The sequence below is a fragment of the Patescibacteria group bacterium genome (assembly GCA_041664365.1).
Taxonomy (GTDB): Bacteria; Patescibacteriota; Patescibacteriia; order UM-FILTER-42-10; family UM-FILTER-42-10; genus JAHJEX01.
This window is the reverse complement of record JBAYKW010000002.1, coordinates 1-57,671: the sequence shown is the minus strand read 5'-3', so window position 1 is coordinate 57,671 and position 57,671 is coordinate 1. Positions and strand designations below refer to the sequence as shown.

52 protein-coding genes, 4 tRNA genes and 1 riboswitch (1 of these 57 running past the window's edge) are annotated in these 57,671 nt (G+C 45.1%); of the genes, 14 read left to right on the top strand and 42 right to left on the bottom strand.

The features are described from left to right. From dprA to WCW66_02325, 4 genes are all read left to right on the top strand, one after another. Window positions 1-849, top strand: partial view of a DNA-processing protein DprA gene (gene dprA, locus WCW66_02340; protein MFA6391579.1) — the 3' portion only. It extends 234 nt beyond the left edge of the window; the window shows 849 of its 1,083 coding nt (coding positions 235-1,083); its start codon lies beyond the left edge, outside the window; the stop codon is at window positions 847-849. Between the two features lie 95 nt (window positions 850-944). Further along, the gene (topA, locus tag WCW66_02335; GenBank protein MFA6391578.1) at window positions 945-3,146 is read left to right on the top strand and encodes a type I DNA topoisomerase; all 2,202 of its coding nucleotides are present in this window, start codon (window positions 945-947) and stop codon (window positions 3,144-3,146) included. A 1-nt stretch (window position 3,147) separates the two neighbouring features. Continuing rightward, window positions 3,148-3,864, top strand: a complete 717-nt coding sequence (locus tag WCW66_02330; GenBank protein ID MFA6391577.1) for a topoisomerase C-terminal repeat-containing protein — start codon at window positions 3,148-3,150, stop codon at window positions 3,862-3,864. Window positions 3,865-3,963: 99 nt separating this feature from the next. Next, window positions 3,964-5,403, top strand: a complete 1,440-nt coding sequence (locus WCW66_02325) for a RelA/SpoT family protein (protein MFA6391576.1) — start codon at window positions 3,964-3,966, stop codon at window positions 5,401-5,403. 7 nt (window positions 5,404-5,410) lie between these two features. On the opposite strand, the gene WCW66_02320 is transcribed toward WCW66_02325, so the two are convergent. The 3 genes from WCW66_02320 to WCW66_02310 are packed head-to-tail and all read right to left on the bottom strand — an operon-like array spanning window position 5,411 to window position 9,333. Next, window positions 5,411-7,687, bottom strand: coding sequence for a tetratricopeptide repeat protein (locus tag WCW66_02320; protein MFA6391575.1), 2,277 nt, complete (start codon window positions 7,685-7,687; stop codon window positions 5,411-5,413). Window positions 7,688-7,698: 11 nt separating this feature from the next. Beyond that, window positions 7,699-8,556, bottom strand: a complete 858-nt coding sequence (locus WCW66_02315; GenBank protein ID MFA6391574.1) for a ParB/RepB/Spo0J family partition protein — start codon at window positions 8,554-8,556, stop codon at window positions 7,699-7,701. A 12-nt stretch (window positions 8,557-8,568) separates the two neighbouring features. Then, the gene (locus tag WCW66_02310; protein ID MFA6391573.1) at window positions 8,569-9,333 is read right to left on the bottom strand and encodes an AAA family ATPase; all 765 of its coding nucleotides are present in this window, start codon (window positions 9,331-9,333) and stop codon (window positions 8,569-8,571) included. A gap of 313 nt (window positions 9,334-9,646) precedes the next feature. On the opposite strand from WCW66_02310, the gene WCW66_02305 reads away from it, so the two are divergent. The 4 genes from WCW66_02305 (at window position 9,647) to WCW66_02290 (ending at window position 10,817) form a co-directional block, all read left to right on the top strand. Next, the gene (locus WCW66_02305) at window positions 9,647-9,901 is read left to right on the top strand and encodes a GIY-YIG nuclease family protein (GenBank protein MFA6391572.1); all 255 of its coding nucleotides are present in this window, start codon (window positions 9,647-9,649) and stop codon (window positions 9,899-9,901) included. A gap of 8 nt (window positions 9,902-9,909) precedes the next feature. Continuing rightward, window positions 9,910-9,996: transfer RNA gene (locus WCW66_02300), tRNA-Leu, on the top strand. Between the two features lie 365 nt (window positions 9,997-10,361). Continuing rightward, window positions 10,362-10,437: transfer RNA gene (locus tag WCW66_02295), tRNA-Met, on the top strand. 303 nt (window positions 10,438-10,740) lie between these two features. Next, window positions 10,741-10,817 (top strand) — tRNA-Met (locus WCW66_02290). A gap of 229 nt (window positions 10,818-11,046) precedes the next feature. Here the strand turns inward: WCW66_02290 and WCW66_02285 are convergent. The 8 genes from WCW66_02285 to WCW66_02250 all read right to left on the bottom strand — a co-directional run bounded on the left by WCW66_02285 (window position 11,047) and on the right by WCW66_02250 (window position 21,297). Continuing rightward, window positions 11,047-12,150, bottom strand: coding sequence for a SoxR reducing system RseC family protein (locus WCW66_02285; GenBank protein MFA6391571.1), 1,104 nt, complete (start codon window positions 12,148-12,150; stop codon window positions 11,047-11,049). 17 nt (window positions 12,151-12,167) lie between these two features. Beyond that, entirely contained in the window at window positions 12,168-13,961 is a 1,794-nt protein-coding gene (locus WCW66_02280) for a hypothetical protein (protein ID MFA6391570.1), read from the bottom strand. 255 nt (window positions 13,962-14,216) lie between these two features. Then, the gene (locus WCW66_02275) at window positions 14,217-14,792 is read right to left on the bottom strand and encodes a DUF6580 family putative transport protein (protein MFA6391569.1); all 576 of its coding nucleotides are present in this window, start codon (window positions 14,790-14,792) and stop codon (window positions 14,217-14,219) included. A gap of 1 nt (window position 14,793) precedes the next feature. Continuing rightward, a complete protein-coding gene (locus WCW66_02270; GenBank protein ID MFA6391568.1) occupies window positions 14,794-15,258 on the bottom strand; it encodes a DUF4430 domain-containing protein in 465 nt (154 codons plus the stop codon). A 98-nt stretch (window positions 15,259-15,356) separates the two neighbouring features. After that, window positions 15,357-15,497, bottom strand: a riboswitch (cobalamin riboswitch). 48 nt (window positions 15,498-15,545) lie between these two features. Beyond that, a complete protein-coding gene (cobO, locus tag WCW66_02265) occupies window positions 15,546-16,094 on the bottom strand; it encodes a cob(I)yrinic acid a,c-diamide adenosyltransferase (GenBank protein MFA6391567.1) in 549 nt (182 codons plus the stop codon). A gap of 6 nt (window positions 16,095-16,100) precedes the next feature. Then, complete coding sequence (locus WCW66_02260) at window positions 16,101-19,031, bottom strand: vitamin B12-dependent ribonucleotide reductase (GenBank protein MFA6391566.1); 2,931 nt, start codon at window positions 19,029-19,031, stop codon at window positions 16,101-16,103. An 18-nt stretch (window positions 19,032-19,049) separates the two neighbouring features. Further along, complete coding sequence (gene nrdR, locus WCW66_02255; protein ID MFA6391565.1) at window positions 19,050-19,526, bottom strand: transcriptional regulator NrdR; 477 nt, start codon at window positions 19,524-19,526, stop codon at window positions 19,050-19,052. 421 nt (window positions 19,527-19,947) lie between these two features. Continuing rightward, window positions 19,948-21,297, bottom strand: coding sequence for an adenylosuccinate synthetase (locus WCW66_02250; GenBank protein MFA6391564.1), 1,350 nt, complete (start codon window positions 21,295-21,297; stop codon window positions 19,948-19,950). 157 nt (window positions 21,298-21,454) lie between these two features. On the opposite strand from WCW66_02250, the gene WCW66_02245 reads away from it, so the two are divergent. The 4 genes from WCW66_02245 to WCW66_02230 are packed head-to-tail and all read left to right on the top strand — an operon-like array spanning window position 21,455 to window position 25,478. Continuing rightward, window positions 21,455-21,925: a metalloregulator ArsR/SmtB family transcription factor gene (locus WCW66_02245; protein MFA6391563.1), complete on the top strand. Its 471-nt coding sequence runs from the start codon at window positions 21,455-21,457 to the stop codon at window positions 21,923-21,925. Further along, complete coding sequence (locus WCW66_02240) at window positions 21,918-24,155, top strand: heavy metal translocating P-type ATPase (protein MFA6391562.1); 2,238 nt, start codon at window positions 21,918-21,920, stop codon at window positions 24,153-24,155. Before WCW66_02245 ends, WCW66_02240 begins: the two co-directional genes overlap by 8 nt. 4 nt (window positions 24,156-24,159) lie before the next feature. Beyond that, the gene (locus WCW66_02235) at window positions 24,160-25,224 is read left to right on the top strand and encodes a sulfite exporter TauE/SafE family protein (GenBank protein ID MFA6391561.1); all 1,065 of its coding nucleotides are present in this window, start codon (window positions 24,160-24,162) and stop codon (window positions 25,222-25,224) included. A 17-nt stretch (window positions 25,225-25,241) separates the two neighbouring features. Further along, window positions 25,242-25,478, top strand: coding sequence for a heavy-metal-associated domain-containing protein (locus WCW66_02230; GenBank protein ID MFA6391560.1), 237 nt, complete (start codon window positions 25,242-25,244; stop codon window positions 25,476-25,478). A 54-nt stretch (window positions 25,479-25,532) separates the two neighbouring features. On the opposite strand, the gene WCW66_02225 is transcribed toward WCW66_02230, so the two are convergent. The 14 genes from WCW66_02225 to ispH form a co-directional block, all read right to left on the bottom strand. Then, window positions 25,533-26,048 (bottom strand): peroxiredoxin, encoded by a 516-nt coding sequence (locus tag WCW66_02225; GenBank protein MFA6391559.1) that lies wholly within the window; start codon window positions 26,046-26,048, stop codon window positions 25,533-25,535. A 222-nt stretch (window positions 26,049-26,270) separates the two neighbouring features. Next, window positions 26,271-26,852 (bottom strand): superoxide dismutase, encoded by a 582-nt coding sequence (locus WCW66_02220; GenBank protein MFA6391558.1) that lies wholly within the window; start codon window positions 26,850-26,852, stop codon window positions 26,271-26,273. A gap of 61 nt (window positions 26,853-26,913) precedes the next feature. Further along, complete coding sequence (locus WCW66_02215; protein MFA6391557.1) at window positions 26,914-27,288, bottom strand: SUF system NifU family Fe-S cluster assembly protein; 375 nt, start codon at window positions 27,286-27,288, stop codon at window positions 26,914-26,916. Then, window positions 27,285-28,508, bottom strand: a complete 1,224-nt coding sequence (locus WCW66_02210) for a cysteine desulfurase (protein MFA6391556.1) — start codon at window positions 28,506-28,508, stop codon at window positions 27,285-27,287. Before WCW66_02210 ends, WCW66_02215 begins: the two co-directional genes overlap by 4 nt. Before the next feature lies 1 nt (window position 28,509). Next, on the bottom strand, window positions 28,510-29,127 hold the full coding sequence (locus WCW66_02205; GenBank protein MFA6391555.1) for a SufD family Fe-S cluster assembly protein: 618 nt from the start codon (window positions 29,125-29,127) through the stop codon (window positions 28,510-28,512). A 34-nt stretch (window positions 29,128-29,161) separates the two neighbouring features. After that, on the bottom strand, window positions 29,162-30,571 hold the full coding sequence (sufB, locus tag WCW66_02200; GenBank protein ID MFA6391554.1) for a Fe-S cluster assembly protein SufB: 1,410 nt from the start codon (window positions 30,569-30,571) through the stop codon (window positions 29,162-29,164). Beyond that, window positions 30,571-31,089 carry an HD domain-containing protein gene (locus WCW66_02195; GenBank protein ID MFA6391553.1) on the bottom strand — a complete coding sequence of 173 codons (519 nt, stop codon included), beginning with the start codon at window positions 31,087-31,089 and terminating at the stop codon, window positions 30,571-30,573. The genes sufB and WCW66_02195 overlap by 1 nt, the downstream gene beginning before the upstream one ends. Beyond that, complete coding sequence (gene sufC / locus WCW66_02190; GenBank protein ID MFA6391552.1) at window positions 31,090-31,833, bottom strand: Fe-S cluster assembly ATPase SufC; 744 nt, start codon at window positions 31,831-31,833, stop codon at window positions 31,090-31,092. An 8-nt stretch (window positions 31,834-31,841) separates the two neighbouring features. Beyond that, window positions 31,842-32,411, bottom strand: a complete 570-nt coding sequence (locus WCW66_02185) for a ribonuclease H-like domain-containing protein (GenBank protein MFA6391551.1) — start codon at window positions 32,409-32,411, stop codon at window positions 31,842-31,844. A 94-nt stretch (window positions 32,412-32,505) separates the two neighbouring features. Continuing rightward, the gene (locus tag WCW66_02180) at window positions 32,506-32,751 is read right to left on the bottom strand and encodes a ferredoxin (GenBank protein MFA6391550.1); all 246 of its coding nucleotides are present in this window, start codon (window positions 32,749-32,751) and stop codon (window positions 32,506-32,508) included. Between the two features lie 69 nt (window positions 32,752-32,820). Beyond that, window positions 32,821-33,345, bottom strand: coding sequence for a transcriptional repressor (locus WCW66_02175; protein ID MFA6391549.1), 525 nt, complete (start codon window positions 33,343-33,345; stop codon window positions 32,821-32,823). A 115-nt stretch (window positions 33,346-33,460) separates the two neighbouring features. Next, window positions 33,461-35,686, bottom strand: coding sequence for a FecR domain-containing protein (locus WCW66_02170; protein MFA6391548.1), 2,226 nt, complete (start codon window positions 35,684-35,686; stop codon window positions 33,461-33,463). Window positions 35,687-35,703: 17 nt separating this feature from the next. Further along, on the bottom strand, window positions 35,704-36,633 hold the full coding sequence (locus tag WCW66_02165) for an FAD-dependent oxidoreductase (GenBank protein MFA6391547.1): 930 nt from the start codon (window positions 36,631-36,633) through the stop codon (window positions 35,704-35,706). 9 nt (window positions 36,634-36,642) lie between these two features. Further along, entirely contained in the window at window positions 36,643-37,578 is a 936-nt protein-coding gene (ispH, locus tag WCW66_02160; protein ID MFA6391546.1) for a 4-hydroxy-3-methylbut-2-enyl diphosphate reductase, read from the bottom strand. 176 nt (window positions 37,579-37,754) lie between these two features. Here ispH and WCW66_02155 point away from each other — a divergent pair, with 176 nt between their 5' ends. Further along, entirely contained in the window at window positions 37,755-38,081 is a 327-nt protein-coding gene (locus WCW66_02155) for a hypothetical protein (GenBank protein MFA6391545.1), read from the top strand. A 26-nt stretch (window positions 38,082-38,107) separates the two neighbouring features. Here WCW66_02155 and WCW66_02150 read toward each other — a convergent pair whose 3' ends face one another. From WCW66_02150 to WCW66_02095, 12 genes are all read right to left on the bottom strand, one after another. Further along, entirely contained in the window at window positions 38,108-39,625 is a 1,518-nt protein-coding gene (locus tag WCW66_02150) for a glycosyl hydrolase (GenBank protein MFA6391544.1), read from the bottom strand. A 353-nt stretch (window positions 39,626-39,978) separates the two neighbouring features. Beyond that, window positions 39,979-41,382, bottom strand: coding sequence for an adenylosuccinate lyase (gene purB / locus WCW66_02145; GenBank protein MFA6391543.1), 1,404 nt, complete (start codon window positions 41,380-41,382; stop codon window positions 39,979-39,981). Between the two features lie 17 nt (window positions 41,383-41,399). Continuing rightward, entirely contained in the window at window positions 41,400-41,855 is a 456-nt protein-coding gene (locus WCW66_02140; protein ID MFA6391542.1) for a hypothetical protein, read from the bottom strand. Between the two features lie 71 nt (window positions 41,856-41,926). Beyond that, window positions 41,927-43,003, bottom strand: a complete 1,077-nt coding sequence (locus WCW66_02135) for a radical SAM protein (protein ID MFA6391541.1) — start codon at window positions 43,001-43,003, stop codon at window positions 41,927-41,929. Between the two features lie 145 nt (window positions 43,004-43,148). Next, window positions 43,149-43,472, bottom strand: a complete 324-nt coding sequence (locus tag WCW66_02130; GenBank protein MFA6391540.1) for a YerC/YecD family TrpR-related protein — start codon at window positions 43,470-43,472, stop codon at window positions 43,149-43,151. Window positions 43,473-44,059: 587 nt separating this feature from the next. Next, window positions 44,060-45,289 carry a sugar phosphate nucleotidyltransferase gene (locus WCW66_02125; GenBank protein MFA6391539.1) on the bottom strand — a complete coding sequence of 410 codons (1,230 nt, stop codon included), beginning with the start codon at window positions 45,287-45,289 and terminating at the stop codon, window positions 44,060-44,062. Window positions 45,290-45,423: 134 nt separating this feature from the next. Further along, the gene (locus tag WCW66_02120; protein MFA6391538.1) at window positions 45,424-45,759 is read right to left on the bottom strand and encodes a hypothetical protein; all 336 of its coding nucleotides are present in this window, start codon (window positions 45,757-45,759) and stop codon (window positions 45,424-45,426) included. A 996-nt stretch (window positions 45,760-46,755) separates the two neighbouring features. Further along, window positions 46,756-47,253 carry a hypothetical protein gene (locus tag WCW66_02115; GenBank protein MFA6391537.1) on the bottom strand — a complete coding sequence of 166 codons (498 nt, stop codon included), beginning with the start codon at window positions 47,251-47,253 and terminating at the stop codon, window positions 46,756-46,758. Window positions 47,254-47,285: 32 nt separating this feature from the next. Further along, complete coding sequence (locus WCW66_02110) at window positions 47,286-47,960, bottom strand: type II secretion system protein (protein MFA6391536.1); 675 nt, start codon at window positions 47,958-47,960, stop codon at window positions 47,286-47,288. Window positions 47,961-48,010: 50 nt separating this feature from the next. Further along, entirely contained in the window at window positions 48,011-48,637 is a 627-nt protein-coding gene (locus WCW66_02105) for a thermonuclease family protein (GenBank protein ID MFA6391535.1), read from the bottom strand. A gap of 18 nt (window positions 48,638-48,655) precedes the next feature. Further along, a complete protein-coding gene (locus WCW66_02100; GenBank protein MFA6391534.1) occupies window positions 48,656-49,192 on the bottom strand; it encodes a hypothetical protein in 537 nt (178 codons plus the stop codon). Window positions 49,193-49,307: 115 nt separating this feature from the next. Further along, a complete protein-coding gene (locus WCW66_02095) occupies window positions 49,308-49,943 on the bottom strand; it encodes a hypothetical protein (protein MFA6391533.1) in 636 nt (211 codons plus the stop codon). Between the two features lie 1,744 nt (window positions 49,944-51,687). Between WCW66_02095 and WCW66_02090 the strand changes: the two genes are divergently transcribed. Further along, window positions 51,688-52,182, top strand: a complete 495-nt coding sequence (locus WCW66_02090; protein MFA6391532.1) for a hypothetical protein — start codon at window positions 51,688-51,690, stop codon at window positions 52,180-52,182. 516 nt (window positions 52,183-52,698) lie between these two features. Here the strand turns inward: WCW66_02090 and WCW66_02085 are convergent. The 5 genes from WCW66_02085 to WCW66_02065 form a co-directional block, all read right to left on the bottom strand. Continuing rightward, window positions 52,699-52,774, bottom strand: a tRNA-Asn gene (locus WCW66_02085). A 176-nt stretch (window positions 52,775-52,950) separates the two neighbouring features. Next, window positions 52,951-54,621 carry a cation:proton antiporter gene (locus WCW66_02080; GenBank protein MFA6391531.1) on the bottom strand — a complete coding sequence of 557 codons (1,671 nt, stop codon included), beginning with the start codon at window positions 54,619-54,621 and terminating at the stop codon, window positions 52,951-52,953. Window positions 54,622-54,777: 156 nt separating this feature from the next. After that, the gene (locus WCW66_02075; protein MFA6391530.1) at window positions 54,778-55,356 is read right to left on the bottom strand and encodes a hypothetical protein; all 579 of its coding nucleotides are present in this window, start codon (window positions 55,354-55,356) and stop codon (window positions 54,778-54,780) included. Between the two features lie 209 nt (window positions 55,357-55,565). Further along, window positions 55,566-56,045, bottom strand: a complete 480-nt coding sequence (locus WCW66_02070) for a hypothetical protein (protein MFA6391529.1) — start codon at window positions 56,043-56,045, stop codon at window positions 55,566-55,568. A 416-nt stretch (window positions 56,046-56,461) separates the two neighbouring features. Continuing rightward, the gene (locus WCW66_02065; GenBank protein ID MFA6391528.1) at window positions 56,462-56,932 is read right to left on the bottom strand and encodes a hypothetical protein; all 471 of its coding nucleotides are present in this window, start codon (window positions 56,930-56,932) and stop codon (window positions 56,462-56,464) included. Window positions 56,933-57,671 lie beyond the last annotated feature (739 nt).

The following is a 57,671-nucleotide window of genomic DNA, read 5'->3' as shown; positions in this document are numbered from 1 at the left end:
ACCTTAGAAAGCCAAGCATATCCCAATCTTTTGAAAGAAATATCCAGTCCACCAGCTGTGTTGTATTGGAAAGGTAACCGGGACGCGTTAAATAAATTAACAATCGCCATTGTCGGTACCCGCAACCCTACCGCTTACGGTCGGGAAGTTGCAAAAGACATTGCGGGTAATCTTGCCCAGGAAAAAATTTGTATTGCCTCCGGGATGGCTTTGGGCATTGATGGGATTGTACATCAGGCGGTATTAGATAATGACGGGACAACCGTGGCTGTTTTAGGCTCGGGACTGGATATATTGCACCCCCAGACTCATACAATCCTTGCGCATGAGATTATTGAAAAAAATGGCATGATCATTTCCGAATTTCCGCTTGGCACTGCCCCGCTAAAATATCATTTCCCGATCAGAAACAGAATAATTTCCGGATTAAGTAAGGGCTGTGTAGTGATAGAGGCGGGTCAAAAAAGCGGGGCATTAATTACAGCACGATTCGCCCTTGAACAGAATCGGGAGGTTTTTGCCGTACCCGGCAGTATCTATCAAAAAAGTTCTGTTGGTCCGAATAACCTGATTAAAATGGGTGCAAGAGTGGTAACCAGTTCAGACGACATTTTGGAAACATTAAATATTTCAGCAAAAATTACCAGGCAGGTGAAAAGCGATGTAATAGCCGATAATCCGGAAGAGGCTAAAATATTCTCTGCTATTTCATCTGAACCGACTCACATTGACGATATCGTTACGCAAAGCGGACTTAGCGCGACAGTAACAAGCTCCACCCTGACATTAATGGAAATGAAGGGAAAGGTAAGAAATATCGGCGGAATGAATTACGTTATTGCTAAATAGATCTTCCCACCGAAAACAGAATTATGGCGGGAATATTTGACAGTAATCTCATTTGCGGTTATATATAGAAGTATTGTAAAAATTCTTTATTTTTTATGACAAAAAAACTAGTCATCGTTGAGTCACCTACGAAATCAAAAACAGTTACTAAACTTTTAGGTGATCATTCAGAATACACCGTTAAGGCCAGTGTCGGTCATATTCGCGATATTCCGAAAAGTAATAAGCAGGCAATCGATATTGAGGCGGGATTTGTGCCAAGGTATGAGATTTCGGCAGATAAAAGAGTAATTGTGGCGGAATTGCGAAAGATTGCGAAAGTGTCGGATGAGATTTTGCTGGCAACTGACCCTGACCGTGAAGGAGAGGCTATTGCCTGGCATATAGCCGAGGTACTGAATAGTGACGGAAATAGTAAAAAAATCAAACGAATTGTATTTCACGAAATTACCCAGTCAGCAATAGACGAAGCGATCGCTAATCCGAGGGAGATCGATCAGAATCTGCGTATTGCACAGGAAGCACGCAGGGTACTAGACAGGCTGGTTGGTTATGATCTGAGCGGATTAATCTGGAAAAAGGTTAGATATGGTTTGTCAGCAGGGAGAGTTCAATCCCCCGCCTTGCGGATTTTGGTTGAGCGAGAGAGACTGATCCAGAAATTTGTGCCGGAGACCTATTGGCAGATAACTGCTGATTTGGTAACTAAAGAAAATATTAAAATACAATTCAATTGTTCTGTCGAACCAAAAGACATCAAAGAAGTTGACAGTATTATTGAACAAGGCAAAAAAGGCGCCTGGCAGGTTATTGAAATGAAAGAAAATGAAGCAAAGCGGAGTCCGCGCGCACCTTTTACAACTTCTACCCTGCAACAAACCGCCAGTTCACGTTTTGGTTTTACTCCATCGCGTACGATGAGTACTGCTCAGAGGCTTTATGAAGCTGGATACATCACCTACATGCGTACCGACAGTACCAATCTGAGTAAAGAATCACTCGGCAACATCACGAGGACCATAACTAAAGAGTATGGTGATAAATTAGTCCAGGTCAGAGTATTCAAAACCAAAAGTAAAAATGCGCAGGAAGCGCACGAAGCGATCAGACCGTCAGATTTTTCCAAAAAAACTGCCGGCGCCACTGATGATCAGAAAAAACTTTACCAGCTGATTTGGCAAAGAACCATGGCGAGCCAAATGATTGACGCATTGCTATTGAAAACAAAGATCACTGCAAATATCACAAATGGCAGTATACCTGATTTTGCTGTCAACGGAACACATATTATTAATCCCGGATGGCTTCTGGCTGATCCGACAGCGCGTAATGAAGAGGTGGATCTGCCGAAATTGAAAGTTGCAGATCCCCTGACTTTAGATCAAATAAATTCGCTCGAAAAGCAAACACAACCGCTACCCAGATACACTGAAGCCGGCCTGGTTAAAGAACTGGAAAAACGAGGAATCGGACGACCGAGCACTTACGCGTCAATTATTAATACGATAATTTCCCGAGGATATGTTGAAAAAGAAGGCCGTGCTTTAAAACCGACCGATACCGGCGAAGTGGTCAGCAAATTCCTGGAGGACAATTTTGCAAATTATATTAGCGATTCATTTACCGCTGAAATGGAAGATGAATTGGATGAAATCGCCCAGGGTAAAAGAGATTATGTAAAAACCCTCAAAGATTTTTATGGACCTTTTTCCAAAGACGTGAAAGCAAAAGATAAAATAGCAAAAATAACCAACCTCGGTAAAGCGGATAAAGATATCAAGTGCCCGAAATGCCAGTCTGAAATGATAATCAAACTCGGACGCTCCGGAAAATTTTTAAGCTGTGCCAAGTTTCCCGATTGCAGTGGTAGCAGGACAATCGACGGCAAGGAAATGCAGGGTCCGAAAGAAACCGGTGATCCGTGTCCGGAATGTAAGGACGGTAAACAGGTGGAACGCGAAGGAAAGTACGGATTATTTATCTCCTGTTCTAATTATCCGAAATGCAAATACATCAAGAACAGTGAAAACGGCCAGAATTCCACTGGAGTTAAATGTACTGTATGCAAAGACGGTGAAATGGTGGAAAAAAGAGGGCGGTTCGGAAAATTTTACAGCTGTTCTAATTATCCGAAATGCAAACACGCCATCAAGGCCAAACCGACCGGAAGATTTTGTGAATATACCAGAGAAACGGGAGTATGCGGTGCTCTAATGATGGAGGGAACAAAAACGATCCCGGAAAGGTGCAGTGATAAAACCTGCCCGAACCATAACCCACATAAACTGACAAAATAACATGGATAATACAGAGCCTAAAATTGAAGAAATTTGCGACCGATGCGGGAAAACGATGGTTTTAAGATCCGGCAGATACGGTGAGTTTCTGGCATGTACCGGTTATCCTGACTGCAAAAATACGATTAATATTGTCCGAGAAGGAGTTAAGCAAGAAATGCATGAGGACCGGTTAATCGGTGATGATCCGGAAACAAAAAAACCGGTTTACCTGAAAGAAGGACGTTATGGCACATATATTCAGCTGGGAGATTCAGAAAAGGGCAGAAAACCAAAAACAGCATCACTACTTAGGGGAATGGATGCTAAAAAATTAAATCTTGATACGGCCCTGGAACTTTTGACTTTACCGAAAACTCTGGGCACAGCTGATGATGGTGAAATTATTACAGTATCCAACGGAAAATTCGGACCTTACATCAAAGCGGGAAAAGAAACCCGCAGTCTCCCGTCAAACCTGTCACCATTAAAAATCACGCTGGATGAGGCAAGAGACCTACTGAAGGGTGACAAGCTCAGGCCGGGCGGTAAATCTGCGGTGATCAATCTGGGACAGGATGAGGAGCGAAATGACATTATTATCAAAGAAGGAAAATTCGGACCATATATTACGAACGGTAAAATAAATGTATCCGTTCCTAAAACAATTACCAGCGATTCCGTCACGCTGGAAGATGCGATTGCTATGCTTGAAAAAAAGGCTAAAAAAATCAAATAAATATTCTTATTAAAGAAGAGCGAAATGCTCTTCTTTTGATTTACGCTTGATTGTTGGGTGATTGTATTCTAAACTGGAAATATATTTCGACCCCCCCCAATGACTATACAACAATTACTGAATAAAATAGCGAAGAAAAACCCCAAAATGGATCTGGACATGATTCGTTTGGCTTATGATTATGCCAAAGAGGCCCACAAGGGGCAGAAAAGACGCTCTGGAGAGGATTATATACAACATCCGCTCCATACAGCCAGCAATTTAGTAGATATGGGGTTGGACGAAAAAATTATTATTGCCGGATTATTGCACGACGTTCCGGAAGATACCGATTTAACAATTGAAGATATCAGAAAAGAATTCGGCAAAGACATCGCAACTTTGGTTGCGGGGATCACCAAACTCGGTAAAATAAAATACCGCGGTATGCAAAGATATGTGGAGAATCTCAGAAAAATGTTCCTGGCCATGGCCAAAGATGTCAGAATAATTCTGATCAAATTTGCCGACCGCATGCATAATTTAGAAACACTGGATGCCCTACCGGAAGAAAAGCGGAGGAGAATTGCCATGGAAACCCTGGAGATTTATTCCCCGATCGCCAACAGACTCGGTATGGGCGAAATAAAAGGTATGCTTGAGGATCTATCATTTCCCCATGTCCTACCGGAGGAATATGCCTGGCTGATGAAAGAAACAAAAGGAAGAATTGTAAAACAAGAGAAATATTTAGAAGAGGTCATAAAAGAAATTAAAGTAATATTAAGAAAAGAGGGAATCGAATCCTTATCGATCCATGGCCGTACTAAATATCTGTATAGCTTGTATAAAAAACTGCTGATGAAGGATAAGGATTTCAGTAAAATATACGATCTTGTAGCGTTGCGTATAATCGTACCGACAATCAGCGACTGCTATGCCACCCTTGGAATCATCCATAAATACTGGAAGCCTCTAACAGGCAGAATTAAAGACTATATTGCCACGCCAAAACCGAACGGTTATCAATCACTGCACACCACAGTTTTTTGTTTAAACGGCAAACTGGTGGAGTTTCAGATTCGGACTCCCGAAATGCATGAATTTGCTGAATACGGAATTGCCGCCCATTGGCATTATTCTGAATCAGGAAAAACAAAAAATGGCCGGGGAATTACGATTGATTCCCCCAACTGGATAAAAGATCTCGTTACTATACAAAAAGAGTCAAAAGACAAAACTCATTTCTTGGAAGCGATAAAAGTAGATATTTTTCAAAACAGAATTTTTGTTTTTACACCCAAAGGAGATGTAATTGATTTACCGGAAGATTCGACGCCAGTTGATTTTGCATTTACTATCCACACAGATGTCGGGATTAAATGTATTGGCACAAGAATAAACGAAAAAATAGCGAGTCTGGATACGACATTGAAAAGCGGCGATATGGTAGAAATAATTATTGATAAAAATCGTAAAAAGCCGAGCACCGACTGGCTCAGCTTCGTTAAAACAAATATCGCGCGGGAAAAGATCAGGTACTACAGCAGGCAAAATTAGCAGCCTGCTATTCCCCTTCCTTTAATTTAGACAATTTTTCTTTTATAATTTCATTATCCGGATTTGTACTAAGCACCATTTCTAACTCAGTAATGGCGTTTTCTTTATCCCCTAGTTGTTCATATACTACCGCTAGCCAGAAATGGGCGTTGGCATGGTCTGGTTGCAGGGAAATTATTATCTGTAATTGCTCTTTAGCTTTATCTAACTCATTCAAAGCAATCAAATCAACAGCAAATTCTTCGCGTAATGAGAGATTGTAAGGATTACGATTGACCGACTCGGTAAGAATATCAACAGCATCCTGAGTTTTATCCTGGAGTTTTAATGTTTTCGCCAGTATCAATTCCGCTTCCCAAAAATCATTTCTCAAACCAATTGACTCACGGGCATATTGCTCGGATGCTAACAGTAAAGTGTTTATTTCCTCCTCAATTTCAGGAGTAATGCTGTCCGATTGACCCAAAGTTTCCGCGCTGGCGAGATAAACCTTGGCAACGTTATAAATCAAACTTGCATTGTTCGGGTCAAGTAAAATTGCTTTTTTGTAAGTATCAAAAACATCTGTGACTGACACCGGACCGTTCAGATTGTTAATTATCCGGTAGATCTCCGCGCTTTGCTCAATAACCGAAACATTCTTCGGTGCCCGCTTTATTGCAAGATCAACCTCGGATTTTGCATCAGCCAGATATTGCATCGCGCTGACACTACTCGAATCCAAACTGCTTGTTAAGACATATTGTTCAGCCAGGGTAAGATGATACTGGGAATTCCATGGCGTCTGTTTCACGGAATTTTCCAAATACTTGTTAACCGTACTGATATCTTTTGAATTTTTTGCTTCAATTTCTGCCCGAGCAAAATTGTTTTCACTAGCCAGGATCCTCACGCCAAAATAAAGAAATGAGACAGAACCGACCAATAGCAGCGCCAAGATGAAGGAAAGCGCGAAATTTCCCAAAGAAGATTTTTGGAAATCAATCTTTTTCGATTTTGTAGAAACAATGCTTGCACTTAAAGCTAATAATATCCAAAATAACAGATATGTCGCACTGCTGAAATGATGGAAAAAAGTGGAAATAAACAGCACTAATAACGCAGTCATAATTGTCACCATGTAAAACCAGGATTCATCCGGCTGTTTTGCCTGAAACACCTTTTTACCTATTTGAATCAACGACCAAATAAACAATCCGATAAATAGAATTGTCACAAAAAATCCCGTGGTAGCAAAAATCTGGAATAGTTCATTATAAGAGCGATCAAACCGAAGTTGCCATAACAATGAATTATTGAAATCATCCGGCCGGAATTTCGTAAAATCATGCAAAAAAGTCTCCGGACCAGAACCGAACAGGAACATTTGCATACCGCCGGTTTTCGTAATTTGCCAGGCGGTCTGGAAATCCAGCTTAACGTCCTGAGGTGCGACAACTGCCGTAATCGCCGAAGTATTGAAAAACAGAAAGCCGATTGCAATGACTAAAAGAACGGTTGGAATGATAATTATAGCTGTCTTTAGTTTCCTGGATTGCATGGATAACAGGACCAGCCAACTGAACATGCCGACAATCAGTAAATACCAACCCAGTTGTTTATCCAGAAAGAATAATGTCGCAAATGCCAGGACCAAAACTACTTCACTTAATATCCGGTCGATTTTTTTTGCGCTTTTAACCAAAAATCCGAAGGCAATCATGAATAATACAACCAGGTAAATCACAAATATTGAAACGGAATTAGCAACTAAGTTAAATGCGTTGTTTTGGGCAAAATCATAGGTGAATATATTCACACCAAAAAGCTGAGACAAATTGAAAATTAATACAAAAAGTCCGGAGAATAAAAATGCGCGGATTAACTCCCAAGCATCTTTTACGTCACGAACAGAATTTACAATCAAAAAATAGAAAATTATGCCGAATAAAACACTGATAAAACTGCCGTGGGACAAGCCGTCGCCGGTGAAACTAATAAATCGATCCACGGAAAACAGGGTGGCAAGCAGATACAGCAGACCAAAAATCAGCACAAATAAATTAAGTGGGCTTTGTTGTAAAACAACTTTTTTTTCTAACATTATTCTAACTAACCATGCCGAAGTCGCGACAATAACCAGAATTCCAAATAAAAATAGCTTCGGAAATTCCAGCACGGTATCAGTATTTGGGAAAAATATTAATGGGAATAAAAAGACAATCGCATAAAGGCAGTTATGAATCACTTTTTCTGCCAGATTCTTTTTCTTAGTTATCGGATTTTTTACGATTTTTAACCACATAAATTTTTATTTTATACAATTTTATTAATTAGTGAATCTAGCTCGTCGGAAGAATAGTATTCTATAACTATCTTCCCACCCCTGCCATGCTGTTCGATTCTTACTTTCGTCGAAAGTGCCGACCTGAGCTTTTCCTCTTTTTCCTGGAGATCAAAATCAATTGTTTTGCTTTTCTTGGAAGGCTTGATAGCATGAACAACCCGTGTCGCTTCCTGCACGTTCAATCCCCCTCTTAATATTTTTTTAAAAGTGTTTATCTGGTCTTTTTCGGAATCTAAAGATAATATCACCTTTGCGTGGCCTAAAGTTATCTTCCGATCAATCAATGCCTGTTGCACTTCCGCAGGCAGTTCAAGAATTCTCAAAAGATTAGCCACAGTGGCACGATTTTTGCCAACCCGCTTTGCCATTTGCTCCTGGGTCAAGCTGAACTCATGCATTAATCTCAAATAGGCAAGCGCTTCCTCTATCGGATTCAAATCCTGCCTTTGAATATTCTCAATCAAAGAGACCTCCAGCTTTTGTTGCTGAGAAACGTTACGTAAAACAGTCGGTACTGTTTTCAAGCCAACGACCTTAGCAGCCCGCAGTCTTCTTTCACCGGCAATCAGCTGATATTGCTCACCATCTTTAGTGACGACTAACGGTTGGATTATTCCGTGTTCCCTAATTGACTCAACTAGCTCTTGTTCCGCGTGTGCGTCAAAGTATGTGCGCGGTTGCATCGGATTAACCTGAATCTCATCAATCGACAACTCATGGATTGATTCTTCTTTCGCACCGGCCAACTGCGCGGTGGTGACACCCGCCACCTGCTTGATCGGAATCAGTGCGGCTAACCCTTTGCCCAGACTATGGTTGTGTTTCATTATTTAAATTTATTAATTTTCTGTATCAATAATTTCACGCGCCAAACGCTCATAAGCTTTCGCGCCTTTTGATTTTGGATCGTAGGTTAGAATTGACTCACCAAAAGACGGGGCTTCCGCCAGTCTTACATTACGCGGTATAACCGAGCGGAATATTTTATCCGGGAAGAATTTGTATAATTCGTTCATTACCTCCTGAGACAACTGATATCTCCGGTCATACATTGTTAAGACCGCACCCAATATTTTTAAATCCGGTTTCAGATTCTCCTTAATCAAATTCACGGTATTAAGCAGATGGCCCAATCCTTCCAGCGCATAGTATTCACTTTGGACCGGGATTAATATTTCATCGGCTGCCACCAACCCGTTAATAGTCAAAAGACCCAGACTTGGTGGACAATCAATTATTATGTAATCAAAATCGTGCTTTATCTCCATCAAACTATTATGCAACCGGTACTCTCTCTGCTCAAAAGGCACCAGTTCAATATTGGCACCGGCTAGTGACATGGTTGCCGGAGCTACTTTGTATCCATCAATTTGAGTATGTTGCGTGATATCCCGAAAAGAAGCTTGGTTGATAATTGCTTCATAAACACCTTTTTGGACCTTTCTCATTTCGACTCCCACACCTGAAGATGCATTACCCTGCGGATCAATATCCACCAACAAAACAAAACGGCCCATTTGCGCCAGATATGCTCCGAGATTGACCGCAGTGGTTGTTTTACCAACACCACCTTTCTGATTTACTAACGAAATAATTCGAGCCATTAAAAGATACTCTTTATTGTTATATAACTTTTATATTATACCAATTTTTACAGATATTGCCACTACCAATTAAACCAGTTGACCCCGTTAGAGAGTTTTTCTCTAACGAGGTTGACAGGAAAGCTGTATTCCATTTAGACTAGTGTATGAGATAAAGATATTTGTAATATCTGTTTCAAATCAAGCCGGGATGGCGGAACTGCCATGAACCACTAAAGGGTTCATGGCTATCACGTACCCTGTGTGGTACGAGATGGCGGAAATTACTATTTACTAATCATTGTTATTTAATAATCCGTAATACAATATCAACATGTTTTCTGTTTATATTTTGCTTTTATCCAATAAGCAACTTTATGCAGGTATTACTAATAACCTTGAAAGACGTTTAAAAGAACATAGGCAGGGTAAAAGCACTTTTACTAAACATAGATTACCTGTTAAGATTATTTTCTATGAAATGTTCAATAATAAAGAAGATGCTGAAAAAAGAGAACGCTACTTTAAAACCAGTAAAGGAAAGAAATCATTAAGAGCATTGCTCAGAAACACATTATCGAACATATAGTAAATCAAGCCGGGATGGCGGAACTGGCAGACGCGCTGGACTCAAAATCCAGTGATGGCAACATCATGAGAGTTCAAGTCTCTCTCCCGGTACCACGGGTCATCAAATGTTTTAGGTTCCGTGTCTGCAAATTATTGCATTCACTTCACCTTTCACATTTGTGTCCCTCTCCACACCGAGCTTTGCTCGTCGGGGACCCCATTTTACGATATACACTATGAAACTTGCCAAAATAATATATTTAGGCTAAACTGCGGTAGCATATTAACAATAAAAATTCTAACGAGTAAATTGGAAGCGCATAAGGCATAGAATATAAAACCCGAGCAAAGGAGTAGCGCAGGAGAGCGTGAGCTCGACGAGCACGCCTTTGCGAGGAGAGAGGGACGCGAACGGAGATCGGAATTTGTTCGGAACATCAGTTCCGGACAAATGTAGGTCGCAGTTCGCGATCACTCGACGCGGGGTAGAGCAGTGGTCAGCTCGTCAGGCTCATAACCTGGAGGTCGGCGGTTCGAGTCCGCCCCCCGCAACCAAGGGTCATTTAAATGCTTCGGGTTCCGTGTCTGCAAATTATTGCATTCACTTCACCCTACGCATTATGCCCCTTTCCCCACCGAGCTTTGCTCGTCGGGGGCCCCAATTAAACTCAAAACCAACCGAGTGTTATAGAAGCACACAAGTCATAAAATATAAAGAATAAAAACCCGAGCAAAGGAGTAGCGCAGGAGAGCGTAAGCTCGACGAGCACGCCTTTGCGAGGAAAGGAGTTTTTATGCGAAAGGTGAAGTAGTTCCCGCAAAGCGGGAAGTACGAAACCTGAAGCATAAAAAGGACGCGGCAGGGTAGCTCAGCTGGTTAGAGCGCGGGACTCATAAGCCCGAGGTCGAGAGTTCGAACCTCTCCCCTGCTACCACGGGTCATTAGACTCTCCACTGTCATAATCGAGTTATAAACTCGATTATTTTAGTTTCGAGTCTATACCCCTTTCCCCACCGAGCTACGCTCGTCGGGGGCCCCAATATTTAATTCAAACAAAATTCAATTAATGCACTGAAAACAGTTTTTTTTGTAAGAAAAAAGGGTGGTCCATGCACGAGCGTTTGTAAGACACTGTGCATGGGGCCACCCAGGAAATGTACATATCAGATTCCTGACCGCAGATGGAAGCTGACGCCTCCAGTACCGGGTCTCTCCTGATCGGAGTAGATCAGGACAAATACCTCGGTATCCTGAGCCAGGGGTGCGAATTCGTACCGCTCGGAATTGACGATCTTCCACCCCGTCTTCCCGTCGGCACCCAGCATGAGCATCAACGGACTCTGGCTGACGGTCAAGAAGCCATCGCCATCGGTGTCCGGCGAAGCCAACTGATTGTTGTCAACGAGGATCTTGTCGTAGACTTTCAGCCGGTCGCCGATCCACTGATAGATCAGATATTTGGTGTAGACCCGACCACTGATATTCCAGGTCTGGATCCACGTGGTACCGGCCGGCAAAGTGCCAACCCTCATCTTCTTCACGAGACCGTTCGCGTCACGTCCTTCCGGCGTGACGTTGATATTGAACTGCCCGCGCTGAAGTTCGTCCGAGTCAGGCGACTGCCGACCCGGAATGTTGTAGTGCGCCGAACCGGACTCGTTGAAGCCCGCGTATCGGCTCAGGATCGACTCGCGCTGAGTAACGTGGCAGAACGGTGCATACAGCATCAGAATGAACAGGAATGTGAATGCCCACTTCGTGATCCTGTTCGGGAAAGTGTACTTCCCTGTGACCACGTCCGGAAAGCTGCCGCGCGTGATGTAGATCAAGTGCATGGGGTACAGAAACAAGCTGTACTTACCCCACCACCACTCCTTGACGTAGTCCCAGTTGCCGTCCATGTTTGCGACCACGCACCAGAAGGCCACGTGGAACACGAGCCATCCGATGAGTTTGATATTGTTACCGACGAACGTACCGAACGGCTTACCACCGAAACGGGAGTAGGCCGGTTTGCGCCGGAACCACCAGATACCACCGACCACCGCAGCAGTCAGGATGATGAGGAAGATGGCGCTACCCACCTTCCAGTGAAAGACGTAGTGTCCGATCACCGCGATCACGATGAGCGCGATGGTTGGGAAGAGCAGTCTCGAACTACTCGTTACTCTGCGTTGAGTGCTGGTGCCGTTGCGTTTCCTGAACCAGGAATTCAGGGAATACGCACCAAATGCCAGCAGAAGAACTATGAGAAGCAGAATGTCCACGACACACCTCCACGAATTTAGGAAACGCTGTCCTCACCACTATTGGTTCTGGGCAACGCATCGAACACGGACTGTCGTTCAGCCACGCTAAGGCCGGACAATACTTTGATCACATCAGCTTCAGAGGGAGTGTTCCCTTCTCTGTTCCAGAGCTGCGCAAGAGCCGGCACAACGCCAAATAGGTTGTTAATGCCTTCAGCCCCTATAACAGTGAGCTGCTTAGCAGAAATTGCCATTTGACGCACTGCTTCGGCACTCAACATAGACAAGGCAGCCGCCTCGCCCGGTTTGATTCCAAGCGCCGCCATTTGAGCGGCGAAACCATCGGCGTGTCCCTTGTGGACCGCAAGCACTGCCGCGCCTTCTCCTTCACCAACCAGGCGCTTCGCTGTGCCCTCGCCTGCGCCCACAGAGGACAAACGCTTCTCTTCACCTTCACCCTGAAGGATCTTGGCCTGCTTTTCCCCTTCTGCTTCAAGAACCTTGACCGCTTTCATTCCTTCTGCTTCTTGCCTGGCAGCAAGAGCATTGGCAATGGCAATAGCGGGCTTTTCCAGGGCCTCCTTGATATTGCGCTGGGTGCCGATGTCTTGTATTTCGACGTCTTTCGGGAAGACACCGAAGTGTATGACTAGCCGACGAGCCGGCTTGTCGGCGGGAATCCCGTACTTGAAGTAGGCACGGACCCCATCCCAAGAATCTCCCGACTTGGTAAACAGAAACAGCACGCGCTGTTCCGGTCTGACCACGACCTTGCTACGGTCGCTTTCGACGAATGAAATCGGGGATTCTCCTTCCTTACCACACATCAGCACGAGGCTTTCATCCGCTTCTTCGCGAACATAGAAGAATCTGCCTTCAAAGTCTCCATAGACGTTGTAGACATTTCCTCCGAAAGTCTCCGTGCCATCCATTACCTTGGAGTCCTGGACGTTCCAGTATCGAGGTTCCGGCCTCCCGTCAGCAATTGCTTTGGGATTGCCATCTTCCCCGACAGCGACCTTGTACTTCTGACAGCGCCCGGCCAGCCAGAGATCCACCAGCAGTGCTCCGTGAGCCTTCTGATAGATTTCCGGATCTCTCTTTAGTGTCTCCAGTCTGGAGAGCACCGTATTGAGATCCTTTGGCGCCTCTGCATCCTCTCCGTAGTAGAAGAAGTGCAGAGTAGTGGCAACCCTACGCCACCTGGAGTTGATCAGGAAGATCACTGCCTCCATGTAATGGTTAACGCCATAAACTGCTTTGAGCGGATTCACCACAATCAATGAGATCACCAGCTTGGCAGTGATCTCAATGAAGTCCGCCGTGGGCACTTCGGGCGCTTGGTAATCGATGGTCCTTTCAGAAAGAATCATCGAGTACTGGGGATGCAATTCGGGAGACGTTTCGTCCGCCGGATACTCAAACCAAAACTTGGCCTTGAACTTCCAAGGCACTCCGATGTAATACAAGGAGCTCGAAGGGTCAACCAGGTCAACCCGGATTCCCCTTGCTTCTTGTTCCATCTTGAGCACCTCGAACCGCGGACGGTCCTTTGCCAGTACCGCGATGATGAGCCGGACCAACTTTCCGTCCTTCTCAATCATGTAGGCGCGCATTTCCTTCGCCCGCAAGAAGAAAAGGTACTGGTCGGCCAGCTGTCGGATGAAGATCGGCAGCCACACCCACATCATGACGGCCATGATTCCCATCGACAACAGACCTTCCACGAAACCGAACCAGTTGCCCCTAACCACCTGCGCAGCGGTAATCACGCCGATGAAGACCATCGCATACCACCGAGCTTGGCCGAACTTGTTGAACGAATTCATGACTGTCTCCTTCACTCGTGTCCCGTTGGGAAAACCAGAATTGATTTCCCCGTTTCTTCGTCTATCTGCCAAGTGTTTTCTAGTTGTGTTATGACACAGGTAACAAAACCTGTTTTTCAAAGGTCATTCTATACTGAGTTACGAATATTCGTAACAGACTACTTTGTCATACTTTTTTTGATTTGTCAAGGTGTGAGCATGATAAAAGAGCGCTTTTTGTCGAAGCGCCCTTCATCTTCTGATTTGTAAATGTTATTAAATTACAATATCGGAGTTTTTTGGCTTATTTTTCGTTAATCTTAGCTGTAAAACCTCAAATTTTTGCCAGACGAAACTTAGAGAAATGGAAATTATCGGGACGACTATCAGGTTTCCCAGTATTTGCGCTTTAAGAAATGGCAATCCGGCAATCATGCAGGTCATTAGACCACCTACTGTTTCCGGATACCAATCGCCGATCAGCCAGACACCGAAATTTGTCCATATATAAAATAATACTGATGATAAAACTCCCAGTCCGGTCATACCGGCTGTAAACTTCCATGCAGACATCTTTTTCTTTTTCAAAACTAACCCGATCAGTCCGATCATTGCCCAGGCCGACCAGGTAAAGAAAAGAATCGAACTGTTACCGTAGAAAATATCAAATAGAGCAACTGATAACAAAGGAACCGCCAGCGCATACCCTCCGCCTAAGAGCGCTCCGGCCAACAGCGAAATCGCCGTCATAGTTTCAATATTCGGCATATCCAGTAACAAATATCTGCCAAGTGTGCCAAACGCGATAAGCAGTAAAGCGAATACTAATTTTCTCCAAGAAATATTTTTCATATTATTCAAATTTAAATTCAATTGAATCCCCTTCGTTAATAATATAATCCACCACACTCATTGTGGCAGACTCTCCGTTAATATAATACAGCCAATACTTGTTGTTGTCACCACCCGTTTTCCCGGCCAGACCATTAACATATACACCATAGGTAGATTCCTGCGTATCCAGTTCGAGATTATTATCACCGGCAACCTTTCTTAAGACATCCAGCGCAGTGGAATATTTCTGGATTGTGACCGGGTAAGTGGTACTTTGGTCATCCATAGTAATTACAAGACTCAGATCGCTATCAACATCTGAAACATTTGATTCATTGCTGTTTTCAGTAGCAGTATTTGTTGTGCCGACATTTTGATTGTTGACATCTTGATTGTTAGCATCTTGATTATTTGTACACCCCGCTCCTATTATTGTTGTCAGCAGGAGTAATGAAAAAAGAAATGCGATTCTCTTCTTGATCATGATTTTATTATGACAATTAGTTAATCTTTTATTAAAAAACCTTCCTAGGACAGGAAGGCAAAATCGGCAGTTTTACCTCTTTCCCTATCCGCGGAGAAAGAATTAATTTTGAATATACCAGTATTCTGACTTTCCCAGTACATTTTCTAAAAAAATGCCCTGAGATTACAGTAGCGGGACTGCCCCGGATTTACACCGGTGTTCCCTGGTACTATTCCAGTTTAATATTATGTTTTCAATGCCCTAATCCTAACACCCTTATCCCTATCCCCTAATCCCTAACCACATCAATAATCAATTCCTCTCTGCGCTTTGATTCCTTTTTGATAAGGATGCTTGACCGCTTTCATTTCCGTCACCAAATCCGCTTTCGCGATAACTTTCGGCCCGGCAAAATTCCCGGTCAGCACCAAATGCAGTTTCTCATTCTTCATTTTTATTAAATCCAGTACATCCTGTTGTTTAATCAATTTGCCTTTGACTGCGTAATTGATCTCATCCAGAATGACAACACTATATTTTTTTGAAATAACTGCCTTCCGGGCAATGGCAAGCGCGCGCTTTGCCGCCAGCACATGCTCTTTGAATTCCTTCTGATCATCAATAATGCCGACAAACCCCTCACCCATCCTGACCAACTCAATCTCCGGCGAAAGTCGCCTAATGCTATTGATTTCCCCAGTGTCCCAGGAACCTTTGATAAACTGAACAATCAACACCTTTTTCTTATACCCAGCTGCTCTCAGGGCAATCCCCAGCGCAGCAGTTGTCTTACCTTTACCGCTACCAGTGTAAACGATGACTAATCCCTTAGTTCCCTGAGGTTTTTTTGGCATGGATTCTTAAGAGCACCCGCTGGTAGATCCGCATTCTATGCATTTATAGCAGGATCCGCTGCGCACCATGATTGATCCACACTCCCCGCAGAATGGGGCATCCTCAGAATTCTGGAATGTTAACAGTTCCTGTTGTTCGGACTTTTCTTTGAATGAAGGTAGTGGTTCCTGTCCTGCACCGGGTTTTGCAACGGTTTCTTTTTCCTTCTCTTTTCTAACTTCAGTATTTTTTACTTCCATCTCCTTCTGGTCATTGCCAATCAACAAAGCATTATGAACCAGTGCCGCTTCTTCCGGTCTCAGGAATTTGATCGCAAGCCAGCGGAAAATATAATCCATAATTGATTTAACCATCGGGATCTGTTTGTTGGAGGTAAATCCTGCCGGTTCAAAACGGGAATGGGTGAACTTACTGACCAGAACTTTCAAAGGCACGCCGTATTGCAGGTTAAGAGATATGGAAGTAGCAAATGCGTCCATAATTCCGGAGAGTGTACTACCCTCTTTGGACATGGTGATAAAGATTTCCCCAACTTCACCTGTTTCGTAGAGTCCCGCGGTGATATATCCTTCATGTCCGGCTATTTCAAATTTATGGGTAATTGACTGTCTTTCATCAGGCAGTTTCAGACGGATCACCTGATCACCGTTTGTCTTTTCCTTTTTATTGCCGTCTTCCTTACCAGTATTTAGCGGCTGCGTGCGCTTGGAACCGTCACGATAAACCGCAACTGCTTTCAGGCCCAGCTTCCAGGCTTGAATATATGCGTCCATGATATCTTCCACCTTGGATTCTTCCGGCATATTAACTGTTTTAGAAATTGCACCGGACAGGAAAGGTTGAGCCGCGGACATCATTTTAATATGACCCATATGATGAATCGATCTTACGCCATTACTTGGTCTGAATGCGCAGTCAAATACAGACAGATGATCTTCATCCAAAGAAGGCGCGCCTTCAATCGTGTCGTTACTGTCAATGTAGTCAATAATTGCATTGATCTGCTCATTAGTGTATCCCAAATGTCTAAGCGCCAATGGCACGGTTGAATTTACGATCTTCATATAGCCACCACCGACCAACTTCTTATATTTGACCAAAGCAATGTCGGGCTCAATTCCGGTAGTATCACAGTCCATTAGGAACCCGATTGTTCCGGTCGGAGCAAGTACTGTTGTTTGAGCATTGCGGAATCCGTATTGCTGTCCCATTTCCACTACCTCATCCCAGATTTCCCCGGCCGTTATTTTCAATTCCGCTGATTGTTTATTAAAATCTCTGATATCATAAACAGCGTCTCTGTGTTTTCTCATAACGCGCAGGAACGGGCTGCGGTTCGTTTCATATTCCGCGAATGTACCCACGACATTAGCAATCAAAGTTGACTGCCGGTAAGCGCGCCCGGTCATGATTGAAGTAACTAACCCGCCCCAGGCTCTTCCTTCGTCGCTGTCGTACGCAAGACCTAGCGACATTAAGAGTGCTCCGAGATTAGCATACCCAAGCCCTAGCGGTCTGAACAGATGACTATTCTTTGTAATCTCTGCCGTTGGATAGCTGGCATGATCAACTACAATTTCTTGCGCAGTAATCATTACGTCCACGGCATGCAAATAAGAATCAATGTCAAATACTCCCTGTTCATTTGTAAATTTCATTAAATTAAGGGAGGCCAGATTGCAGGCAGAATCGTTCAGGAACATGTATTCACTGCAAGGATTGGATGCGTTAATCCGGTCGGTATTCGGACAAGTGTGCCAATCATTGATCGTTGTATCAAACTGCAGACCCGGATCACCGCAAATATATGTTGCATCGGCAATCTTTTGCATCAGATCCCGGGCATTATACGTTTCCATTTCTTCACCGGTTGTCACCGCGTGCGTTTTCCATTTCTTGTTTTCCATCGCTGCTTCCATAAACTTATCGGTTACTCGGACACTGTTATTGGCATTTTGGAAGAAAATAGAAGTATATGCTTCGCCGTCAATTGCACCATTGTATCCCGCGTCAATCAAAGCCCAGGCTTTCTTTTCTTCATTGGCCTTGGAATCAATAAAATCAACGATATCCGGATGATCAGCGTTTAGAATCACCATTTTAGCGGCCCGGCGGGTTTTTCCACCGGATTTAATAACACCCGCAAACGCATCAAAACCCTTCATAAATGATACTGGACCGGACGACTGCCCTCCGCCACTCAACCTTTCCCTTGAAGATCTGATAGTTGAAAGATTAGTACCGGTGCCGGATCCGAACTTGAACAGCATTCCTTCTGTTTTGGATAAACTCAAAATAGAATCCATAGAATCTTCCACGGAATTAATAAAACAGGCGGAGCATTGCGGATAAGTGTAGTCATCCTCGGCCAATAATACTTTCCCCTGTTCTTTATTCCAATAGTATCTGCCGGCTCCGGATCCTGTATCATAACGATTTACACCACAGTTAAACCACACCGGGCTGTTGAAGGCGGCATACTGATTTACTAACAGGAAGGTTAGTTCGTTATAAAAATTTTCTCCATCCTCTTCCGAGGCGAAATATCCGTCTTTCTTTCCCCAATCGGTCATGGTTCGTGAAACACGATCAACAAGCTGTTTTACACTGTTTTCTCTTTCACCTTTTTTTTCGTCGCCATAGAAATATTTGGAAACACAAATATTGGTTGCATTCTGAGTCCAAAAAACAGGAAACTCTACATTCTTCTGTTCGAAGATTATATTTCCTTTCGGATCAGTAATTGTAGCATCGCGCCTTTCCCATTTAACATCGTCAAAGGGATGCTTCCCTGAATGAGAGAAGAAACGTTCAAAAGTTAAACCTTTCTTTTTTTCTATTTGTATTTCTTCGCTCTCATCAAGAGAAGAATCTTTAATACTTGTTTCGTTTCCCTGAACCTTTGTTTGTGTAATTGTTTGTGTTTCTTCTGGCATGGCGCCTCCTATAATTAATTAGCTTATTTTTTTAAGTTCTTTTTTAAATGAATCAATGTCTTCAAAAGATTTATAAACGGATGCGAAACGGATATAGGCTACGGGATCCAATTTCTTCAAATGCTTGATGGCAATCTCTCCGATTTTGGAAGTTTCTATCTCCCGGCGTGCTCCGTTATTTTTTGCGGATGCCGGTTTGCTACGAAGTTGAATATCCCTTTCAATATGACTGATTAGTCTTCGGAATGCTTCACGGTCAACCGGCCTTTTTTCGAGCGCCCGCTTCAATCCGTTTTCAATCTTCTCACGAATGTATACCTCTCTGCGACCGTCCTGTTTAACCACCGAGAGGTCCAGAATTTCCACCTCTTCATATGTTGAAAATCGGAACTGACATTTTTCACACTCTCTGCGCCGGCGAATAGCAATCCCTTCTTCTATTGAACGGGAGTCGATAACTTTACTATCCATATTGTGGCACACAGGGCACTGCATAATTTTTCAAAAAAATATAGCTTTTTTATGTATAAGCGGTAAATTTGGGTCTTTCACCCCACACCGTATCTTTCAAAACATGTACAACACTATATATTGTGGTTCTAATGGTAATTGTATCACAAAATATAGTATCTGTCAAAACTCCCCACTTTTCACATTTTTAAACGTATTTTTGTAAAATGGGCGGAAAAAAATAACCCCATAGCTGCGAAGGTTTCTAATTTTTTTTGGTTTTTGTTTACGTGGATTTATAATACTCCTATCCATAATTCAATGTCAAATAGCTTTAAAAAAGTCCCATAAAGTGCATCTTCAGAAACCAAATAAATTATAGTTTTCGGCAGTTAAGAATACTTTTGAATAAAAAAATGGGAAGGATGCTTGTGCATACACTCCCCACTACCTCCCAAAAGAGCTGCTAAACGCAGAACTGCTCGCGTTCAGGACCGACACCGACGCAGATGACCATCCTGGACGCAATCTTGGCAATCGTAGCCAAGTATTCCTGCGCACTGCTCGGCAAGTCGGCAATCCTGCGAATGCCGGAGATGTCCTCGTTCCAGCCGGTCACGTTGATGCCGTAGATCGGCTGGCAGAGCATGTACTCCTCCCAGGTTTGCGGGAGATCGGTCAGCACTGGATGATTCGGAGCATGGTTGTCAGGATGCAGGGCGGTTGCGATCGGAATCAGCGGAATCCCGGACAGCACATCCAGCTTGGTGACGTAGATCACGTCGCAAAACTGAGCAGCCTCGCGAAGCTCCAAACCGTTCAGCCAGCAGCAGTCACGTATCCGGCCGGTCGACGCGCCGATTTCGCCACCGATCCGCTGGATACGCTCCTGGTACTCGTTGCCGATGTAGGTGGGCATCGGATGATTACCCACTGCCGTCTGGTACGCCTTGACCACGCCGATCGTGCTACCGATCCAGCTTCTTCGCAGTTCGAGTCCGAGCCCCGAGAAAACGGCGTTGGCCGTCGTGATCGAGGAAGTGCAGCTGGGATAGCTCACAGTGCAGTCGTTGGACAGGAAATAACCCTGTCCGCCCTCTGCGAGTAAGAATTCACCTTCCATAAGTGCAACCCGCAGCAGTTCATGCAGCGGATACGCAATCAGCGACATCCATTCGCCGATCGGAGCGAGCTGTTCAAACGCACCGGAAACAGTGTACTCCGGTAGCTGCTCTTCCGATAAATCCAGCTCCTGGCGCACACCGCGGATCATGCAGTTGATCACCGGGACCACGACTTTGATCCGATTGAAGAGCACGTTCGGCCGGACCAGCTGCGCCACCGTGATGCCGTCCCGTGACACCGCATTAGCATAGCCGGGACCGATCCCGCGGTTGGTAGTACCGACGCCGCCGCCCTCCGCGACCTGCATGCCCATAGCCTTGGCTCGCACGCGATCGATCGCGCCGTCCAGGAGCTTGTCCCACGGACAGACGATCTTGGCACCGGAAGAAACACACAGTCGCGCCGTCGCATCGATGTCCATAACCCGAAGCTGTTCGACTTCATCGCGGAGACCGAACGGATCGATAATCATGCCCTGACCGAGGCCCAGCCTGACCCGCTCGTGCATGACGCCAGAAGGGATTTGGTGCAGAATCAACTTCTTTCCACCAGCCTTCACAGTGTGGCCAGCGTTGGCACCTCCCTGGAAACGGACATTCCAGGTGTACTTACCTGAGGCCAGTTTGCGATCAACGATCGCGCCCTTGCCTTCGTCTCCCCGTTGGAGACCACAAATCGTGTCGATAGGCATATAACCCTCCCCTGGTCCGAAAATCCTCACTAAAACGGTCTATCATCTTACAAAAACATCTGAATTGAGTCAAACGCAGTGGGTAGCTTGGGTGACGTCACCCAAGCTACCCCATTTGACAGAGATTTAATGTGATGATATATTCAAAACTATGAATATGTCTAACATTAATTACACGCAATACGCCCGATTAATCGAGGCGATAAAAAACACTAAACGCATTGAAATAATGCAGCTTTTGCGTAGTCACTGCCTGACCGTGTCGGAAATGAAAAAAATGACCGGAATCAGCCAGGCCAACATCAGTCAGCATCTGCAGGTACTGCGCCGCGAGGGTGTAGTAGTTACTGAGCGGAACGGCAAAGAAATAAAATATTGCATCTCCCACCCCGAATTTATTAAGGTGCTGGATTCCATTCAAAGAATCCTTGCCGACCGGACACAGGAAAAAACGGTAATTAACCACTCTGCCCTACCGGCTGTTCCGGAATTCATTGACCCCGTTTGCAAAATGAAAGTATTACCAAGGCACACGGCTTTTTCCGGATATTATAAAAGAACCGCTTATTATTTCTGCGCTTCGGGTTGTAAAAAAGAATTTTTAAAAAATCCCAAAAAATATGTCTAAATCAATTGATTTTCATGTCTCCGGAATGCACTGCGCATCATGTGCGATGAATATCCAGAGAAAACTAAAAAAAGCTGACGGTGTCCAAGACGCATCAGTTAATTATGCCAACGAGCAGGCCTATCTAGATTATGATCCAAATACGATTAATGAATCAAAGATCGCTGAAATCGTCAGCTCACTGGGTTATAAAGCCATTTTGGATAAAGAAAAAGAAGAAGAGATAACAGAACACGAACATGAAGAGAAATTAAAATCGCTGAAACAGAAAATTATATTCGGCAGTATTCTCTCACTAGGATTAATTATTGGCGCGATGCTACCCGGCGCGCCGGAATTTTTGATGAACCGGTGGGTAATGCTTGCGTTGGCCACACCGATTCAAATCTGGCTTGGCTCCGGGTTTTATCGCAGTGCCTGGTCTGCGCTAAAGAACAAAACAACCAATATGGATACTTTGGTTGCATTGGGAACGTCTGTTGCTTACGGCTATTCACTGATTGTTCTACTATTTTCAAGTTATTTAATGGACAAAGGTATTGATGACCATGTTTATTTTGAAACCTCAGCTGCTATTCTGACATTAGTACTACTTGGAAAATATCTGGAATCACGCGCTAAGGGCAGGGCTTCAGATGCGATAAAAAAACTGTTGCAGCTCCAACCACAGGTTGCCCACGTAAAAAGAGATAATAAATGGGAAGACGTGCCGGTTAATAGTATAAGTATCGGAGATGTATTAATGGTTAAGCCGGGCGAAAAAATTCCCATTGACGGCACAATAATCAGCGGCAGCAGCGCAGTTAATGAAAGCATGTTGACCGGGGAAAGCATGCCGGTAGAAAAAAAATCCGGGGATTCGGTGTTTGCCGCCACCATCAACTCTTCCGGAGCTTTTGAGATGGAAGCTCAGCAGATCGGTGAAAAAACCAGGTTGTCGCAAATTATTAACATGGTGCGCCAGGCACAGGGGTCAAAACCGCCGATTCAAAAATTGGTGGATAAGATTTCCTCATACTTTGTACCGATTGTAATCGGGCTTTCCATAATTACTTTTGTTATCTGGATTATTTTCGGACCGGACCCCAAACTACCCAATGCACTGGTCAGTATGATCTCTGTTCTGATTATCGCCTGTCCGTGCGCACTGGGTTTAGCTACCCCCACCTCCCTGACCGTTGCCATCGGACGAGGGGCTCGGGACGGAATTTTAATTAAAAACGCGGAAATACTGGAAGCGGCTAAAAAAGTTTCTGTGGTAATTTTTGACAAAACAGGGACACTAACCGTCGGCAAGCCGGAGGTAAACAATCTGGTTTCTGCCTCCGGATTAGAGCACGAACAAAAAAATTTCGCTTTGTCGCAAGCAATGGCCGCAGAAGAACTGTCACAGCACCCTTTAGCCAAATCTATTGTTGATTATCTGGCAGAATTGGGAATAAAAAAAGCACAGCAAGTGGAAAATTTTGAAGATCTGCCAGGTCGCGGAGTAACCGCTACTGTTGACGGTTCACAAGTCTTGATTGGAACCGCCAAGTTAATGCGGGAGAGAAATATATCTGACCCGTCAAAAATTATGGAGACACAGGTTGATTATGGTACGCTGGTTTTTGTAGCAATTGATAATGAAATAAAAATCAGATTTGATATTTCAGATGCTCCAAAAGAAAACTCCAAAGCTGCAATCGGACAACTAAGAGCGATGAAAATCAATTCAGTAATGATTACAGGTGATAATTATAATACGGCACAGACAATTGCCAAAACGCTCCAGATCGATGAATTCAGCGCGGAGGTGCTTCCAGAAGATAAGGAGCAGGAAGTGAAAAAGAGGAAAAGTCAGGGCGCAGTTGTCGCTATGGTTGGTGACGGCGTAAATGATGCACCGGCGCTGGCAACAGCAGACATCGGCATTGCAATGGATGAGGGTACAGGTGTAGCGATTGAATCCGCCGGCATTACGCTATTGCGGGGGGATCTTCTATTAGTGCCAAAAGCTTTAAAACTTGCCAGAGTAACCATGAATAATATCCGTCAGAATCTGCTTTGGGCGTTTGGCTATAACATTTTGCTGATACCGGTTGCCATGGGAATTTTATTTCCATTCTTCGGCATTCGTTTAAATCCAATGCTAGCCAGCATGGCAATGGCCTTTTCCAGTATTTCGGTTGTGACCAATGCCTTGCGTTTAAAAACAATATCTTTAACTAAACAGATAACTAAGGAATAAACAAATGGACCTTTGGCTAGTATTTTTGACCGGACTGACAACGGGTGGAATCTCCTGTGTCGCGATGCAAGGAGGCTTGCTTGCTTCAGTGGTCGCCAATCAAAAAAGAAAAGAAAATCAGGATAATCAAGAATTAAAGCAAAAAACACAAAACATTTTACATAGGGACAATGTCATGCCCGTAGTGATGTTCCTTTCCGCTAAATTGATTTCCCATACAATTTTAGGATTTTTACTTGGCGCATTAGGTTCCGTACTGACACTAAGTTTTGGCGTACGAATTACTTTCCAGATATTGGCCGCCCTGTTTATGCTGGCAACTGCGCTGAATCTATTAAATGTCCACCCGATGTTCCGGTTTGTCATGTTCCAGCCGCCGAAATTTATGCAACGCTGGGTGCGTTCAACCAGCAGGGCTAATTACTTTTTTGCACCCGCTACATTAGGATTCTTTACGATCTTTATCCCCTGCGGTGTTACTCAAGCGATGGAAGTATTAGCAATTAACAGTGGTAGCCCAGTTATGGGTGCATTAATAATGTTTATGTTTGTTCTGGGGACCGCGCCGGTCTTCGGTTTAATCGGAATTGTTACCGCCAAACTTTCCGGCTCTATGCAAATAAAATTTATGAAATTCGCCGCCGTATTACTGATATTCATGTCTCTTTACGGAATTAATGGGGCTTTGCAGGCAATGGATGCGCCGATTTCCTGGCAGCGGATTAAACTTGCATTATTTGATGAATCAAAAGAGCCGGTGGATTTTGCTACGTTATCAGATCCGTCACTGATGGATTCGGAAAATGTGCAAAGAATTACAATTGATGTGGAAAATAACGGCTACAGTCCCAATCGTTTCAAGGTGCAGGCGGGAGTGCCGGTAGAATTAACGGTAAAAACTGAGGATACTTATTCCTGTGCCAGCGCTTTTACTTTCAAAGAATTTGAAATTTATGAACTGCTGGACCCGACCGACTCCCAGACCTTTAAATTCACACCGCAGAAAAAAGGTAAATTCGTCTTCGCCTGCTCGATGGGCATGTACACCGGAGTAATGGAAGTTATTTAATTAAGTAACCGAAATATATGTTCAATTCGAAACCAAAAAAAGAAGGTACCGAAATAGAATTCAAGATATCCGGCATGCATTGCCCCAGTTGTGCTATGAATATTGACGGCGCATTGGAAGAACTTGACGGAGTACTGGAAAGCACCACAAATTACGCCAAACAGATAACCAAAGTGATTTACGATCCGCAAAAGGTTACTCCGGAGAAAATGTCCGCTGAAATAAAAAAGGCCGGTTATACCGCCCAGGAATAATCATACATATCAAAAATCCCGCTCTTTCAGAGCGGGATTTTTTAATTGCAGCAATTATTTCTCTTTCAACGTTTTATCGCCCGGTTTCCAGCCGACTTGGCACAAACCACCGTTTTGCAAAGCTTCTAATACTCTCAAAACTTCGTCAACATTGCGTCCGACATCGAAATCATGAACTACTTGGTATCGCAGTTCACCTTCAGGGTCAATGATGAATAATCCGCGTTGTGCGACTCCTTCATCTTCAAGTAGAACCTGATACCTTTTACTTACCTCGTGTGTCATATCGCTAAGCAGTGGGTAGCCGAGGTCACCCAGTTCCTTCAACCATGCTTTGTGTGAATGCACGCTGTCCGTACTGCACCCCAGGACCTTGGTATCGAGTTTCTCAAATTCTTTCAACCTTTTGGAAAACTCGGTTACTTCAGTCGGGCAGACGAAGGTGAAATCGAGCGGATAGAAATACAACACCAGCCATTTTCCCTTGTAATCACTTAGACCATATTTCTTAACACCCTCTTTATCAATCCCCTCCAGCGTAAATCCCGGAGCGGGTTTGTTGACCTGTATATTGCCCCCATCACAACAGCAGTCATCTGCCTCATCGCAATCACATCCTGACGCGCCATTGTCTTCGCAACAATCGTCTGAATCACAATCACAAACGCCTGAATTGTTTTCATTGCAGCAATCATCACCAGTTTCTTTGCAATTACATTCGCCGTTTTCTGCACAGTCTCCCGTGCATTCGCATTCTTTTTCATTATGATGCATATTTTTTCCTTTACAAGTTTAGATTAATTTAATTACTTTCCACCAGTTTTCAATGTATTCCGGTCTTCTATTCTGGTATTTGAGATAATAAGCATGCTCCCAGACATCAAGTAGCAGGATCGGCGTATGCCCTTTCTGCAGCGGACTGTCCTGGTTTGGCATGGAATAAACTTCCAGTTTGCCTTCCGGATTTCGCGCGAGCCATGCCCACCCGCTACCGAACTGGGATTTAGCCGCTTCATTAAACTTTTCCTTGAACGCATCCACAGAACCGAAATCTCTTTCCAAATCTGCAACTAATGCCGCATCTTTAGTATTGGCCGGATCCATAATTTCCCAGAACAATTTATGGTTATAATACCCACCGCCGTGGTTGCGGATTACATTTCTGTCCTTCTCCTCAATTTCCAAATTATTAACGTCCGCCAGCAGTTTTTCAACCGACATCTCCGATAATTCCGGATGCAATTCCAGGACTTTGTTAAAGTTGTCCGTATAAGCCTGGTGATGTTTAGAATGATGGATTTCCATCGTTTCCTTGTCGATGTAAGGCTCTAGCGCATCGTATGAATAATTAAGTTTTGGTAATTCGTATTTCATATTTTTTTGGTTAATTTATGAGTTGCTACTATATTCTAACCTATCAATCTTATGATAGGGTTTATTGTTTAATCCCATTCTTTAATGCTTCCAAGGAAAGCAGGGCACATTTTACCCGCGAAGGAGTAATATTGTCGAGGCCCAGTAAATCCAGCACATCAGCTTGTGATAATTTTTTAATTTCTCTAACCGTCTTTCCCTTAACCGATTCAAAAAGCAGGGAAGTTGCGGCCTGACTAACTGTACAGCCATTGCCTTCAAACGCAATATCTTTTACCTTTTTTTGTCCGTCCAATTTCAGCTGAAACGTTATTGTATCCCCGCAGACCGGATTATTCTCCTTGTGTTCAAAATCAAAATCAGCAAGTTTTCCGTAATTACGCGGATTTTTCGCGTGATCGATAATTTCTTCGCGATAAATATCCGAGATGCTCATTTTAATATTTTAATCGCTTGATTAATCGCATCCACTAATTGATCCACATCTTTCTGGTCATTATAGATATAAAAACTGGCGCGCGCTGTTGCTTCCGTTCCCAAAGCACTGAGTAGTGGCTGGGCGCAATGATGCCCGGCCCGGATCGCTACGCCGGCTTCGTTTAAAACAGATGCTAAATCATGCGGGTGAATACCGTCAATCGCGAAAGATACCACACCGCTACGCTCAACCGTTTCTTCCGGCCCATATACGGTGACTCCGCTGATCGCTCTGATCTTTGCTAAAGCATAGTTTACTATTTCCTGTTCATGCTGCCAGATATTTTCCATACCGATTGATTTCAGATAATCAATCGCCACACCGAGCCCGATCACCTGTGCGATCGGCATTGTCCCCGCTTCAAACCTTAAAGGCAGGTCTTCAAATTTTGTTTCCGCCATGGTCACTTCCCGGATCATATTGCCGCCGGATAAGAACGGGGGCATTTCTTCCAGAATATCTTCTCTCACATACAATACGCCAACTCCCGTCGGACCTAGCATTTTGTGCCCGGAAAAAGCAAAGAAATCACAATCGAGCTCCCTGACATTTACCGGCATATGCGGAGTTGACTGCGCGCCATCTAGCAAAACCGGCACACCACTAGTATGCGCCTTTGTAATTATTTCCCTGATCGGATTAACGACACCGAGCACGTTGGAAACATGGATTAGCGCCAGAAGCTTGGTTTTTTTCGTGAAATATTGGTCAATATTATCCAAATTCAGCTTGCCATTTTTATCTACCGGAATATATTTTATTACTGCCCCTTTTTCTTTTGCCAGCAATTGCCATGGTACAATATTGGAATGATGTTCCGTTTCCGTCAGCAATATTTCGTCTTCCGCTTCAATGTTTTTCCTACCCCAGGAATAAGCCACCAGATTGATTGACTCGGTTGTTCCACGCGTAAAAATTATTTCTTCAGTTTTTTCCGCGCCGATGAATGCTCTCACCTTTTCCCGGGAATCTTCATACATAGCAGTCGCCTTTTCGCTCAGCTGATAAATCCCCCGGTGCGTGTTGGCATTATACTTTTCATAAAATTCTGTTATTGCATCAATAACTTTTTTTGGTTTTTGGGTTGTTGCGGCATTATCAAGATAAACCAAACGCTGATCGTTCATTTTTTGGCTTAAAATCGGAAAATCTAATTTTACCTTTGTGATATCCGGCATTTTATAACAGTTTTCTTATTTCCTTATCTAAAACAATCTCAATCTTCTGCCTGGTCTTTTGATCACTCAAATCCCTAGCGATGCTTTTTAGGAATCCGCTGATTACCAATTTTTCCGCTTCTTTTCTCGAAATTCCGCGGCTCATCAGATAGAACAGTTCCTCTTCATCTATTCTACCAACAGTCGCTCCGTGCGTACAGCGGACGTCATCCGCCAGTATCTCGAGCTTAGGACTGGTGTCAACATGCGCCTGATCACTCAGTAGCAGATTATTATTCTTCTGATACGCGTTGGATTTTTGAGCTTTCGGATCAATCTTGATCAAGCCTTCATATTGATAACTGGTCTGATTCAGAAATACACCTTTAATCAGCAGATCACTTTTTGTGTTCGGCGCGCGATGGTGCTGGAAAGTATTAATATTCGTTTTTCCCTTAGAACCCAAAATCGCTCCCAAGATTCTGGCTTCCGCACCGTCACCTTCCAGATTGATCGTAATATTTTTATCTCCGGATTTAAAGCCCAGTAAAATGTAAATTAAAGATTCCCCCTTTTTTACGAAAACGGATACGTTCTTATTCTTCCCAAGATAATCAATTATAATTCGCTCTTTTTTCATTATAAATTATAATTTATACATTTTTCATTATCCATTATCCGACACTCCCTTCCATTTGCATTTGAATTAAGCGGTTCATTTCAATCGCATATTCCAAAGGCAGTTCTTTTACAATCGGTTCAATGAATCCGTTGATAATTAATGCCTCAGCTGATGCCAGATCTAGTCCACGGCTCATCAGATAAAAAAGCTGGTCTTCACCGATTTTAGAAACGGTTGCTTCATGTTCCACCTGGACGTTCTGGTTATTGATTTTCATATCGGGATAGGTATCGGAACGAGAATCATGATCCAATATCAAGGCATCACAAACGACCTTGGCTTTAGCCCGGTCTGCTCTGGGTGTCATTTGCAAAAGTCCGCGGTAAGACGTCCGCCCACCATGTTGGCTGATTGATTTGGAGATTACCCGGCCGGAGGTTTCCGGTGCCGCATGAATTATTTTCCCGCCCGCATCCTGATGCTGTCCTTTTCCGGCATACGCCATGGAAAGAATTTCGCCCCGGGCTTTTTTACCTACCAAAATGCAGCTGGGGTATTTCATAGTCAGTTTTGAGCCTAAATTGCAGTCCACCCATTCGCCGATTCCTTCTTCTTCCACCCGCATTCTTTTGGTCACCAGGTTATATACATTATTACTCCAGTTCTGCACGGTGGTATACCGGACCCGCGCTCCTTTTTTGACCACGATCTCGACAACAGCCGAATGCAGTGAATCGGTGGAGTAAATCGGCGCCGTACAACCCTCGACATAATGCACATAGCTTCCCTCATCAGCAATAATCAAAGTTCTTTCAAACTGGCCCATATTAGCCGCGTTAATTCGGAAATATGCCTGAAGCGGCAGTTTAACCTTAACACCCTTAGGGACGTAAATAAATGACCCACCGGACCAAGTTGCCGTATTGAGCGCGGCAAATTTATTATCATTGACTGGAATAATAGTACCAAAATATTTCTTTACCAATTCAGGATAATCACGCAATGCATGATCCATGCTGACAAAAATAATTCCCTGTTTACTCAGCTCTTTCTGCAAAGAATGATAGACCACTTCAGAATCATACTGTGCTCCGACTCCGGCCAGGAAATTTTTTTCCGCTTCCGGAACGCCAATCCGATCATAAGTGGTTTTAATATCTTTCGGCAGATCCTGCCAGGTGCGAGCCTGTTTTTCCGTCGGCTTGATGTAATAATAAATATTGTCAAAATTCAGTTTCGAAAGATCACCGCCCCATTTCGGTAGGGGACGCGCCTTAAAATATTCATAACCTTTCAGTCTAAGTGCCGTCATCCAAGCCGGCTCCTTTTTATGCCAGGAAATTTCTTTAACCACTTCCTCATCCAAACCCTTGCGTGTCCTGAACACAAAATTTTCCGGCATGGCAAACCCGAATTTGTATTTATCTGAAACGATTTTTTTTGTTTGAACTTTTTTCTTCATTATTTTTCCATCAAATCCAGTTGGTCAATCTGATATTCTTTTTCAAATTCAAAATATTTCTGCTGATTATTGATAATGTCGGGAATAGCTCGAGGATATCTTTTACAAATGTAATCAAATCTTTCCGCCAAAGAAACAATTTTATTCTGTGCAACTCTTTTGTCGGCATAATTGACGATTAATTCTTCCAAAGTGCATTGATCATTAAATGTATTCATATAGTGCTTGCGAATTATTTCCGAGATCTCCTTACCGAGATTTTCCCTGACCGCAATTTCCGAACCCATCTCTGCATGTTCACGTTCACGATTTTCATTCACAGCTATTATTTTTGCAATATCATGTAACAGCGCACCTCTATTAACTAAAATTTTATCGATTTTAACTCCCTGACTTTCAAGATATAGAGTAACAGTATCCGCAACCTGAGTTACCGTTGCTGAATGCCGTTTAATATGTTCCGGCATTTGATATTTATCCCAAAGATCAAAACACTGCTTTTGAGTCGGTAAGTACATTTATTTTTTTATTATCCCCCGGTAACCGTTTTTCTCAATCTGTTTTGCCAATTTAGCATCGCCGGTCTTTACAATCTTTCCGTCAACCATGATATGCACCACATCCGGTGTAATATATTCTAAGATTCGTTGATAATGGGTAATCAACAGCAACCCTGTTTTGGAATTTTTACGCACGACGTTAATCCCTTCCGCCACGATCCTTAAAGCATCCACATCCAATCCGGAATCCGTCTCATCTAAAATAGCGTATTCCGGCTCTAATATGGCCAATTGCAGTATTTCCGCGCGTTTTTTTTCACCACCGGAAAATCCCTCATTAATGGAGCGGGTCAGGAAATCCGGATCCATTTGCAGCAGTTCCAGTTTTTCCTTTGCCAGCTTTTTGAAATCCGCAAAGGTGATCGGATTCTTTGGCGTGCGCTTTACCTGATTGTACGCTGTGCGTAAAAAATTCAGGAGACTGACGCCCGGTATTTCACTCGGATACTGAAAGGATAAAAACAACCCCGCGCGCGCTCTTTTGTCCGGTGATAATTTGGAAATCTCTTTGCCGTTTATTTTAATATTACCGGCATCAATCCGGTAGCGCGGATGGCCCATTGCCGCCTGCGCGAGTGTGCTCTTGCCGGAACCGTTCGGTCCCATCAAAGCGTGGATCTCCCCCTTTGGAATATTCAAGGTTATCCCTTTGACAATCTTTTTATCATCAACGGATATTTTTAGATTTTTGATTGAAAACATTTTTTTCATTAGATTGGTAAGGTTAAGTTCATAGAATGAGTCTGGTTTTCCGGAGGAGTAAAATTTATTTTCACTTCTCCCTTACTCATTTTGCTTTCATAAAATATTTTTCCGTTTTGTTTGCCATATTCATAAATATCACGGGTTAATCGCACATCCTGCAGACAATAATCTTTCAGCTCTTCAATCTTTCCTTCGTTAAACAAAGTAACTGCCTGCAAGCCGGTTCCGGATTTTCCCACATCGAGTGTAGCTTTAGCTACGTCATCAAGCTTCACCCGGAAACCCAGTACTTTGTAAATCACATCCATGATATCGAGTGTTGGTATCTTGGTAATATCACCCGGATAATAGTTGTTTAAAATTGGCATGTCGAAACCATCCAGATTGTAACCAATAATTCGCGTGGAATGTTCCAGGATCGGCCAGAGATTGACCAATTCATTTTCCAGAAACGCTTCATATGTATCTGTCTCATAGCGGTAAATACCGACCAGAGAAATTTTCATATCTCTATTATTGCGGCCACCGGCGCCGAATCCGGTTTGTGTCTCAATGTCTAATACTATTTCTTTCATGTTTTTTCTGATAAAAAAGATTAAAGAAGGAAATTCCTTCTCTAATCAGATGATTAATCGGATGATACCTAATTATTCCGACCAGCCTCGTCGGCTAGACGGGCCAGATTTTATTGCCTGCTTCATCATAAAGGATGATCGCGTTTACCGGGCAGGACTGGGCTGATTCTAAGATAACATCATCTGGATTGCCTTTTGCATTTTTGACCACTGCTTTTCCCTCGTCATCAAGCTCGAATACTTCCGGTGCGATATCTACGCAACTGGCTACGCTGATGCACGCATCGCGGTCGACTTCAATTCTCGCAATTTTCGGCGTGGCTTTTTTTTCTTCTGCCATATACTTTATTTAAGGATTATTTCCCTTTAATTCTATAACAAATTGCCACTGCCGTCAACGCAAAAGGCTTTATTTATTCGGATGGTAAGAACACTCTTCCTGAAAACCGCAAATTTTACAGGATGAATTATTTTTATGCACATGCGGTTCTATTTTGCCGTGCGCCACGCATTCTGACTGACTGATTTGATCTGCCTTTTTATAACATTTCTGGCATAATCCCTGGAACATGATACTGGACCGCTGTACAATAAACCCCTGGTCTTTTAATCGCTTAGTATGGCTTTTTAACAGGCTGGGGTTATCAATATCATATAACTCTCCGCAATCATCACATTTGAAATGCAGATGCGCGTCAACGTGGCTGTCGTAACGACTGGGTTCGTTGTGGATGACAATTTCTTCAATATAACCGCCTTCGCGCAGTGAATTGAGATTCCGATAGACCGTCCCTAATGAGATGCTGGGTACAGTTTTTTTGACCCTTTGATATACCATTTGCGAAGAAGGATGAATCGGCCAAAAATCGCGTATACTACCTAAAATCGCTTTTTTCTGGGCGGTTAATCTGGTTATTTTGCTGCTGTTTACCATAATGCTTATTAGGAATGATTACTATTTAACATACTACTGATAGAGGACGATGTCAAATCAATACTAAATAGGCGAGAATGCGCATTCTCGCCTATATTAATTCCAAATACAAATTCTACTGCACTTCCCCTTCAGTCAGTGTTACCGTGTTACTACATTTTACCTGATCTGCCTGATCAACTACACAAATTGAATAATAATGAGTACCTTCTGTTAAATTCTCGTCTTCGGTGCGCGATCCGGATTTATCACCTTCATCCTCATAACTTAATGATTCAATGTTGGAAATTGCCTTTATATATCCGTCAGTTGGATACTGCGGAGTAGAATCGGTTTTGGACCATACCAGTTTGTAATACTTAAAGTCCGCTTCGTTCGATTTGGTCCAACTCAAAGTCAATTTACCTTCATCAATACTGCCCGATAGGGTAACTGCTGAAGGTACGGCATTATTATTGATTGCTGTAACCTGGATAACATTACTGCAGAAAGTAGTGTCACCTACCGTACAGATGCGGTAGTAATAACTCGTGCCATTTACCGCGGAAAAATCCCGATAACTTGTATCATCTTCCGGTTTTACTGCAATATAGCCATCCTCTGGATATCTCAAATTTGGATTGGTCTCCGATCGCACAATTTTATAATACTTAAATCCGGGATTTGCGGAAGTATCCGTCCACCAAATGCCCACACCGGTTTCTTCTGCTGTTACAGATATTACAGATGCTGAACCTTCGGAATCTTCTTCGTCATCGGAACCGCCCGTGGCAGTAACTTTGATATCATTACTGTAAACCAGACACGATCCGGAACCATCATACTCACATACTCGAAAATGGTATGTTTTTCCATCGGTTAAATCCCAAGCGTAGCTGGTCAGATTATTATCAGTAATCAGTTTATAATCACTACCCGGGTAGACCGGATTGGCGGAAGTACCTTTAACCACCTTAAAACCGTTTGAGATGGTCATATTCTCAACTTCCCACTCCAAGAATATTCCGCCGGTTTTAGCTTCACCGGAAAGAAATATGCCAACCCGTTCATTGTTCTGTTCCTGTTCTTGCTCCTGCTCCTGTTCCTGTTCTTGCTCTTGTGCCTTTTTACCCTTCATATGAGCGACATTAGAACAGAAAACCTGATCGCCGGCCATTACCTCACAAACACGGTAATAATAAGTTCCATTTTCTGACACATCTTTATCCGTATAAGATTCTTCGCCGATTACTAAAGCTGCAATATATCCGTCATCAGGAAAGTTCAGGTTAGCATTATTCTCCGAACGCACTACTTTGTAATATTGGAATGTGGATCCGGTCGACTTACTCCAAGAAAGATGAACACCGTCGTCTTCGGTTGCTGCTTCCAGTTTAATCGGGGTTGCCGATGATGCTGCCTGATAAATTACCTTAATTTCTTTGACTGTCTTATACCCGCTACTGTTTTCTGCAATTACCGTAAACATGTTTTTACCGGCAACTAATATTACTGCATGACTGAACGCTCCATCATTGTTAGCTATTTCCGTTCCGTTAACTGATATTTTGGCGCTGACATCGGATACTGTCCCGGTAATGGTTACTCCGGGATTTGTTACTGTCGTAACGTCAACAGGATTTGTGATTATAACATCCGGACCGGCAAACGGCTCCAGTACTCCAAGACTATCGTCATTTTTGGAATCTTCTTCCTTGTTCCAGGTATACCAATCATTTTTCAGGGTTTCCGGATCGATGTCCGAAATTTCAATTTCTTTATTCTTAATTGATCCCCGTTTACCTTCTGCCAATGCTTGTTTATTAACATCAGTAATAACGTTTACATTACTTTCCACTACTGTAACATCCATTTGTTCCGGTGTCTTAACAACATTAAATGCCGTACCCAAAGCCTCTACTGTTGCATCATCTGTTTGGACCTTATATGTGCGGGCGAGATTCTTTGTCACCCGGTTATAACTGGCACCGGAAACCTGATTTATCAGCACACCGGATTCATTCAGGCTAGTCAGCGATATTTCTGTCGAATAGCCTAACCGTAATACATCACCGTTCTCCAGTTCAATAATCGCTTTACTATCAAGGCCGGTCTTGACGGCATCGCCTTCATGCAAGACTGTATCCGTTTCCACAATTCCCCATTCAGCAGCATCAATTTGCGCCATAACATCACCCTGCTGATAAGCAAGCGTTGCTGCAAGCGCTGTTTGCTTATCATTAGACAATGAAGCATCAACATAAATTTCCTCTGTACTGTATTGTGAATACCAATATATTCCCACGCCGGCAATTACTGCAATAACTGCGATTATTATTATATTTGTGTATTTTTTTATCATAGATATGTGATCAATGTTTAATCATTTTTTAATTTATTCAAATAATCAACAACCGAAAGGGAGGCAACGACGCCCATTCCGGTCGCGATGGCAATTTGTTTGTATGGTATATCTGTGACGTCTCCCGCAGCAAATATTCCGGCAACATTTGTTTTGCCCAATCGGTCAACCATTATTTCCCCGAATTTATTTTTTTCTACAATATCAATCATGCCGGAATTCGGGATGTTCCCAATGTGAACAAATATTCCCTGGACAGCCAATTCTTTTTCCTCATCCGTTTTTCTGTCTTTATATTTCAACGTTTTAACTATTTGCTCGCCGATTATTTCTGTTGTTTCCGCGTTGGTAATCAGTTCAATATTTTTGGCAGCCATTACTTTATCAATCAACACGCCTTCACCCGACATTGCTTCATTACGATTCACCAGATAAACTTTGGTTGCGATTTCAGAAAGCATCAACGCGGATTCCAGGGCGGAATTACCACCGCCAATTGTCGCGACAACCTTATTGCGAAATAACGGACCGTCACAGGTTGTGCAATAGGTTACTCCCTTGCCTCTGAAATCTTCTTCACCGGGGATTCCCAAATGCCGTGGTTCCACGCCGGTTGCCACGATCACGCTTTTTGTTTCATATGTAATATCTGAACCGTTCTTGCTCGCATCAACATAAAATTTACCATCCTCTTTTCTGACACCCTTAACCGTAACCACTGTTTCCGGTGTAATATTATTTAGTAGGATATGCTCCTTAAATTTTTCGCTTAAAGCTACTCCGTCTGTCTGCGGATAACCTGGATAATTCCAAACCTCACCGGACCTCGCCACTTCTCCGCCAATATCCTTGGAAATTATCAAAAAATTCAGGTTTCTTCTGGCGGAATAAATACCGGCAGATATGCCAGCAGCTGATGCGCCAATTATTATCAAATCATAAATCATGGTTGTATATTAATTTTTAAGCTTGGAACTTAGTTCGCGGGGTAGCGGAAATTTCATATTTTCTTTGACCGCTTCCACTTCCTGTACATCATCAGCACCGTGACTTTTCAGATATGCGATAACTTCTTCAATCAGATGTTCCGGAGCAGATGCACCGGCAGTAACACCAATCGCATTAACACCACTTATCTGTTCAGGTTTTATATCAGAACTGCTTTGGATTAAATAGGCCGGGATATTGGTTTGTTCTGCTGCCTCGCGCAGTCGGTTCGAATTTGAACTTTCCGGATCGCCGATCACGTATACTACATCGCAATACTTAGCAATATTTTTTACTGCTGCTTGTCGGTTAGTAGTCGCATAACAAATATCCTGCCTTGGCGGTTCTTTCAAGCTTGGATACTTTTTCTTTAAAATATCGAGTAATCCTTTCGTATCATTTACACTCAGTGTTGTCTGGGTTAAAACAGCAACTTTGGATTCATCCGGAATTATTAATTCATTTATATCTTTTTCCGTTTCAACTATATAGATATTATCGGGTGCTTCACCGGCTGTCCCGATTAATTCTACATGCCCCTTATGACCGATCAAAACAATTGAGTAGTTTTCTTTGGCAAACCTTATCGCCTCCAGATGAACTTTCGTTACCAAGGGACAGGTTGCGTCAATAACATCAAGCTCTCTTTTTTTTGCCCCTGCCCGAACCTGCGGGGATACTCCATGCGCACTGAATACTAGCCTACTGCCTCTTGGAATTTCTGAAAGCGTTTCAACAAAAATGGCCCCTTTCTTTTCGAGGTCATTCACAACATGCTGGTTGTGCACAATAGCATGCCGGACATAAATTGGTGGGCCGAATGTTTCTAGGGCTAATTCCACTACTTCCACTGCCCGCGCTACACCCGCGCAAAATCCTCTTGGCCTGGCAATAAATACTTTCATAATGTATCTAAATTCCTTTATTTCATTATGTATTATAACCAATTATGCCTATAAAAACAAGGTTCCGCATATTGACCCCGTTAGAGTTATTGACTCTAACGGGGTTGACAAAATATCTATTATAAATATACTACAGACTGGCAACCTTGTACCTTGGCTCTGAGGGGAGGGAAATTATGTCTCAGTTGAAAATCAAAGTCTGCGGGATTCTGATCAAACCCGGAAGTCCGCTGAATGCGATCGTTCCGAGGAATCCCGGTGTTTGGGATCATGAAGGATGCGGTTCGACGCGTCATATGGTCCGTCTGCTTGACGGCAGGCTGTTTGACCTCGGCTGTGCCGGGTCCACCAAGCATCTCTGCCACATCATTGCGGATGGCCACGACACCTTCCTGCACCACCCGGTGGAACAGCTGGAAATCATCACACCGCCGGATGACATTCCGGAAGACAAGCGCCACGAATGGCAGCGTGACTGGAACGGGAAAAGCACACGGGGGTAGTTTAAAAACCCCCTTTTTTTATTGCGTTATTTTACCGGTTTTTGCATATATTCCAAATACTCAGACCGTTCTTTCCAGAATTTCCATGGAATAGTTGTGTGCACTGTCTTACCGCCATAAATCACTGCACGCGCGATTGCTTCCACCGGATACCCGCCGTAAGCATAAGCGTTAAACAGTTTTACCCAGTTCGCGTCATTAATTCTTAAATTCTCCAAACCAAATTGAGTCTGAAGTTTTTGTTTCAATTCTGTTGCCTTCTGCTGTTCGGTTTCGATTGGCAATCGTGCCATACCATATGCAAAGACAAATCGTCCGTTCACTAAATCCTTTTTGATATATTTTTTATAAGTTTTACTTTTTTTCCAATCGTCATAACTTATTTCCGGATGAACCGTTTTTCCACCAAAACGCAATGACTGGACTATGGCAATCACCGGATAACCGCCATAAATATGTGCATTAACCAACTTGTTCCAGTTTTCTTGTGTAACCGGAATTTTATCTTTACCAAAAAATTTTTCCAAAACAGTTTTTAATTCGGTAGCGCGCTTCTGTTCCCGTTTGAAAGAGATCCTTTTCTGATCATACGGGCCGAAAGGAAGCGAGCGATACCACGACCAGGCAAGCCTCGGCTGCATATCCAAACCTAAAAGTCCGAAGCTGTCTTCATATAAATCACCAATTTCCCGGTTACGGATATTATAAAGAAAAATTTTATCAACAAAAGTGGTTTCTAATAATTCTTTAGTGGCATTATCCAAATATTCAACCTGATCCTGTTCAGTGATTCCGATTGATCCGGTGGAACAGCCAAGCTCAGTAATCCAAATCTGCTCACCCGGCCGGTATTTACCCACCACGCTTCTGAGCGCTGCCAGATCGGACATCATTTTCGAATTATCCCGGTTTTCGCAGTAATAGCCATGAACTGCTAAACGATCAAAGTAGTCTCCATAATCTTTAAAAAGTCTTTCGGCAAAATACCAGTTGAACCAACTCAAACCGCCGGTCAAGACTAACTCTTCGGTGTCAATATTTTTGATGGTTCGATAAGCAGTTTCTAAAATTGGTCCGTAGGTTTCCGGGTTATGCGGGGTAAGGTAAGTCGGCGAATCTGGTTCATTCCAGATTTCCCACGCATCTACCCTGTCTTTGTAGCGGTTCACAACTGTCCGGACAAATTCTTCCCACACTGCAAGGTCGGGCTGGTAAAAATCCCCGTGTTTAACATTGTATGCCAGCATGCCCAGAACTTTTATCCCTTCCCGATGATATTTTTCCAGAATTAGGTCGTAACGCTCAAACCAAGCCTCAGGATTTTCCCCCATAAACACTTCAGTATAAAAATGCTCTCGCACCCAGGTTGTTCTGCTCTGATGCAAACGCAGTTGGTATAAATCATCCTTGCCAAAACCACCCAATGCCCAGTGGACATTCAGTCCGATCCGGTCATTGGTCGCCACCCAGGGATCAGCCGCACTGGCTAAGAGCGGTGTAATCAGAAAATTTAAAATTAGAATAATGAAAACAATTTTTTTCATGGATTTATATTATACACCTTTCTTGAAGATTAAAAAGTCTACTTATAATTAGCCAAAAAATCCTAATAAAATAAAACACGGAACGATACAATACTCGTTTATATTTATCGGCTGAAAATAAGCGACGTTACACGTTTGGTTGTAGAAAAAAGCTTTAGCCTATTTTAAGAATAAAGAGTTTAGAATTAGAGATTACCAATTGCTAGTTTCCAAACCCTATCCCCTAACCCCTATCCCCTTCAGCCCAAGGCTGATCCGCCTCAGGCGGAAAACCCTATCCCCTCAACTCAACCAAATAAAAAAGGGCCCATTAAGATCTGTGATCAGATCCCGGAACCCAAGAAATGTGCAAACTACGCCGTCTGGCGGGAGAAGATGTGTTCGATGCCGGCCGTGGCATAGGCTTCGTGGTCGAAGCATGCCCTGAGACCATTCCGACCCAGCCGATCCTCGGCGCTACGATCGTCATCGCTGTCTTCCACAACATCCCAAATCAACGTTCTGCGCAGTACGTCTCGCAGATGCGTCCGTTCGGCCTCGGCCTGGAACGAACACGCCTGAATGTAGCGGTAGGCCACTTCGTGGTGAGTCCCCGCCTCCTCCAGTGCATGACGGACCCGCTGTCCGGCCCACACTCCGAGTGACTCCTCCTTCAGGTTATGAAGCATCTGCTCCGGAAAAACTTCGAGACTGTCCACCATTCCGGCCAGCTTAATGGCCATGTAGTGAACGAGCGTCGTTGACCGCGCGAAGATGTGGCGTTCCACACTGGACTGGGAGATTTCCCGTCCCTCGAAAGTGGCGATGTTCTCCAGCGCACACATTGCATCCGCACGGAGCAGACGGGACATGCCCATGAGCCGTTCCGTCAGGATCGGATTGCGCTTGCCCGGCATCGCCGAGGAACCCTTCTGCTTCGGCTTGCGCGGTTCACGGAGTTCGCGCACCTCGCTGCGCATCATCACCCAGAAGGTCTTTGCGATCTGCTCGATCACTCCTCCGCAGACTGCCAACGTGCAGAGTAGCGCAGCGTGACGGTCACGCTGTAGGATCTGGGTTTCCGCCTTGGCAGGCATCAAACCCAGCACTTCCAGCGCAATCTGCTCCACGGCTGGCCTAATGCCGGCGAAACTGCCGACCGCGCCGGAGATCTTCCCCTCGGACAGATCAGTGTTCATCGGAGTCTCGAGCTTGACGATGCATCGCCGGATTTCTTCGGCAAACACCAGCAGAAGATGGCCGAAGGTGGAAGGTTCGGCGAACTGTCCGTGCGTGCGCATGATCATCCAGGTCCACTGGTGTTCCTGCGCCTTCCTCCGTAAGGACTGTTCCAGCGATCTCAGCGCGTTGATGTCCAGATGGACCGCCTTGCGGAGCATCAGAATCAGCGCCGGATCCTCCACGTCGTAGCTCGTAATCTCCTTATGGATTTCCGAACACAAATGGCCGATACCGGCCGCTTCGAGCGACTCGCGGACGTTGGTGACGAAAGCGATCAGGTCGTGATCCACTTCCGCCTCGATCTCCGCGATCCTGTCCACAGTGAACGCAGCATGCTTGAGGACGCTCATATACGCACCTTTAGGTGCCATCCCCAAATGTTCGCGTGCGCGCAGAACCGCTAGCTCAACATCCAGCCAGTGCTCGAACTTGCTCTCTTCCCGGAGCCAAAGTTCTCGCATCGGAAGCAGTGCGTAACGCTTGATGATCACGATGTATACCTCCTCGTGCCTAAAGTGAACAGCTAAAACGGTCATTTACCTTAACAAATACCCTATAAAAAATCAAGATATTTGGACAATATTTCTTTTTTAAACAAATCTTCCGTTTTTTTAATATTTCCTTTGGAATAAATTAATTTCATTGATTTAACCAATGCTAATTCCTGCTTAATTTCAGCCTCCGACCGGCATTGCTGTAAAAAATTCAAATAGCATGTTTGATATTGCATAATGGTTTTACAGTTTAAAAAATTTTGCGGACCGAAAAGTAATTTATCTTCTTTAGTTGCCCGGTATAATCCTGTGGAGAATAATCCTGATTTTTCATCTTTTAGTAATTTAAATAACGGGCAATTCTGGCAGTCGTTTTTACATTTGCGGACATCTTCCGTGTCAAAAACAAAACGAAAACCCCGCCAATCATCAATAACCACATTGATAAATCCGTCGTACTTTTTTGACAGTTCTTTGAATTTAATATTGGCAATTTTTAGAATATCTTTTCTCATATCTTTAAATTTAAAAAATAAAGCGGTTGGAGCGAAGAAATTAATCTCCGCCCCAACCTTTTGTCACAAGGTCAGTCCAGAAAAGGCACCGGGCATAGCGGGTACCCGCCGAAAGGATCGCCGGTACCTTCCACCGTCGCCCGGCATCCGCCACGGCACTTGTCCCACTTACTGCAGCTGCCACAGGGTTCCCCAACCGCACTCTGCGAAAGCATTAGACGGCTACAGATCAGCGGTGACTCATAGGCTTTCCGGATCGGATCCGGATCGGCGGTTTGTGAAAGCTGGACCGTAGAGTTGGAGCAGGCGCGGATGTGCCCGTCCGCCGCGAAGTAAAGACCCTTGTCGTAGAAAGGACAGGAGCCGAACACGTGCGGCATCAGTACCTCGGCTTCCGCCAGGCCGAATTCCTTGCGGACCGCCTGGATCTTGCGGATCATACCCGCCAGCTGTTTAGGGTTAGGGGCAATCCGCCAGTAGTCAGGACCGATCGGCTCGCCGGAACCCATCAGTTCCAGATCCGTGCCGATCTTCTGTGCAAGGCACCAACTGTAGTAACCCGGCACAAATTCCAGGTTCTGTTTGCGGATCAGGTTCTGCAAACGGAACAGTGGGTCCTCATACCCGGCCGCCTGAAAAATCCGGATCGCGGAAAGCAGTTGCCGCACCACATTCATCCCCCGACCCAGCATCTCCGCCTGCAGCGGATACTGCGCGGGATCGGAAGGATCGATGTTCAGCTTGCCGGTAACATGCACCTTGTGCTCATGCAACCACCGCGCGAGCTCGGGCGTGATCGCCAGCATGTTGGTGAAAACCCAAGGCAGAATCCCGCGGCGCAGCAGCTCCTCAATGAACTCCTGCAGGTGCGGCCACAACAGCGGCTCCCCGCCTAAGAGGTCCATCGTTTCCAGTTCCGCGCCGCGGTAATCACGGCACAAATCCAGAATCCGGATTGCATCTGACAGGGACATCTCCTTTTTGTTCAAGAAATTGCGGCGCACCATATAGCACCCCGGACAGGCACACTGACAACGGGTGGTGACTTCGATAATGCCATACCGAAGTCCTTTGGTCTGCAGCGCCTCCTGGTAGCGGGTATCAATCGACTCGGGAATCGCGCCGGCGCAGGGTCGGTACGTCTTCATGACAAACCTCCGAACTGTGAATGAACAATTCAGCTTAAGCTTTAACTTTTGGGAAATCAAAAGTCTCTCAAGCTGAAGGCTTTCGATAAATCAAAAGCCCCTTCTCTCCGTGAGAAGGGGCTGGCTTTATATATTTTCTGCTATATCAAAACAACCCTTTCTCAGGAACGGAAGAGTTGTGTCGATGGGTATTAATTCTTTGGAGAATAAGTCTAAAACCACCTTTGCTTTTTTTCAACCATTTTGAAGTCCGGGCAATTGTAGTTGAGCTCAGTCCGGTATCTTCAATGATCTTGCTGTATGGAATATTCTGATTGAGCATCCGAGCGGCACGCCAGCGGTTGCCTAATTCAATAATTTCTTTTTCCGTCAGCAAATCACGAAAAAAATCCACGGCTTCCTTGGTGTTTTTTAAGGAAAGCATGGCCTGGTATAATTCTTCAGTTTTCTTGCTGTTCTTTTTGTTCATTTCCATTTAAATTCATGCTTTATTAGGCTAAAGCAAAGCGCACAGGTCAATATATCATATTTATAGGAGATGTCAAGCATTGCACTAATAGGGTTTAAACTGACTGAAATGATTGTTTTCTCCATATACGACAAAAGAGCTGAAAAAAAATAGCTATTTCATCTGAAATGAGATGGGTGAAAAGAGAATGGATGGTGGGATGAGTAGAGAAGGAGCGAGGAGAGGGTAGGAGGAAGAGAGGAAGAGTGAAGGCAGGAGGGGTGAGGAGGGCGGGGTTGGGGGGTGGGGGGGGAAGGCGGGGGGTGTGGAACATGTGATGTTCCGACTCATGAAGGAGGTTGGGTGGTTGGGGGGCAGTCTTTGACTTCAAATCAATGAAGGCAAAGATCGCTCCCCAAAGACCACGGTTTCCTTTCCCGATATTCTCTTTTCAAATAACTAACTCAGCTCTTGTTGGATTCAATATTACCATATTTTAAAAAACCGGTCAAACCTGCTAAGATTACAGTTTTTTTATCATCAATTATTAATAAATATTACAGTTATCCACAATAAAATTTTTTATGAATAAAAAAACCGCCATTTGATTATGACGGCCGCTTGAACTCGAAGAACTTGGGAAGGAACAGCCTCCCCTTCTGTGAAAGAACGATGGACTTGTCGTCGGGGATCCGATCAGGACCGATTATTGTACCATCCGGCACGACGATCCCCTTCTCGATTACCGTATTGGTAATCTGACAACCCTTGCCGACGACCGCACCGTCCAGAATGACGACATTCTGCAGAACACTACCACTGCCGACGACCGCGCCGTAGCTCACAACCGAGCGGGTGATCTCCGTGTTATCCTGAACGACGACGTTCGGAGCGAGGAGTACTTCCTCCATCTTCACCCGGTCCACTTTGGCCGGAATGAGCGGATAGCGCAGGGCGGTCCAGACCGGCCACGCGGGGTTGTAAAAGTTGAACGGCGGTTCGCGCATGCAAAACGCCATCTGCGTGTCGAAGTAGTCGTCCGGCGTTCCGACTTCGAAGAACGTCGCGCGCTCGCAGGGATGCATCCCGGCGATGGTGTTGTCACCCAGATCGTAGGTCACAACTCGCGCATGCCGGACCAACCAGGGAACACCGATCTTGCTCAGCGTCAGAGCGGGATCCCACCGGCGACTGGCCTTGGTCAGCATTGCAGTGAAAAGGTCTTTCTTGAAGACGTACAGCGCGACGTTGCCCCGGCAGTAACCCGGATCACCCGGAATCTCTTCCGGAACTTCCGGCTTCTCTTCCATACCGGTCACCAGATCACCATCACAGGTGATCACGCCCAGTCGCCCGGCTGCTTGCTGGGTTGTCACCCGGTTGTAGACCATCACCACATCAGCATCCGTCTCTTTGAAACGGATAATCGCTTGACGCAGATCAATCTTCGCCACCTGATCACCCATCGCCAGAACCACGAGCTCAGAATCATCATTCTGCCAGATCAGCGAATGATGACGCAGGGAATCGAGGTCCGAAGCGTAGAAGCGATCCTGCTCCTTGGGCGGTGGCAGGCACCGGATGAACTGCCCACGCATCGAAGCGACGGCATCCACGAACCCCTCCAGGTGTACCATCAGAGAGTGCGGACGCTTCTGCACAATCAGGTATAGCTTGCGGATGTCGCTGTTCAGGAAGTTCGAGATCATCACATCTGCGAGACGGAACACACCTCCGATCGGAATGGCTGGCTTCGCCCGGAAACGGGTGAGTGGATAGGCACGCTCCCCTTCGCCACCGGCAAGAATAACGCCGATTACTTTGCTGGTGTCGACCATATGGTACATACAATTACCTCCGTGTCTTGGACAAAGTGAGTGTGAACGGGCGAGCAACGATTGTACCAGAATATTTATAAATGTCAATGGAATAAAAAAACCGCCTCAATCCATAAAAGATGTATTGGCGGGGACTAGTCTTCCGAAGGAACGGGGAGACCGATGGTCCATAGGATGGACCCATCGCGAGTCTTGGTGACGAAGGATTCACCCTGGACCACCAGGAAGTACACAGCCATGCGGATCTCTTTGAGCTCCGCATCGGTCGTGAAACGCGATCCGGTCGTCTCGATGTCCGGCGCGTGCTCCTCGGCGGAGCAGATCGTCCCGGTGACGATATTGCCGTCCACATGGTGGATCTGTACGGCAATCGGTCCCAGAAGCGGGACGTCGTGCGGATCGAACACTCGCGCCGCGACAGTATGCGCGACGCTGTCGATCACTTGTTCGAGCCACTGCGAAGTCGGCATTTGCTTTGCCTCCGACGAAGGTGAGTCCGTGCTCAGGCCGGAATGGCGAGAGCTGGTTGAGGGTGATCTAGGTGAAGAGCGAGGGGGTGTTCGCACGGCTCATGACGTACATCTGTCCCATCACGTGACCGAGTCCACTGCCACAGATGCCGGTCTCGTCGACCTGCCCTCCACACAGGAGACACACGTTGCCGTTCGCTCCGGCGACCACCATTCGGGTGAGCGGAGCTCCGTAGCCGTACTTCGGCCGGCGGTAGATCCCGCCGATCACATGACCGAGGAGACACTCTGTCTCCCCCTCCCTGACTCCCTCTTTGAGAGACGATCCGCAGACGGAACACCTTCCATCCGGAGTACGCTCCACAGTGACAAGTTCAAACAATTGCTCGGACATTCAATCCCTCCATGTGGAGAACGGTGATTGCCAAAGCCGGAATGGCTTCAGGCGTTGCGAGGTTACGGGATGAGCGAGGGGGCGTGTTCGCGGGTAGCGGGATAGTATTTCCCCATCTGGTGCTGCAGAACAGCACAGACGCCGGCATCGTTGACATGACCACCGCAGAGCAGGCACCGGGTACCGTTCGCGTCGGCACGGATCAGACGAATGGGCGGATGCCGTTCGTTCTTGGGTTTGTGGTAGACTTCCCCGGTCGAGTGTCCGGAGTGACACATGGTCGCGCCATCCTTGAAATTGGCTCCGCAGACGGAACACCAACCCTCGGGAGTGCGCTCTACCACAACGACGTTGAACACCGTAGGTTCGGGCGCCCGATCCCTTGACATTGGAACCCTCCTTGCACTTTCGATCCCTCTATCAGTTCCGATCCGCGAAGAATTCGCAGGATCACTCAAGGCATATTACCTAATGTGCTGTTTCAATATTTGTTTTATTTCAGCTAAACTTTATATCATCAATCATGTATTTTGTCAAGCCGATGACAAAACAGCACAAACAAAAAGAGGCGGTATTACCCGCCCCTTAACTTTTTCTAATTTCTATTGATTCTTTGTGGTTGTAATAATCACCATCGTCTTACCTTCGCTTTCCGAAATACTGAGAATAATCATCCGATCATCTTTCTCTCCCCCTAGCGTAACACTGCCTTCAATGGCGTATGTCGAATTGACATCCCATCCGTCATTAGCCAGTTCTGTTTCATATTCACTCCGCACCGCTGTTAATGATTTAGTGGATTCAACGGTAACCGAAAATGCTTCATCAGCTGTTTCCATTGCTGATTTTAGATCCCCTTCCGTAACGTAAACATCTGATGGAAAATTATCCGGCAAAGAAACATTTTCTCCCCAAGCCATAGAACTGCCATTAACATTTATTCTGGCAGAATCATCGTCAATATCAACATCCGCGTCACCCCCTACTGATTTTTCGATTGCATTTTCCGCCGTGTTTTCCGATACCTTCTTGGCGCACCCGGCACCGGCGACAACTGCTACCGCCAGTAGCATGATCGCGATTAATGAAATTTTCTTCATATCTCTCTTCATTAATTATTAAATTAATAATATTAATCACAAGGTCCTGCCCAAGCTACATAACCAACCATAGCACTGACTGCACCGGGATATTTGGTAAACCACCCGCTACTAGATACCTCATATTTTTTATCACATTCCCCGCCATCATTTTGCATCATTTCTGGGTCATCTTCCAGTGTAGCCCATAGAACAAACTCATCCCTTCCATGAATCGGAGCAGCATACCAGTATAAATGTGTGTCGTCATTTATGGGATCAAGCGGTGCGCTGGAAATCAGATAATTATTATCAGCTAGCCCGTCTTCATCATCACTAGCTATGGGATAACCATCAAGTTCAGGTGGTGAAATACCAGACATTTGATTGTGATATTTACACCCATCACCGGGGACTTCACTTCCAGATTCATTAATTCTTGGCCAGCCATTTATAAACCCCGGGGAGCCGGAACTTTCCACTGTGAAATAATTACCATTTGCGGACCATGCGTCCGGTGAGTCTCCACAAACATAAGCATCATATTCATCATAATAATCCTCCAATGCCGCCCGAAACTGTGATAATGTCACGGTGCGCTGTTCGTCGCGCGCATCCAACTTGCCGTTTCTGTACGAAACAACCGCAATTGTGGATAGAATACCCATTATTGATATTACTACCAATAATTCGATTAACGTGAAACCTGTTTTCCCTTTTTTAAGCATATATTTATTATAATACAAAACCCTTAAACCGGCTATTTGCTCTATAAATATTAATTATCTGCTAGATCTGACAACCCGTTACATGTTTCACTGGACCATAACCCCAGTCCTTTTTCTCTGGCATTGTTTTCCAGAATTTTATATTCATCAGTTTTAATTGTTGGGTACGCAAGATAAGCGTATGCGTAACCTTCTTTTACTAATAGTGCGCCGACATCTTCACCGCCAAGATAAAGATACCGAAGCAGTCTGTCGTATTCGTCCCGATTAGATTGAGTATTGTCTGATATAAAAGTGACCTCCCTGCCTAACACCAGTTGTTGCATCTTATCTGCAGCTTCCTGCCCAAAACACTGGACTGGTTTTCTGGGATCTTTTGTTTCCGGCGTATCAATCCCCAGAACCCGCACTTTGGTATTGTCCGATAATGCAATCGTGTCACCATCAACAACCCGATCAATTATCGCCTTAAATTCATCCCCTCTTTCATAAATTGCCGGATCAATAAATTCAGTTTCTTCTCCAACATTAATATTAGTATTTTCCGGCTGATTATTATCCAATAATCTTATTCCGCCTGATGCAACTAGAATAATAATTACAACCAAAAACAGCAGAGGATTTTTTTTGAAAATTCGTTCTACTGTTTTTCCAGAAAATAAACGATTCAAATCCATTAACTTAAAGTTTTCCTATTACCTCTCTGTAAAATGGCGCGTTTCTTCTTCAACATCCAGCATATAACTTTTGAGAAGTCGTGCCAGTTCCAGCAGTCTGGTCACTCTTTTGCGTACCTCTGCAACAGTCTCCACTTTGGGATCAATTTTTTCCAAAACCTGAATCAACTCGCCAATATGCGCGATAGCGATCCGACTGGGTGTTACCGGCAAATTTTCCAGAGTTGTACCAAACAAACTTTGCGCAATTCTTTTTTCAATTTCTCCACATTCCTGCAAAATGTCTTTGCGCTCCATAATCATTTCCTGTATTTCAGTTCCGGGATCAGCTTCGTAGGGACGGACTTTTGCAGCGCTTGATTCCTGTGCCGGAGTTTGAGTTTTATCCGGTTGAGGCATGTCGTCATTTCTACTTAAACCAATTGCAGCCTTCGACTGAAGCCATTCCAGTGTTTCATCATATGGCTCCAATAAACCCATTTCACGTGCCATCTCGATTTCTGGCGTAACTCCTTCCTCCCGCGCATTTGGATAATTTATGTCTTCAGATCCCATTTGATTATAATAAATAATTAGCAACTCCAGTCTAGCAAACATTCACAGGAAATACCAATTTCAGCAATAAAAAAAGCCCCGGTCTCAAACTGAGGCGAGGCGAGAATGTGCAAATCTAGGACTCGTCGTCCGGATCTTCGTCGTCCAGATCGGACTCATCCCCTTCATTCTCAGGACCAATATCCGGATCATCCGGATAGAAATCACCGTTCTCCGGATCCCAATCCAGGTAGTCGACCGTATCGACATTGACTGATCTGTTGATCAGAGCGTCTTTTTCCGCCCCGACACGTTGGACCAGGTCATGAATGGCTACATCCAGTTCTTGATCGGCCGGCTTATGACCGTTCAAAATCCGGACCAGCTGGTACGGCTTCATGTTGAGCTGTTTGGCCGCGCTGCGGAGCGTGACAACATCTCGATCCTCAAGGATGTGCATCCCCAGTTGTTTGACCGAGTTCTGAAGCTCGTTGACTTCCAGAACTTGATAGGAGTGCGCCAGAGCAGCCCGGATCAGATACACATAATACGGGCTAGTGATGACACCCGCTTCGAAGTTCGCGAGCAAATCAACCGTTGTGAGTCGGTTCCTTCTCGGAACACTCACGTGATCTGCCAGGAAACTGAGCCAGAACCTGACATCCTGCTGAACGACATCGCTCCTTTCGTGTCCTTTGAATTTCACTTTGAACAGTTCCTGCATGCAGACGCTGGTCGGCCGTCCTTTGGCACGACGCTTGTCCTTGCTCATTATCCCTCTCCCCGTTGATTCCTCCGTGAATCTATCCATGCGGATTCACTGCGCACTGCTCCCAGGATGTACTAGGCAAAGATGTAAGGAGCAGTATGTTCTTATAACACCAATATTTGTACAAGTCAATGCCAAAGACCTTTGATTGATTCAAAAAGTGCATTTTTATTCTAAAAAAAGAGACCTGTGTTGGTCTCAGAGGTACTGTTTAAAATGTGTTGAGCCACGGGCGATCACCGAGGTTGTGGTCGAGAGTAATGTTGCGTCGCTTCGCTTCCTCATCAAGATGATGGAAACAAAGGTCAGGCATAAACAACTTGTCCAGACGCGACTGTGCTCCAGTCCAGATCGGACTATTGGGCACAATGTCCACGCCATCCCGTAAGATGTCGTAGATTGTGACAGCGCCGGTTTGGTTAGGATAGAAGCCGTCCTTGTGACATTTGAAGCTTCGCCCCAGCTGGTTAACATCGAAAAGAACCGTCAGCCACTCCCCCCTCATTTTCAATCTAGCTTTCACGATCGCACCTCCTCTAGTCGAGAGTGATGTTGCGCCGATTCGCCTCCTCATCAAGATGGTCGACACAAAGATCAAGCCCGAACAGTTTGTCCAGACGCGACTGCGCTCCGGCCCAGGCCGGATTATGGGACCAGACGTCCACGCCGTTCTGTACGATTTCCGTAATTCTGACGGCGCCCCCCTCGTTAGAAAAGTAGCCACACTTGCGACAGTAGCGACTTCGCCCCTGCCTGTCTACGCTGAAATGAACCGTCAGCCATTTCCCCCGCACTTTCAAATCGGCTTTGTACACGATTACACCCCCCTGTTTTCAATGCCAAGGTCATGACAGGTCAGAAAACCAGCTTAAATCAAATGAAGAGCGGTGTCAATATACCCAAATCTTAGCCAAAAATAATGTGAATTAATACTTGACTTCCAGTTGATTCACATATATTCTAATAGACCACTCCGCTCTTTCAGTCTCTCATGGGGAAGGTAGGTGCCATGCGAAAGCGTAAACATCGCATCTCACCCAGCTACAGCAGGTATCGCCGTCGAATGGCGATCAAGCTGAACCGACTCGGTCTGACGGCTGAGGCGAAGAAGCGCGAACTGCGCCGACTCACCCAGTGCTGTCTTGCGCACAGGATCTACGAGCTACCCCAACAGGCGCTGGAACCGCCGAAGTTCCAGATTACCACTGAGGAGTATCGTCAGCTGCCGATGATGTCCAGCTGGGAAGAATACTGCAGACAGTGCCGGCGCTTCACACCTCCTGCGGTATCTCTGCGGTCCCCTCAGGGTCCGGTCCAAGTGGTCATCTGCGACCACTGCGGGCTCAAGATGAAGCCCTTCCAGAGAAGAGGCTTTCATAGCAACTAATAGGCCCTTGCCATCAAGCAACGCGGCCTTTTTTTATTTATTCTCACCCTAATTCCTAAATCCTATTCCCTATCACCTAAATCCTATTCCCCAACCCCTATAAAACAAGACCCGTACAATAGAATAATAATTCTGTTTTTCACCTTAAGTATTGACATTTTGCATTAGATGTGATATGAGTAATGGTCTGCCGGATTCATATCACCCGGCAGAAGAGCAGTCGCTTCTTAATGAAAGGAGTAGTCGCTATGCGGTGGAAGTTCCGACAATGTCGTCGCTAACACGACACACGTACCGACCGATGAGGTGAGATTCACTCCTTCTGGGACTCGGTGCGAACCGACTCCAGGAGGAACAGCCATGTCCACCATCCACATCCCCTCCCGCCGCTACGCCAGCATCTTCGACATCCCGGCCGATACCGGTGACATGAGCACCTACGGCGTCCGCCCTTCCAACGACGCCATTGGCGGTTGCTACGGCATCAGGTGGTACCAGTACTACCAGGATGCCCAGACCGGCGAGATCTACCGGGTGCACTGCCACGACGGCGAGTACGGAGGCAAGCTGGCCTACAGTGACGAGGACGAGGCGTATCGCCTGAAGTGCTGCCGGGCCATCGTCAACTGGTGCCACAAGCTGGTCCAGGACGGCGAGTCTGAGATTCGCATGTCCCGGAACGAGGTCGCCGTCATGCAGAACATGACGCACAACGAGTGGCTCGAGACCGAGGCAGGCAAGCGCGACGGGAAGTACAGCAGGAACGATCTGTCCGGAGGCCTGGTCGGCTACTGTCGGGGTATCCCGATCATCTGCGACCTGACTCTGGAAGACGATCTTCCTGAGCGCGACTGATCACAATTTAACCGGTCACAAAATCTTCCTCTCACAGGGAAGAAACGAGAGTCTGACCAACTCTCATTTTTTTTATCTGGAATTTCCCTAATCCTTAAACCCTCTTCCCTATCACCTAAATCCTATTCCCTAACTCCTATCAAACAAATGGCTCTAGGGGAGGGATTTCCACCCCCCCCTTTTTTTTCGTTTCGCTCTGCTCAACTCAGGGTCGTTGTCCTGGGCAGCGCCAAATGCTACGCAAGCTCGCATTTGTCGACGCTCGACTACTCCTTCGCTTTGCTCCGGATTGTCTTGCTTCTGCCCGTTCGAATCCACACTAATAAAAACAAGGTGCTTTTGTATTACTAATTCTTTTCATAAATATTTTGGCTCTAGGGGAGGGGCTCGCCCTCGCTCCGACTCGGGTTCCTGGGCGCTACGCACCGAAAGCTACGCCAGCTCGCTTTCTCTCGCGCCCTTCTCGCCCCTCCATACAATAAAAATAGTACCACCTTGTCGGTGATACAATTTTTATGGCTCTAGGGGAGGGGCTCGAACCCCCGACCTCTCCGTTAACAGCGGAGCGTTCTACCAGCTGAACTACCCTAGAATAAGATTTAATGTCCCTTCATATTCAAAAAATCCCGCTTATCGGCGGGACATTTAATTTTATGAAACAAACAAAAGTCACACCGAAAGAAGCGGGTTGTTATTATTATTCAACTGTAGAATAGTCTGTTTCATGTTGCTAGTTTAACTGAACTGAAAATATTGTCAAATACTAAATTACATGGTCAAGAATTTTTCCTGTTCAGTTTTCAGTTTGGATAAAGTCTTTTTATCCCATCGCTGATTCAGTAATATTTTGGCAATCCATTGACCGCCCACCAGATGCGGCATCATCACGAAATTAGCGCCGTGTTCGTATAATACTTTGGCATCCGGACGGTGGTAGGCATTGCCAATAACTAGAATTTTACTGTTATGTTTACGAATGAATTTAATAAAATTAACCTGGTCATCAACCGCCGGGATTGTCATAATAACTATTTTACTGCTGGCAATCGGTAGGTTCTCCAGAAACTCAACATCTGCAACATCACCAAAATAAAATGGAATTTTATCCTTTCGCAACCTTTCTACAGCTTCCGGGTCAAAATCAATGACGGAAAAACTTTTTTTAAGAGTATTGAGTGTTTCCGCTACCCTCATCCCGATCCGGTGATAGCCGATAATCCAGGCATCATATTTTACTTCAACCCGTTCAATCTGATTTCGCTTGTCCGGACCGAATAAGCGAAAAACTGGAAGCAGATAGCGGTATATTTGCTCGTTGTACGAAATCAAATAGGAAGAAATAAAAATTGTGATAATTGCCACTGCGGTAAATACAGCGATTTCATTTCCATCGATATGTCCGAATTGCCGGCCGGCAAATAATAATACAAAACCGAATTCACTGACTTGCGCCGATGTTAATCCGGACAAGAAACTGTTGCGCCGGGTGAATTTTAAAGACCGGAAAATAATATAAAGTATCAGCGGATTACCGATTAAAATGAACAATGAAAGTATAATCGCCGGTATCACTATTTCTCCAACCGAATGAATACCCATTTCACTACCCAGTACAATAAAGAAAACAATCAGGAAAAAATCTCGGAGCGGTTTGATCCGGCTACCGATTTCCAACTGATAGGGTGAGGAACTGAGCGCGATGCCGGAAATAATAGCGCCAATCTCCAAAGAGAATCCGATCAGATACAGTATACTAGCCATGCCAAAACACCACGCCAATGTAAAAAGGAAAAGTAATTCGCTTGATCCGGCTATTTTATCCAGAACTTTTGGCAAAAGATATTTACTGACCAGATACAAAACGGCCGAAACAAATAAAAGTTTCGCAATCAGCAGAAAAATAGCATCCCATCCGTTCCCGTGGTTCCCGCTCATCATACCTAAAATTATGATCAGCAAAACAGCGATTATATCTTGGACCAGCATCAGCCCGATTGTATAACGACCGTAAATCGTGTCCGTATCTTTTTTATCGGACAGGAGTTTCATAATGATAATCGTGCTGGAAAAAGTGATAGCTATCGCCAAATACAGTGCCGGAATTATCTGAGTATTGATTGCCAGCAATATTACAATCCCGATTCCGGCAGTAAAAATAACTTGACCAAAACCGGTAATCATAGAAACACGGCCGATCGATTTCAAATGGCGCAGATTCAGGTTCAAACCAATAATAAAAAGAAGCAGGACCATCCCGAACTGCGCGAACATTTCGTACATTTCATGGTCGCCGTGCAAAAGATTCAGAATAAATGGACCGCAGAGAACGCCGGCAAAAATATAAGCTATAATCAGAGGTTGGCGCAGGAGCTTGACGATAAAAGCAATGCTGACTGTAATAGCCAGCAGAGAACTGATTTGTATAAACAGATTATCCATGAGATTTTATTTTACTTATATTTTTATTTTGATATTTCAACAGCTGATTATATTTTAAAATATTTTGCTGATAATGTCCATTAAACACCAAATTATTTAAAAATAAAAAGGGGCCGATCGTTGTGTTTCGAAAAGTCCCTTGGGCGCTCACCACTATCACTTCGAGTGAGCAGGCGAATTGCGCAGATTGGTCCACCAGTAGACCAGGTAGTTGGTAATGAACGTGTATGCCACAATAATGATGCCGGTCGCCACCAGCATGACGTCACCGACGATTCCGCCGGTATAGATTCCGACCCCCAGACTGGTCCCGAGCGCAAAACCCTTCAGGCAGTTGCGGCCGAATTCAAGACCAACCAGGATGGGCGTGAACATACCAATGGTCGCGCCAAACATGAGCGCCAAGTACGGTCCGATAACCAGCGTGAACAGCAGACCGAACACCATCGTGATCAGCAAATCCGCGAACAGAAAGGGAATTTTGTTCTCCCTTCCCCTCTGATGAGTCCGAGAAAGCTCAAACACGCACGCGGCAAATATCAGCGGGAGGAACAGTATGTCCCAGCCCCGTGACTCCATGCCCAACGCCGGCAAACTGATACCGACCTCACGGTGCCAGCGTATCCAGGAAATCTTCGGTACGTCGCCGATCAGGGCATAGATCCCCCAGAAGATGGCAAGCAGAACGATGCCGGTTACCAAGGTTAACATGATCCGGTCAAAGTGGCGTGACATTGTCACCTCCCCGTATAAGGGTGTCTGAACCCGGGCAAAGCCACTACATTCTTAGTGCTTTTTCAGACTTTTGTCAACCCCGTTTAGAGAATTTCTCTAACGGGGTCAATAATCCACGATTCCAACAATGCAGTCTCTGGAAATAAAAAACCCCGCACCCATCATTCGTGAATTACGAAGACGGGGGCGTGGTTAGCAAGAAAGAACTTCTACGCGAGCACGGACGAGGGACGACTGGTGCCCCAACTGCCACAGTCGACCCAGTAGTAGTCACAGTTCCAGGAACCGTTCCCGAACCGATCGAGGCAGAGGACGAAACGGTCGCCGAACGGGTACCGCAGGATAGTGCCCCAGAACGACAGGAAGGTTATTCCCTTCGTGCCGTACAGCCACTTCAAAGTCACGTGGCCGTTTTCCTGCCAGAGGGCGAGAAAATCATCGGCGTCGAGCTGGACATCCGATTTGGCCTTGATACGGCGGAGGCATTGCTCACCGGAGATATTGTACTCCCATCTGCGGAGGTAGTCCTTGCCGACAATCCTGCCGGCGTCTAGGTTATCTCCGGTACGTCTGCCGACCTGCTCATCGATCTTCCAGCCCTTGCCCAGAAACTGTTCGGGGTTGAAGGGGAGACGCTTCAGCAAATGAGACGGGGACACGTCTTTCGACACGGCATCATCCTTTCTCATGTTTCGAGACATTTGCTAGTGGACTACTACTATAGTAGTCATAGCCAGAAAGTATACAATAGGTCATCCTGAATTCATTTCAGGATCTCCAATTATTTTGAGGTAAGTTGGAGATGCCGAAACAAGTTCGGCATGACAAATACTTGGGTACCTTTTGGCTATGACCACTTTACATAGCTCTCATTGCTAAATTAGTAAGGTGCTAAGATAACAAATTACCCTAGCACTGGATGATGATTTTGTCAACCCAGTTAGAGAATTTCTCTAACAGGGTCAATACCAATTGTACTGATAAAATTTTATGATAATAGAAAAAGACGAGTTTTAAACTTGTCGAATCTCCCAGCAAATAAAAAACCCCGCACCCATCATTCGTACATTGCGAAGACGGGGGCGTGGTTAGCAAGAAAGAACTTCTACGCGAGCACACCTGCGGGATCGCTGGCAAACCAACTGCCACCGTAGATCAGCCGGTAGCGCCGATACCACGAACCGTCATGGCTCCGACAGAGATAGAGGACGTAATGGTCGCCACTAGAGTCACACAAAATGGTACCCCAGAAGGACAGCCAGGATACGCCCCGGGTCGCGTACAACAACCTGAGCGTGATATGCCCCTCTTCCTGCCACAGGGCGAGGAAGTCGGAGGCATCCAGCTGAATGTCCGGCGCGTTCCTGATACGGCGCAGACGTTCTTCTCCGTTGAGAAAGAGTTCTCCTTCGCGGAGGTAGTCCTTCCCGACGATCCGGCTGGCGTCGAGACTGTCGCCGACACGTACACCGACCTGTTCGTTGTTGATCTTCCAGCCCTTGCCTGGGAACTGTTCGGGGTTGAAGGGGAGACGCTTCAGAACGTGGGACATGGTTTCGGGAATATCCTTCGACATGGCGTCATCCTTTCACCTGTTTCAGGTCACTGCTAGCGGACTACTACCATAGTAGTCATAGCCAGTAATAACCAATTGGACTCCTTCGACTTCACCCCGCTAAGTGGGGCTTCGCTCAGAATGACCCTTGGTCACTTTTGGCTATGACTACTGTGTGTGTCTCAAATAGCATATTAAAGTGCAAAACGAAAGGTAAATGAATTTATCATGGATTAATGGCACTGTCAATAATAGGTAAAACAGAAGAAAGGAAAAGACGAGCTTTAAACTTGTCGCATCTCGCAGCTCCTAGAGCCCCGACAGAAATCAAAGATTTCTTACGGGGCAGGTCGCCTGCCCGCTCAGCCGGAGGCGAACCGATGGCGGGCGGGGGCTTCCTTCGACTTCGTTCAGGATAAACTTCTCGCCCGAATTTTGTTTAAAAATAAATGTATAGAAAAACAGCAAGTTTTTACTTACTGTCTTTCTATTGGCTCCTGGAGTCGGGCTCGAACCGACAACCTACCGGTTACGCTAATCCCCCTGTTTCCACGGGGCGCGGACTATATCATTACCCTTTGTTTAAAAAAGGGTATCCCAGTATCTAGTCTCTACGGGCTCCCTGCACCATAATGCGCAGGAATTCCCACGGTATTGGCATATCTCCGATCGGAAGAAACGTAGCTTTCACCGTTATCCTAGGATGTTCACTCCGAAATTACTTTCGGAGGCTGCGTGATGCCTTGATGTATTTCTCGGT

What these genes read in the sequence shown, in the direction of transcription:
- topA (MFA6391578.1), top strand. Translation starts at nt 945, where the DNA reads ATGACAAAAAAACTAGTCATCGTTGAGTCACCTACGAAATCAAAAACA.
- WCW66_02330 (MFA6391577.1), top strand. Translation starts at nt 3,148, where the DNA reads ATGGATAATACAGAGCCTAAAATTGAAGAAATTTGCGACCGATGCGGG.
- WCW66_02325 (MFA6391576.1), top strand. Translation starts at nt 3,964, where the DNA reads ATGACTATACAACAATTACTGAATAAAATAGCGAAGAAAAACCCCAAA.
- WCW66_02320 (MFA6391575.1), bottom strand. Translation starts at nt 7,687, where the DNA reads ATGTGGTTAAAAATCGTAAAAAATCCGATAACTAAGAAAAAGAATCTG.
- WCW66_02315 (MFA6391574.1), bottom strand. Translation starts at nt 8,556, where the DNA reads ATGAAACACAACCATAGTCTGGGCAAAGGGTTAGCCGCACTGATTCCG.
- WCW66_02310 (MFA6391573.1), bottom strand. Translation starts at nt 9,333, where the DNA reads ATGGCTCGAATTATTTCGTTAGTAAATCAGAAAGGTGGTGTTGGTAAA.
- WCW66_02305 (MFA6391572.1), top strand. Translation starts at nt 9,647, where the DNA reads ATGTTTTCTGTTTATATTTTGCTTTTATCCAATAAGCAACTTTATGCA.
- WCW66_02280 (MFA6391570.1), bottom strand. Translation starts at nt 13,961, where the DNA reads ATGAATTCGTTCAACAAGTTCGGCCAAGCTCGGTGGTATGCGATGGTC.
- WCW66_02275 (MFA6391569.1), bottom strand. Translation starts at nt 14,792, where the DNA reads ATGAAAAATATTTCTTGGAGAAAATTAGTATTCGCTTTACTGCTTATC.
- WCW66_02270 (MFA6391568.1), bottom strand. Translation starts at nt 15,258, where the DNA reads ATGATCAAGAAGAGAATCGCATTTCTTTTTTCATTACTCCTGCTGACA.
- cobO (MFA6391567.1), bottom strand. Translation starts at nt 16,094, where the DNA reads ATGCCAAAAAAACCTCAGGGAACTAAGGGATTAGTCATCGTTTACACT.
- WCW66_02260 (MFA6391566.1), bottom strand. Translation starts at nt 19,031, where the DNA reads ATGCCAGAAGAAACACAAACAATTACACAAACAAAGGTTCAGGGAAAC.
- nrdR (MFA6391565.1), bottom strand. Translation starts at nt 19,526, where the DNA reads ATGCAGTGCCCTGTGTGCCACAATATGGATAGTAAAGTTATCGACTCC.
- WCW66_02250 (MFA6391564.1), bottom strand. Translation starts at nt 21,297, where the DNA reads ATGCCTATCGACACGATTTGTGGTCTCCAACGGGGAGACGAAGGCAAG.
- WCW66_02245 (MFA6391563.1), top strand. Translation starts at nt 21,455, where the DNA reads ATGTCTAACATTAATTACACGCAATACGCCCGATTAATCGAGGCGATA.
- WCW66_02240 (MFA6391562.1), top strand. Translation starts at nt 21,918, where the DNA reads ATGTCTAAATCAATTGATTTTCATGTCTCCGGAATGCACTGCGCATCA.
- WCW66_02235 (MFA6391561.1), top strand. Translation starts at nt 24,160, where the DNA reads ATGGACCTTTGGCTAGTATTTTTGACCGGACTGACAACGGGTGGAATC.
- WCW66_02230 (MFA6391560.1), top strand. Translation starts at nt 25,242, where the DNA reads ATGTTCAATTCGAAACCAAAAAAAGAAGGTACCGAAATAGAATTCAAG.
- WCW66_02220 (MFA6391558.1), bottom strand. Translation starts at nt 26,852, where the DNA reads ATGAAATACGAATTACCAAAACTTAATTATTCATACGATGCGCTAGAG.
- WCW66_02215 (MFA6391557.1), bottom strand. Translation starts at nt 27,288, where the DNA reads ATGAGCATCTCGGATATTTATCGCGAAGAAATTATCGATCACGCGAAA.
- WCW66_02210 (MFA6391556.1), bottom strand. Translation starts at nt 28,508, where the DNA reads ATGCCGGATATCACAAAGGTAAAATTAGATTTTCCGATTTTAAGCCAA.
- WCW66_02205 (MFA6391555.1), bottom strand. Translation starts at nt 29,127, where the DNA reads ATGAAAAAAGAGCGAATTATAATTGATTATCTTGGGAAGAATAAGAAC.
- sufB (MFA6391554.1), bottom strand. Translation starts at nt 30,571, where the DNA reads ATGAAGAAAAAAGTTCAAACAAAAAAAATCGTTTCAGATAAATACAAA.
- WCW66_02195 (MFA6391553.1), bottom strand. Translation starts at nt 31,089, where the DNA reads ATGTACTTACCGACTCAAAAGCAGTGTTTTGATCTTTGGGATAAATAT.
- sufC (MFA6391552.1), bottom strand. Translation starts at nt 31,833, where the DNA reads ATGTTTTCAATCAAAAATCTAAAAATATCCGTTGATGATAAAAAGATT.
- WCW66_02185 (MFA6391551.1), bottom strand. Translation starts at nt 32,411, where the DNA reads ATGAAAGAAATAGTATTAGACATTGAGACACAAACCGGATTCGGCGCC.
- WCW66_02180 (MFA6391550.1), bottom strand. Translation starts at nt 32,751, where the DNA reads ATGGCAGAAGAAAAAAAAGCCACGCCGAAAATTGCGAGAATTGAAGTC.
- WCW66_02175 (MFA6391549.1), bottom strand. Translation starts at nt 33,345, where the DNA reads ATGGTAAACAGCAGCAAAATAACCAGATTAACCGCCCAGAAAAAAGCG.
- WCW66_02170 (MFA6391548.1), bottom strand. Translation starts at nt 35,686, where the DNA reads ATGATAAAAAAATACACAAATATAATAATAATCGCAGTTATTGCAGTA.
- WCW66_02165 (MFA6391547.1), bottom strand. Translation starts at nt 36,633, where the DNA reads ATGATTTATGATTTGATAATAATTGGCGCATCAGCTGCTGGCATATCT.
- ispH (MFA6391546.1), bottom strand. Translation starts at nt 37,578, where the DNA reads ATGAAAGTATTTATTGCCAGGCCAAGAGGATTTTGCGCGGGTGTAGCG.
- WCW66_02155 (MFA6391545.1), top strand. Translation starts at nt 37,755, where the DNA reads ATGTCTCAGTTGAAAATCAAAGTCTGCGGGATTCTGATCAAACCCGGA.
- WCW66_02150 (MFA6391544.1), bottom strand. Translation starts at nt 39,625, where the DNA reads ATGAAAAAAATTGTTTTCATTATTCTAATTTTAAATTTTCTGATTACA.
- purB (MFA6391543.1), bottom strand. Translation starts at nt 41,382, where the DNA reads ATGACCGTTTTAGCTGTTCACTTTAGGCACGAGGAGGTATACATCGTG.
- WCW66_02140 (MFA6391542.1), bottom strand. Translation starts at nt 41,855, where the DNA reads ATGAGAAAAGATATTCTAAAAATTGCCAATATTAAATTCAAAGAACTG.
- WCW66_02135 (MFA6391541.1), bottom strand. Translation starts at nt 43,003, where the DNA reads ATGAAGACGTACCGACCCTGCGCCGGCGCGATTCCCGAGTCGATTGAT.
- WCW66_02130 (MFA6391540.1), bottom strand. Translation starts at nt 43,472, where the DNA reads ATGAACAAAAAGAACAGCAAGAAAACTGAAGAATTATACCAGGCCATG.
- WCW66_02125 (MFA6391539.1), bottom strand. Translation starts at nt 45,289, where the DNA reads ATGGTCGACACCAGCAAAGTAATCGGCGTTATTCTTGCCGGTGGCGAA.
- WCW66_02120 (MFA6391538.1), bottom strand. Translation starts at nt 45,759, where the DNA reads ATGCCGACTTCGCAGTGGCTCGAACAAGTGATCGACAGCGTCGCGCAT.
- WCW66_02115 (MFA6391537.1), bottom strand. Translation starts at nt 47,253, where the DNA reads ATGAAGAAAATTTCATTAATCGCGATCATGCTACTGGCGGTAGCAGTT.
- WCW66_02110 (MFA6391536.1), bottom strand. Translation starts at nt 47,960, where the DNA reads ATGCTTAAAAAAGGGAAAACAGGTTTCACGTTAATCGAATTATTGGTA.
- WCW66_02105 (MFA6391535.1), bottom strand. Translation starts at nt 48,637, where the DNA reads ATGGATTTGAATCGTTTATTTTCTGGAAAAACAGTAGAACGAATTTTC.
- WCW66_02100 (MFA6391534.1), bottom strand. Translation starts at nt 49,192, where the DNA reads ATGGGATCTGAAGACATAAATTATCCAAATGCGCGGGAGGAAGGAGTT.
- WCW66_02095 (MFA6391533.1), bottom strand. Translation starts at nt 49,943, where the DNA reads ATGAGCAAGGACAAGCGTCGTGCCAAAGGACGGCCGACCAGCGTCTGC.
- WCW66_02090 (MFA6391532.1), top strand. Translation starts at nt 51,688, where the DNA reads ATGTCCACCATCCACATCCCCTCCCGCCGCTACGCCAGCATCTTCGAC.
- WCW66_02080 (MFA6391531.1), bottom strand. Translation starts at nt 54,621, where the DNA reads ATGGATAATCTGTTTATACAAATCAGTTCTCTGCTGGCTATTACAGTC.
- WCW66_02075 (MFA6391530.1), bottom strand. Translation starts at nt 55,356, where the DNA reads ATGTCACGCCACTTTGACCGGATCATGTTAACCTTGGTAACCGGCATC.
- WCW66_02070 (MFA6391529.1), bottom strand. Translation starts at nt 56,045, where the DNA reads ATGAGAAAGGATGATGCCGTGTCGAAAGACGTGTCCCCGTCTCATTTG.
- WCW66_02065 (MFA6391528.1), bottom strand. Translation starts at nt 56,932, where the DNA reads ATGTCGAAGGATATTCCCGAAACCATGTCCCACGTTCTGAAGCGTCTC.